Here is a 57,524-nt window from a genome sequence, read left to right as displayed (position 1 = left end):
GCGACACCGAAGACACCCTGCACGAGCGCATCAAGCCCGTCGAACGACGTCTGCTCATCGACGTCGTGCGCCGCATCGCCGAGGGCGAGCTCGACCTCGCCGCCGCGGCATCCCGAACCGCCTGACCCGCGCGGCGGGCGCTCGCCCGCTGCGGACGAACCCGACTCGAGACACAGGAGCCGAAAGCCATGGCCGGACCCCGCCACGACCCCGCCGACTACCGTCCCCGCGACATCGTCCCGATCCGCCGCGCCCTCGTGTCGGTCAGCGACAAGACCGGCCTGCTGCAGCTCGGTGAAGCCCTCGCCGCAGCCGGCGTCGAGATCGTCTCGACCGGCGGCTCGGCCACGCTGCTGCGCGACGCCGGCCTCGAGGTCACCGACGTCTCGGCCGTGACCGGATTCCCCGAGTCGCTCGACGGCCGCGTGAAGACCCTGCACCCCAACGTGCACGCCGGTCTTCTCGCCGACCTGCGCCTGGCCTCGCACGAAGCGCAGCTCGACGAACTCGGCATCCGCCCCTTCGAACTCGTCGTCGTCAACCTCTACCCGTTCGTCGAGACCGTGGCATCCGGAGCCGAGGGCGACGACGTCGTCGAGCAGATCGACATCGGCGGCCCCGCGATGGTCCGCGCCTCGGCGAAGAACCACGCCAATGTCGCCATCGTCGTCTCGCCCGAGTCGTACCCCGCGATCATCGACGCCGTGCAGACGCAGGGCGGCACCACCCTCGTGCAGCGCCGCGAGCTCGCCGCCCGCGCCTTCTCGCACACCGCCGCCTACGACACCGCCGTGTCGACCTGGTTCGCCGAGGGCACGCTCGGCGACGACATCGACCTGCCCGCGCACCTCACCATCCAGGCCGAGCGCCAGTCGACCCTGCGCTACGGCGAGAACTCGCACCAGCGCGCCGCGATCTACACGCGCGTCGGCGGGCACGGCATCGCCCAGGCCACGCAGCTGCAGGGCAAGGAGATGTCGTACAACAACTACGTCGACGCCGACGCCGCCCTGCGCGCCGCGTTCGACATGGTCAAGCCCGCCGTGGCGATCATCAAGCACGCCAACCCCTGCGGCATCGCCGTCGCCGCCCCCAACGCGCTCGACCCGATCGCCTCGGCGCACCTGCGCGCCCACGAGTGCGACCCCGTGTCGGCCTTCGGCGGAGTGATCGCCGCGAACCGCACCGTGACGCTCAAGATGGCCGAGAACCTGCGCGACATCTTCACCGAGGTGATCATCGCGCCCGACTTCGAGCCCGAAGCGCTCGAAGTGTTCAAGCTCAAGAAGAACCTGCGCGTGCTGCGCCTGCCCGCCGACTGGACGCAGGAGTCGATGGACGTCCGCCTGGTCTCGGGCGGACTGCTGCTGCAGGACGCCGACCGCTTCCCCGACGACATCGAGTCGGTCGCGAAGAACTGGGAGCTCGTCTCGGGCGAGCGTCCCGCCGAGGCCGACATGGAGAGCCTCATCTTCGCGTGGAAGTCGTGCCGCGCCGTGAAGTCCAACGCCATCGTGCTCGCGCAGGCCTCGGCCACCGTCGGCATCGGCATGGGCCAGGTCAACCGCGTCGACTCGTGCCGCCTCGCCGTCGAGCGAGCCGGCGACCGTGCTGCCGGTTCGGTCGCGGCATCCGACGCGTTCTTCCCCTTCGCCGACGGGCCGCAGGTGCTGATCGACGCCGGGATCTCGGCGATCATCCAGCCCGGTGGATCGGTTCGGGATGCCGAGGTCGTCGACGCCGCGCGCGCCGCCGGCGTCACGATGTTCTTCACGGGAGAGCGTCACTTCTTCCACTGAGCCGTCGCGCTTCGCGCCGCCCTCGTGACCTCGGTCGCGGGGGCGGTGCGGTGTTCGGGGGTGGGTGCGGGCGTGGGTCTGGCGCTGCGGGAGCCTGGCGTTGCGTGGGTTCGCGGGGTGCGGTTTGGGGCGCGTTTCGTCGTTCGGGGCGGGAAAAGTCCGCCCCGAACGACGGAATCCGCCCCGAACCGCGCGGGTGGAGTGCAGGTTCGGGTCGAGGGGCCTTCGCGCCAGCCCCCGACCGCAGGGCGGACGTGTCGCTATGGTGCGGGGAGGCCAAACGGTCGAGCTGGGGGTTCGGATGTCGTCGCGTTGGGTGCGGGTGCTCGTGTTCGTCTTGGTGGTCGTGCTCTCGACGACCCTTCCGGTGGGGGTCGGGGTTCTCCTCACGGTCCAGTCATCGGAGTCGAGCGGCGGTGAGTTGTTCCTCAGTATCTTCGCGAGCATCGGTTTCGTCGTCGGGCCGCTTCTTGTCGGTTCATGGATGGCGTTCTGGGACCCTCGTCGCTCCGCGGATTCGCGCAGGATCTTCCGCCGCATCTGGGTGACGGTCATCCTCAGCGAGGTGGTGTCGGCTGCGCTGATCATCGCGTACACGGTGCTCGCGGGGGCTCCCGTCTGGCTGCCGGTGGTGTTCATCGTCGTGGGATCGGCCCTGATGGCGGCCGCGTTCTGGCTGGGGAACCTGCTGCGAACGACGGCACCTGCGCCGGCTGCGCTGCCGGCCGAATCCCTCTATCCGCCGGCGGAGCGTCGTCGTGACGTGCGTCGCATCGTGGTCGCCGCTCTCATCACGATGGTCGTCGTCAGCGCCCTCTGCACCGCACTCGCGCTCACCGTCGGCCTGGGGGACGCGTGGTTCCCGGTGGTCTGCTTCCCGTTGGCGTTCGCGCTGATCGTCGGCGGCGGCATGAGCTCGTTGCCCACTTTCCGAGTCGGCCGTCGGGCACGCGCCCTCGTCGATGGTGATCTCGGGCGTCTCCGCACCATCGGCAAGGCCGTCACGAGAAGCAAGGGACCGACGCTGACGGCGGAAGACGAGATGGCAGCCGCTCGCTACGCTCCCGCGGCGGCGATCCTCATGACCTATCAGGTGGTGAACATCGTCACGCTGTACCTCGCCCTCGGGCTTCTGCAGGTCAACAATCTCTCGTCGTCGAGCACCGACCCCGCCTTCCGCATCTTGAGCATCGTGCTCCTGGCGTTCTTCGTCGTGACCCTCGTGGTGCTGGTGCCGTTGCAGATCCGACAGATCCGGCGAGCCCGTGCCTACGCGAGCGCGCATCCCGCTCCGCGGTCCGAGTGGGTGGATTCACCGTCGGAAGCTCCTGGCGCATAGCCCGAGCGGGTCGAGGGGGCGGTGCCTGCTGACACGTCCGCGTTCGGGGCAAGTTCTGTCGTTCGGGGCGTGAAACATCCGCCCCGAACGACAGAACTTGCCCCGAACCGGGGATGGCCGCGCAGGCCACGCGGGGGCGGGTGGACCGCGCGGGCGCGGTGCCCGATCTCGCAGGGTGGAGGGATGCAGTCGGCATCCGGATACGTCTCACGCCGCGGCCTCGTGTGGGGTGGCCTCGGCGTGCTCGCCTTCTCGTTCACCGTGATCTTCACCCGCGTCGCGGTGGCGCAGCTCGACCCGCTGTTCGTCGGGGCGGGTCGGGCCGTCGTGGCCGCGGCGATTGCGGCGGTCGCACTCGCGGTGACGCGGTCGCGGATGCCGTCGGCCCGGCAGGCCGCACGCCTCGCGATCGTCGGCGGGGGAGTGGTGCTGGGCTTTCCGCTGCTGACCTCGTTCGCCCTGACCTCGGCGCCCGCGAGTCACGGCGCGGTCGTGATCGCGGTGCTGCCCGCCGCGACTGCCGTGGCCGCGGTTCTCCGCACGCGCGAGCGACCGGGCCGCGGGTTCTGGATCGTGGCCGCGATCGGGGCCGTCGTCGCGGTGGCCTTCGCGGTCGGAGGGTCGAGCGGCGGAGGAGTGCATGCCACCGACCTGCTGCTGCTCGGCGCGGTCGTGGCCGCCGCCGTGGGCTACGCCGAGGGTGGTGTTCTTTCGCGCGAACTCGGCGCGTGGCAGACGATCTCGTGGGCCCTGGTGCTGTCGAGCCCGGTGATGATCGGCCTGACGCTCTTCTCGGTGATCCGCACGCCGATCAGCGCGGACCCGGCCGCATGGGCATCGTTCGCCTACCTCGCGGTCGTGAGCATGTTCCTCGGGTTCGTCGCCTGGTACCGCGGACTCGCGATCGGACCCATGGCCCGCGTCAGCCAGCTGCAGCTCGCCCAGCCGGTGCTGTCGCTGGGCTGGGCGGCTCTGGTACTCGGAGAGCCGCTGACCCTCGGAACCGTGGCCGGGGGCTCGCGGTCATCGCGTGCGCGGCGATCGCCGTGACGATCCGTCAGCGCTCGGCGGGCCCTCCGGCGCCCGTGTCTCTCGAGGCAACGGATGCCGCTGCGCTCACGCGCTCATCTCGATGAGCTTTGCGACGGTGTTGGCATTGCGCGCCGTGCCGATGACGCCGAGGCGCTTCTCGATGTAGCTCGCCTGCACCTTCGACCGCCCGATGCCGTCGGGGTAGCGGACGAACACCTCGCGCCCGTCGACCACGACTTCCTCCGGCGCGCCCGCGGGGAGTTCGAGCGTCGCGGTTGCGGCCGGCTGGTCGAGGAAGACGGTCTGCACCCAGCGCCCCTCGGGGTCGGACGCGAACGGATTGCGCGCGTGCGCGTCGGCGAGCTCGGCGTGCGTGCGGACGATGACGGGCAGGTCGAAGCCGAACCCCTCCCGTACCGCCGTGCGCACCGTCTTCGCGATGGTGGCGGAGTCGCGTCGCCCCGGCTCGAGCACGAGGTTGCCCGCGACCTGCAGCGTCTCGACCTCGCCCAGACCGGCGGATGCCAGTGCCTCGCGCAGCGCGGGCATCTTCATCGCCGTGGGTCCACCGACTCCACGGATCAGGGCGACGGAGCGTGGCATGAAGCGACCCTATTCCGTCGGCACGGGTCAGGAGAGGGTGGGGTGACGGAGACGCGACGGGTCGTTTCCTGCCCGTTCGAGCAACGGCCAACGGCCCACGCCCGCGCCGCCTCAAGCCGAGTCGCGACCCAGGGTCTCGAGCAGGCGCAGCCACACCTCGCTGACCGTCGGGTACGACGGCACCGCGTGCCACAGACGCTTCACCGGCACCTCGCCGACGATCGCGATGGTCGCGGAGTGCAGCAGCTCGGCGATGTCGGGGCCGACGAAGGTCGCGCCGACCAGCACGCCGCGGTCGAGGTCGACGATCGCGCGGGCCTTCCCGACGTAGGCGTCGGACTGCTCGCTCGAGCCGGCGATGCTCGCGAGGTCGTAGTCGAGCACCTTGACGTTCAGGCCCTTCTCTTCGGCCTTCTTCGCGGTGAGGCCGACGGAGGCCACCTCGGGGTCGGTGAACGTCACCTGCGGCACCGCGTCGTGATCGGCGGTCGCCACGTGGGCTCCCCACGGAGCGTCGTCGATCTCGTCGCCCTTCGCGCGGGCCGCGATCACGTCGCCCGCCGCGCGGGCCTGGTACTTGCCCTGGTGGGTCAGCAGCGCGCGGTGGTTGACGTCGCCCACGGCGTAGAGCCAGTCGAAGCCGCGGACGAGGAGGGTGTCGTCGACCTCCAGCCAGGCGCCCGGCTTCAGGCCCACGGCATCCAGCCCCAGATCCTGCGTGCGGGGCGTGCGACCGATCGCGACGAGCACCTCGTCGGCGGTGACGGTCGTGCCGTCGGAGAGCTCGAGCGTGGCGCGGCCGTCGTCGTCGCGACGAGCGGAGGTCGTGTCGGCACCGGTCTTCACGGTGACGCCGCGCTCGCGCAGGGATTCGGTGACCATCTCTCCGGCGAAGGGCTCATTGGCACCGAGCAGGCCGGAGCGGGCGATGATCGTGACCTCGCTGCCGAGGCTCTGGAACGCGGTCGCCATCTCGGCGCCGACGACGCCGCCACCGATGATTGCGAGAGAGGCGGGGATCTGCTCGACAGCGGTCGCCTCTCGGCTCGTCCATGGTGAGATGTCGGCCAGCCCCGGGATGTCGGGCAGCAGCGCAGCCGACCCGGTGCAGACCGCGACCGCGTGGCGCGCCACCAGGTCGGTGGTCGTGCCGTCGGCGGCGGTGACCCGCACGGTCTTCTCGCCGGTCAGGGTGCCGTGGCCGCGCACGAGGTCGATGCCCGCGCCCTGCAGCCACTGCACCTGACCGGAGTCGTCGTAGTTGCTGGTCATGGTGTCGCGACGGCGGAGCACGGCCGCGACGTCGAGGTCGCCCGTGACCGCCTGCTTCGCCCCGTCGACGTCGCGTGCGGCGCGCAACGCGGCGGCGCTGCGCAGCAGGGCCTTCGACGGCATGCAGGCCCAGTACGAGCACTCGCCGCCGACGAGCTCGGACTCGACGATGACGGCGGTGAGGCCGGCCTGCACGGCGTGGTCGGCCACGTTCTCGCCGACGGGGCCGGCGCCGATGACGATGAGGTCGTATTCGCGTTCGCTCATGTCGATCACGCTACTCAGGGGGTCCGACATCGGGCGGGGGTTGCGCTGTGCACCCGCACGCGGGTTTCCGAGCCGACCGCACCCTGGGGGAACCCTGCAAGGTCTTGACCTCCGTCTCTGAACCGGTTTAGAGTTTGACGACTGAACCGGTTTAGGCCGCAGACCCCCACGACGGAGTGACGGATGACGAACGACACGCGACCCACCATCGCCGATGTCGCGCGCCGCGCCGGCGTGAGCAAGGGCCTCGTCTCGTTCGCGCTGAACGGCCGCGCGGGCGTCGCCCCCGACACGCGCGAGCGCATCCTCGCCGTCGCGGCCGACATGGGCTTCAGCCCCAGCCTCCGGGCCCGCTCGCTCAGCGTCGGCCGGGCGTTCGCGTGCGGGCTCGTGATCGGTCGCAGCCCCGACGTGATCGCGGCCGACCCCTTCTTCCCCTCGTTCATCGCCGGCGTCGAAGACGAGTTCTCGGTCTCGGGCCAGGTGCTCGTGCTGGCCGCGGCCACCCCCGGTCGCCACGAGGAGGAGACCTACCGCGGCCTGGTCGCCGATCGCCGCGTCGACGGCGTGATCCTCTCCGACCTCCGCGCGGGCGACCCCCGCGTCGCGCTCGTCGCCGAGCTCGGCATCGCCGCCGTCACGCTCGGCGCCCCCGACGTCGACAGCCCCTTCACGTCGGTGTCGGTCGACGACGGAGCGGGCATCCGTCTCGCGGTCGACCACCTGGCCGACCTCGGCCACACCGACATCGCCCACGTGGCGGGCCCGAGCGCGATGCTCCACGGCCGCAGCCGCACGGCGGCGTTCGAAGCGGCGGCTGCAGAACGCGGCATCCGGTCCCGGGTCGCGCCGACCGACTTCAGCGCGGCCGACGGCGCCCGAGCCACGGATGCGCTGCTCGACGCCGACGTGCCTCCGACGGCGATCGTCTACTCGAACGACAACATGGCCATCGCCGGCCTCGGGCGCGCGCAGCGGCGCGGGCTGGTCGTGCCGCGCGACCTGTCGATCACGGGGTTCGACGACGCCGAGATCGGCCGCCACCTCTTCCCGGCCCTTACCAGCGTCGCCACCGACGCGCGGGGCTGGGGAGCCGCCGCCGCCCGCGCGCTGCTGGCCGCCACCACGGGCGGTGCCGCCGAGGCCCTCGCTTTGCCCGATCCCCGACTCATCGTCCGCGCCTCGACCGGGGCGCCGCCGACCGCTTGACGCACCGCGGGTCATCCCGCACACACAAGGAGGAAGACATGCGACGACGCATTCTGACCACAGCACTCGCCGCCACCGGCGTCTTGGCCCTGTCCGCCTGCAGCGGCGGGGGAGGAGCCAGCTCGGGCATGGACGCCCGTGGCCCGATCACCATCTGGTACTCCAACAACGACGCCGAGATCGCGTGGGGCGAGCAGATGGTGAAGGCGTGGAACGACGCCAACCCCGACCAGCAGGTCACCGCGCAGGAGATCCCCGCCGGGTCGTCGAGCGAAGAGGTCATCGGGGCCGCGATCACCGCCGGCAACGCCCCGTGCCTCATCTTCAACACCTCGCCCGCGGCCGTCCCGGGCTTCCAGAAGCAGGGCGGACTGGTCAACCTGTCGGACTTCCCCGACGGCGAGCAGTACATCACCGACCGCAGCGGCGACCTCGCCGACCAGTACCGCTCCGACGACGGCGGCTTCTACCAGCTGCCGTGGAAGAGCAACCCGGTCATGATCTTCTACAACAAGGACCTCTTCGCCCAGGCCGGACTCGACGCCGAGAACCCGAAGCTGTCGACCTACGACGACTTCCTTCAGACCGCGCAGACGCTGAAGTCGGCCGGGGTCGCGCCGTACGCGATCAACCCGGCGCCCACGAGCGAGTTCTTCCAGTCGTGGTTCGACTTCTACCCGCTGTACGCCGCGCAGACGGGCGGCACGCAACTGGTCGAAGACGGTCAGGCCACCTTCGACGACGCGGACGGCGAAGCGGTCGCCGACTTCTGGCGCACGATCTACAGCGACCAGCTCGCCGGCAACGAGCAGTACCAGGGCGACGCGTTCGCCGACGGTCAGGCCGCGATGGCCATCGTGGGCCCGTGGGCGATCTCGGTCTACAAGGACAAGGTGAACTGGGGCTCGGTGCCCGTGCCGACCGAGAAGGGCACCGCCGCCTCCGACACGTGGACCTTCAGCGACGCGAAGAACGTCGGCCTGTTCACCGCGTGCGACAACAAGGCCACCGCGTGGGACGTGCTGAAGTTCGCCACGAGCGAGGAGCAGGACGGCACGTGGCTCGAGGAGACCGGCCAGATGCCGTTGCGCACCGACCTCACCACGACCTACGCCGACTACTTCTCGGCCAACCCGTCGTACCAGCAGTTCGGTGACCAAGCCGCCCGCACCGTCGAGGTGCCGAACGTGCAGAACTCGGTGGAGATCTGGCAGGCGTTCCGCGACGACTACTCCAAGGCCGTCATCTTCGGCGAGGGCGACGTGAAGACGTTCCTCTCGGATGCCAAGACCCAGATCGACCAGCTCGCGGCAGGGAAGTGACATGACCACGTCCGTCGCCGGCACGGCCGGCCGCACCGGGGGCGACCCCGGGCGGCCGGGCCGTGCGGCGGGCGCGGAGACCACGACCAAGACGCGGCGCCGCCCGTTCGGTGCGCAGCCGCTCGGCATCCTGTTCTCCGCCCCGTACCTGATCTTCATCGGGGTCGTGTTCGCGTACCCGATCATCTTCGCGGTGTGGATGTCGTTCCACGACTACTTCTTCACCGCCCCCGGCGCCAACGTCGAGCGGCCGTTCGTCGGCTTCGACAACTACGTCACCGCCCTGAGCGATCCCGACGTGTGGCGGGCCTTCGGCAACGTCGGCGTCTTCCTGCTCATCAACGTCCCGCTGACCGTGGTGCTGTCGATCCTGCTCGCGACGGCGCTCGACCGCGCGGTGCGCGCCCGCGCGTTCTTCCGGGTGGCCTTCTACGTGCCCTACGTCACGGCATCCGTCGCCGTGGTCGCCGTGTGGCTGTTCCTGTTCTCGAACACGGGCCTGGTCAACAACGTGCTCGGGCCGCTCGCGCCGAATCCGTCGTGGCTGGTCAACTCCGCGCTGGCGATGCCCACGATCGCGCTGTTCGTCACCTGGAAGGGCCTCGGGTTCTACATCCTGCTCTACCTCGCGGCCCTGCAGAACGTGCCGCGCGAGCTGCACGAGTCGGTCGCGGTGGACGGGGGCGGGCGCATCCGCCAGTTCTTCTCGGTCACCGTGCCGGGCGTGCGGCCCGCGACGTTCCTCGTGCTGCTGCTGTCGACCATCACGGGCGCGAACCTCTTCACCGAGCCCTACCTGCTCACGAGCGGCGGCGGACCCAACGGTGCGTCCACGTCGCCCGTGCTCCTCATCTACCAGAAGGGCATCGAACAGCAGAACCCCGACGTGGCCGCGGCCATCGGCGTCGTGCTGATCATCTTCGTGCTCGTCATCGCGCTGCTGCAGCGCCGGTTCGTGGGAAGGGAGGAATCGTGAGAAGCAAGATCGTCACGTACAGCGTGCTGACCGTCGGTGCGCTCGCGTTCCTGTTCCCCTTCTATTACATGATCGCCGGGTCGCTGCAGACGAGCCCCGACACCTCGATCGCGGGGGCGTTCCCGCACCCCTCGAACCTCACGGTGGAGAACTACACCGCGATCGACGGGCGCATCAACCTGTTGCAGGGCCTGGCGAACTCGGGCATCTTCACCGGCGGTGTGATCCTCGGCACGCTCGTGTTCGGCGTGCTCGCCGGCTACGCGCTCGCGGTGCTGAAATGGCGCGGACGCTCCGCGACCTTCGCGCTCGTGCTGCTGGTGCAGGTGATCCCGTTCCAGCTGCTGATGATCCCGCTCTACGTCATGATCGCCCGCGATTACGGCCTGAGCGACAGCTACCTGGGCATGATCCTGCCGTTCTTCATCAACTCCACGGCCGTGGTCATCTTCCGCCAGTACTTCCTGCAGCTGCCCAAGGAGCTCTTCGACGCCGCCCGTATCGACGGCGCCAACGAGTTCCGGTTGCTGTGGAGCGTCGCGCTGCCCCTCGTGCGCCCGGCGCTGCTGACGGCGGTGCTGTTGACCTTCATCGGTCCGTGGAACGAGTTTCTCTGGCCGTTCCTGATCACGAAGGACGCCACCATGCAGCCCCTGGCGGTGTCGCTGGCCAACTTCATCTCGAACATCGCGGCATCCACCACCAACCCCTTCGGCGCCATGATGGCCGGCGCCGTCGTGCTCGCCGCACCCGCGGTGGCGCTGTTCCTGATCTTCCAGCGCTACTTCACCTCGAACGACCTCGGATCCGGAGTGAAAGGATGACAATGACCCCCGAATCCCCCGTCCCCTACCGCCTCACGCGCGTCGGGGTGGTGATGACCCCCGAGCCCGGCAACGCCGACGAGGCCGAGGGCGTGCTCAACCCGGCATCCGGTCGCGGCCGCGACGGCCAGCTGTACCTGCTGCCCCGCCTGGTCGCGGAGGGCAACGTCTCGCGCGTCGGCATCGCCCGCGTCGTGATCGAAGACGGCGTGCCCGTCTCGGTCGAGCGCGAGGGCATCGTGCTGCAGCCCGATCGCGGGTGGGAGCGCGGCGTCGGCAACGCCGGCACCGAAGACCCCCGCACCACGTGGATCGAGGCGCTGGGCCTGCACGTGATGACCTACGTCGCCTACGGCCCGCTCGGACCCCGCACGGCCGTCGCCGTGTCGGAGGATCTGCGCGAGTGGAAGCGGCTGGGGCCGGCGATGTTCCGCTACCAGGACGATCTCGACATGGACCTCAACCTCTTCCACAACAAGGACACGGTCTTCTTCCCCGAGCCGGTCACGGCGCCCGACGGCACCGAGTCGCTCGCGGTGCTGCACCGCCCGATGTGGGACCTCGGCGAGACGAAGCCCGGCCAGGGCGTGCGCGTGCCGGCCGGGATCGAAGACCAGCGGCAGTCGATCTGGATCAGCTACGTGGCCCTCGAGGCCGTCCGCGACGACCTCTCCGCGCTCGCGCTCTGGGGACAGCACCGCTTCGTCGCGGGGCCGCAGTACCCCTTCGAAGAGGTCAAGATCGGTGGCGGTCCGCCGCCGCTGCGCATCCCCGAGGGGTGGCTCGTGCTGCACCACGGGGTGACCGGCGTGATGGACAGCGCCTTCTCGCAGCAGCAGAAGGTCAACTACGCCGCGGGGGCCCTGATCCTGGATGCCGCTGACCCCAGCCGCGTGATCGCGCGCACGCCCGAGCCGCTCCTGGCTCCCGAGACCGACGACGAGCGCAGCGGCATCGTGCCCAACGTCGTGTTCCCGACCGCGATCGAGGAGATCGACGGTCGTCACTTCGTGTTCTACGGCATGGCCGACTCGAAGATCGGCGTCGCCCTGCTCGAGCGCACCGACTGAGTACGGCGCGGCTCCGGCCCTCGCGGGTCCCCTGACGGGACCGTGTCGGCCGGGGTCGCGCACCCGACCCCTCGAAAGGATCCCCCTCCCCATGAACGCACGATGGAGTGCGCGAATGACGGCCGTGCTGGGCGTCGCCGCCCTCGCCGTCCCGCTGACCACCGCCGGAGCCGCCGCGCCCCAGGCGCTCGGGGTGCCCGCCGCCACGGCATCCGGTGCTCTGACCAACCTCGACCACCTCGACTTCCTGCTCGACGAGGCGACGCCGCCCGCCGACGTGGCCGGTCACTCGACCTACCGACAGGCCGAGGAACCCACGATCCTCGCGCCGTGGACCTACGCCGACGCCCGCGACGGCGGCACGTTCCAACGCGTGGGCGGCGGTCCTCTCGACCCCGCGACCGGCGACTGGGGCCAGGGCGCCTTCAACGCCGACGACAACACCCGCGCGGCCGTCGTCTACACCCGGCACTGGGAGCTCACCGGCGACCCCGACAGCCGGCAGAAGGCGTACGAGCTGCTGCGCACCGTCGCGTACCACCAGACGACCGAGGGTCCCTCCGCCGGCAACGTCGTGCTGTGGATGCAGCCCGACGGAGAACTCAACCCCTCGGCAGAACCCGTCGAGCTGCCCGACCCCTCCGACTCGGGACCCAGCTACTGGACAGCCCGCACCGTGTGGGCCCTCGGCGAGGGCTACGCGGCGTTCGCCGACGACGACCCGGCGTTCGCCTCGTTCCTCAAGGACCGCCTCGCCCTCTCGCGCGGCGCCATCGAACGCGACGCGCTGTCGAAGTACGGGCAGTACGTCGAGTCCGACGGCAAGAAGGTGCCGGCGTGGCTGATCGTCGACGGGGCGGATGCCACGGCGGAAGCGGTCCTCGGACTCACGGCGGCCGTGCGCGCCGGTGACGACACCTCCGCCACCGCGGCCCGTCAGCTCGCGGAGGGCGTGGCCGCCATGGCATCCGGGAACACCCGCCACTGGCCGTACGGCGCCGTCCTGCCGTGGGCCCAATCGCCCGCGATGTGGCACGCGTGGGGCTCGCAGATGCCCGCAGCGCTCGCCGAGGCCGGCGACCTTTTCGGCGACGACGCGCTGGTGAAACCGGCGATAGCGGATGCCACGGGCTTCACCACGACGCTGCTCACCGCCGGCGGGCCCGACAACGGGTGGTTCCCGAGCCCCACCGACCGCGTGCAGATCGCCTACGGCGCCGACTCGCGCGTGCAGTCGCTGCTCGCGCTCGCCGACACGACGGGATCGGCCGCATTCGCCGAGCTCGCGGGCATGCAGGCCGCCTGGTTCTTCGGAACCAATCACGCCGGGGCGCAGATGTACGACCCCGCGACCGGCGTCACTTACGACGGCCTGCAACCCGACGGCACGGTCAACCGCAACAGCGGAGCCGAGTCGACCATCCACGGTCTGCTCACCGCGCTCGCGCTCGACGCCCACCCCGCGGTGGCGGAGCGGGCGACGGCCCTGACCGCGGTCGAGAGCCGCGTGGGACTGTCGTACGTCGAGGCCGAAGACGCCGTGCGCACCGACGGCACCGTGTTCACTCCGGAGTCGTCGTGGACGGGGGAGTCGAGCTGGTCGGGCGACGGTCTGACACTGGAAGCACGTCAGAGCGCCACCTGGGACATCGGCCCCTCCGACACCGGACGTTGGATCGAACCCGTCGTGTGGACCGAGCCGGGTGAGAAGTCGCAGTCGACCTGGCGAGGCGGCGGCGCGCTGAAGATCACCGGACCCGAACAGGGCATCTCACCGACGCCGGGCGCTCTGCTGCCGTACGCGCTCACGGCGCCCGCCGCGGGCAAAGGTTCTCAGGTCGACGTGAAGGTGCAGAAGGGCGAGCTCACGCTCGACGGACTGATCGTCCGGCCCTGGATCTCGCGCCTCGTGCTGGGTGGAGACGCTCGCAGCGAGCTCGTGCACTCGAGCGCGGTGGCGCCGCAGCGCGCCGGCATCGGTGCCGCGGGAGTGTCGTCGACCGTGTCGGTCTACGACGCTTCGGGCGCGCTGGTGCGCAGCACGTCGACGAGCGGAACCGTGACCGTGGTCGTGCCCCCGGGTGGATTCGCGATCGCCCAGGGGTGAGTGCATCGGATCGGCCGGGTCCTTCGGGGCGCGGCCGATCCGCTGCGCTGGGTTGCTGCGCCGTAGGGCCGGCGGCCTCGGGGCGTGCCCGTCAGCCGCGTCACGGCCGTGTCCGATTTCCGCCAGCCGATGTCGGAGGTCGATGGCAGGCTGGATGCCATGACCACCACCGCTGCCGCCGTTTCCGGCTTCGCCGAGCGCTACCGCGTCATCCAGTCGCGCGATCGCCGGTTCGACGGCCAATTCGTCACGGCGGTGAGCTCGACCGGCATCTACTGTCGCCCGAGCTGCCCCGCACGCACCCCGAAAGAGCAGAACGTCACGTTCTACGCGACCTCCGCGGCCGCGCACGAGGCCGGTTATCGGGCCTGCAAGAGGTGCTTGCCCGAGGCGGCGCCCGGGTCGCCGCTGTGGGACGTGCGCGGCGACGTCGTCGCGCGGGCGATGCGCCTGATCGCCGACGGGGTGGTCGACCGCGAAGGTGTGCCAGGCCTCGCCCAGCGCCTGGGCTACTCGTCACGTCACCTCACTCGACTGCTGCAGGCCGAACTCGGCGCCGGGCCTCTCGCGCTGGCTCGGGCGCACCGTGCGCATACCGCCAGAGCTTTGCTGGTGGGCACCGACCTCTCGTCGGCCGACGTGGCGTTCTCGGCGGGCTTCTCGAGCGTGCGGCAGTTCACCGACACGATCGGCGAGGTGTTCGGCATGCCCCCGCGCGAGCTGCGCGCCCGCCGGCCGCATTCCTCGGGCGTCGAGGCCGCCGCGGGCGAGATCGACCTCGCGCTGCCGGTGCGCGGGCCGATCGACACGGTCGGGCTGTTCGGGTGGATGCGCGCGCACGCCATCCCCGAGGTCGAGGTGAGTGGCGACGCCTCCTTCGCGCGCGTCGTGCGCCTCCCCGGCGGACCCGCGTGGTTCGAGGTGCGCCTGGCCGACGACGGGCGCCTCCGCCTGCGGGCCCGACTGTCGGCGCTCGCCGATCTCGGCACCCTCATCTCCCGCGTGCGGCGCCTGTTCGACCTCGACGCCGACCCTCTCGCGATCGACGAAGCGCTCGCCCGACATCCGCAGCTGGCGCCCGCCGTCGCCGCCATCCCCGGCGTGCGGGTGCCCGGCGCGATCGACGCCGACGAGATGCTGCTGCGCGCGATGATCGGCCAGCAGATCAGCGTGGCCTCCGCCCGCACCATGCAGGGCCGTCTGACCGCTGCGTTGGGGGAGCAGGTCGGCGTCGGCCCCGAACCCATGACGCTGTTCCCGACGCCCGCCGCGATCGCGGAGCGCGGGCTCGAGGTCCTTCGGGGTCCGGCCGCCCGCATGCGCGCGATCGTCGAAGCGGCCGAAGCGCTCGCCGACGGCAGCCTGACTCTCGGCTTCGGTGACGACGGGGCCGACCAGCGCGCGCGGTTGCTGGCGCGACGGGGGATCGGACCCTGGACCGCCGACTACGTGCGCATGCGCGTGCTCGGCGACCCCGACGTGCTGCTGCCCGGCGACGTCGCGGCGCGCGCCGGTGCCGCGGCACTCGGGCTGCCCTCCGACCCCGCGGGCTTCACCGAATGGTCCGAACGCTTGTCGCCCTGGCGTAGCTACGCCATGGCGCACTACTGGTACGCCGCCCCCGTCACCCAGGCGTGGAGGTCGCCCGCAGAGACCGCGGCGGCCGTCGTGGCCCGACCCCGGGGTGCGCGCGCCCGACGTGCCGCCGATGTGGCGGCATCCGCCGTCATCGCCGGCCGCCCCGATCCCTCAACCCGCCCCTCGACCGGAAGCGAGACCCCCGAATGACCACCGCGATCCTCGAACTCGTCGACACCCCCGACGGTCCCTTCGCGATCCTTGCCGACGAGGCCGATCGCGTGATCGTCTCGGGGTGGACGGACGACACCGACGCCGTGCTCGCGAGGCTGCGGCCCGAGCGGCGGCCAGAGCGCGTCGTGAGCGGCGGCACGGGGGCCGCCCCTGCCGTTCGGGCGTACTACGACGGCGACCTCGCCGCGATCGACACCGTCGCCGTCGCGCAGACCGGCACGCCCCTGCAGCGAGCGGGGTGGCAGGCGCTGCGCACCATCACCCCCGGCGCACCGCTGACGTACACCGGCTTCGCGGCCGCCCTCGGCTCGCCGGCCGCGGTGCGCGCCGCGGCCTCGATCTGCGCGCGAAACGCCGTGGCGCTGTTCGTCCCCTGCCACCGCGTGCTCCGCGGAGACGGGACGCTCGGCGGGTTCGCGTGGGGCACGGGGGTGAAGCAGAGCCTGCTGGCGCGCGAATCGGCGGCCTGACCGGGTGCGGGAGGTGGCTGAGCTTGTCGAAGCCACCGGGTGACTGCGGTTCCGGTCCCGGGTGTGGGAGGTGGCTGAGCTTGTCGAAGCCACCGGGTGGGACCGCGGGTTCCGGTCCGGTCGACGGGCTCAGGGGCCTGGGTCGGTGGGACCGCGGGTTCCGGTCCCTCCGACGGGCTCAGGGACCTGGGCCGGGAGGACCGCGGGTTCCGGTCCTTTCGACAGCCTCAGGGACCTGGGTGGGGGCCGGGAGGTGTCGGGTCGCATCAGCCGCAAGAAATCCTTGCCCTCAGCAATCTCTCAGGGATACTCTGGAGGGCTGCCGTCCCCCCGGCGGAAGCTACACCAACTGAGGAGGATTCCATGGACCAGATCGACGCCCCCGTCGCCCCGGCCGCCGCATCCTCCGTCGCTGCGCGCCCCGGCCGACGCTCCTAGGGCCCCGCGCCGCGCTCACGCGCGACCGCTACGCCTCGACCGACGCTCTTCGTCGCGCCTCCCGGCTCCCTCTCCGCGCCCGATCCCGGCGCCCGCTCCGACCCCACGAGGATCATGACCACCTCAACGCCTCCGCAACGCCTCTCCACTCCGCGCGCGCTCGCGCGCCTTCTGCCGATCGCGCGGCCGGTTCTGCCGCGCCTCATCGCCGGTGCCGTCACCGCCCTCATCGCGAGCCTCCTCGCCCTGGCGATCCCGCTCCTGCTCGAGCAGATCGTCGCAGGCCCCATCGCCTCGCTCGACGCCGGAGCCCTCGTATGGGGCTCGCTCGCCGTGCTCGGCCTGGGCCTCGCCGAAGCCGCCATGGTGTGGCTCCGCCGGTGGTTCGTGCTCTCGCCGGCCACCAAGGTCGAGTACGACCTGCGCCAGTCGTTCTACTCGCGTCTCCAGCGCCTGCCCGTCGCCTTCCACGACCGGTGGCAGTCGGGGCAGCTCCTCTCGCGCATGATGCAGGACATCAGCATGCTGCGTCGTTGGCTCGCCTTCGGCGTGATCCTGCTCGTGGTCAACATGCTGACCATCGCCATCGGCGCGGTGCTGCTGTTCCGCTGGCACTGGCTGCTCGGCGCGTTGTTCCTCGTCACCTCCGCTCCGGTCATCTACGTGGGCTTCCGCTTCGAGAAGCGCTACGGCGCGCTGACGCGTCAGAGCCAAGACCAGGCGGGCGACCTGGCCACCAGCGTCGAAGAGAGCGTCCACGGCATCCGGGTGCTCAAGGCCTTCGGTCGCGGCAAGCACGCTCTGCAGAAGTTCACCCGCCAGGCCGAGTCGCTGCGCGAGACCGAGATCGACAAGGCCCGCGCGATCGGGTGGATCTGGTTCTGGCTCGTGCTGCTGCCCGACATCGCGTTCGCCGTATGCCTCGGCGCCGGCATCGTGCTGACCCAGCTCGGTCAACTGCAGGTCGCCGAGCTCGTGGCGTTCTTCGCGATGGCGACCGTGCTGCGGTGGCCGATGGAGTCGATCGGGTTCCTGTTCTCGTTCCTGCTCGACGCGCGCACCGCCACCGACCGCATCTTCGAGGTCTTCGACGAGCAGAACACCATCGTCGACCCCGAGAACCCCCGCACCATCGCGGAGCCGCGCGGCGAGCTGACGTTCGAGGGGGCGCGCTTCCGCTACCAGGACTCCGCCGGCACCGAGCCCGACCTGCTGAACGGTATCGACCTCGTGCTGCGTCCGGGCGAGACGATGGCGCTGGTCGGCCTCACCGGCTCGGGCAAGACCACGCTCACCACGCTGCCCGGGCGCCTGTACGACGTGACCGGCGGTCGCGTGCTGATCGACGGCGTCGACGTGCGCGACCTGACGCTCGCCGAACTGCGGCGCCACGTCGGCATGGCCTTCGAAGACGCCACGCTGTTCTCGCAGACCGTGCGCGACAACGTGCTGCTCGGTCGCGAGGACCTCACCCCCGGCTCGCCCGAGGCCGAGGAGATCTTGCGCGAAGCGCTGCAGGTCGCGCAGGCGCACTTCGTGTACGACCTGCCCGACGGCCTCGACACGGTCATCGGCGAAGAGGGCCTGAGCCTCTCGGGCGGCCAGCGGCAGCGCCTGGCGCTCGCGCGCGCGGTCGCGGCCCGCCCCGCCGTGCTCGTTCTCGACGACCCGCTGTCGGCGCTCGACGTCGACACCGAGGCCCTGGTCGAAGACGCGCTGCGCGAGGTGCTCAGCGAGACGACCGCCCTCGTCGTGGCGCACCGTCCCTCGACGGTCACGCTCGCCGACCGGGTGGCTCTGCTCGAAGACGGTCGCATCACCGCCGTCGGCACGCACTCCGACCTGCTCCGCGAGAGCGACCACTACCGCTACGTCATCTCGAGCCTCGAAGAGGCCGAGCGCGAAGCCCGCACGGGCGCGATCGATGTGATCCCGTCCGACGACGACGTCCTCACCGAGAAGGAGGCGACCCGATGAGCACCTCCACCGTCTCCGGGACGAGCGGCGAAGACCGCTCCGACTACACGCGCGACGAGAGCCGCGCGATCCGTCAGCGTTCGCTGCGCCTTCTCGGCTCGCTCGTCTCACCGCTGCGCTGGCAGCTCGTGCTCGCCGGCGCGGTGCTCGTCGTCTCGACCGCTCTGCGGGTCGCGGGCCCGGCGCTGATCGCGTACGGCATCGACAACGCCCTGCCGGCCGTCATCGAGCGCAGCGACTGGATGCCGACCTACGGCGTCGTCATCGTGTACCTGCTCGCGGGCATCGGCGGCGCCGTGCTCATCGGCTGGTACGTCGTCGTGGCCGCGCGCCTCACGCAGGCCGTCATGCTCGATCTGCGCAAGCGGATCTTCCTGCACACGCAGCGGTTGAGCCTCGAGTTCCACGAGTCCTACACCTCGGGGCGCATCATCTCGCGGCAGACGAGCGACCTCGACACGATCCGCGAGCTGCTCGACGGCGGCCTCAACGAGCTGGTGTCGGGCGTGCTCTACGGCCTGTTCACCCTCGCGGCACTGTTCCTGATCGACTGGCAGTCCGGGCTGATCCTCACCGTCATGGGCATTCCCATGTACTTCCTCATGCGCTGGTTCTACTCGCGCTCGCAGGTGATCTACCGGGAGTCGCGCGTGATCAGCGCGCAGGTGATCGTGAAGTTCGTCGAGACGATGACCGGCATCCGGGCGGTCAAGGCGTTCCGCAAGGAGCCGCGAAACGATGCGGAGTTCGGCAAGCTCGCCGGCGACTACCGCGACGTGAACATGCGCTCGATCAAGCTGTTCGGAACCTTCGAGCCGGGCATCATGGGCATCGCCGCCGTCTCGGTCGCGGTGGTGCTGCTGTGGGGCGGCGGACGCGTGATCGCGGGGCCGCTCGAGATCGGTGTGCTCACCGCCGCGGTGCTGTACGTCCGCAACTTCTTCTCGCCGCTGCAGGAGGTCGCGTTCTTCCTGAACTCCTACCAGTCGGCGACGGCCGCGCTCGAGAAGGTGTCGGGCGTGCTCGAGGAGCAGCCGACGGTTCCCGACCCGACCGACCCGGTCGACCTGTGGACCGCTCGAGGCCACGTGAGCTTCGACGACGTCACGTTCGGGTACTCCGACGACCGCGTCATCCTGCCGCACTTCTCCCTCGACATCCCCGCCGGGAAGACCATCGCCCTCGTCGGCACGACCGGCGCGGGCAAGTCGACGTTGGCCAAGCTCGTGTCGCGGTTCTACGACCCGACGAAGGGCGCCGTGACGCTCGATGACGTCGACCTGCGGCGTCTGCACCCGAAAGACCTGCGTCGCGCGATCGTCATGGTCACGCAGGAGGCCTACCTGTTCAGCGGGACCGTGGCCGACAACATCGCCCTCGGAAAGCCGGATGCCACGATGGACGAGATCCGTGCGGCGGCTCGCGCCGTGGGTGCCGACGCCTTCATCTCGAAGCTGCCCGACGGCTACGACACCGACGTGAACAAGCGCGGTGGCCGTGTCTCAGCGGGTCAGCGTCAGTTGATCTCGTTCGCGCGCGCGTTCCTCGCCGACCCGGCGGTGCTGATCCTCGACGAGGCCACGGCCTCGCTCGACATCCCCAGCGAGCGGCAGATCCAGGACGCCTTGCAGACGTTGCTCGCCGACCGCACGGCGATCATCATCGCCCACCGCCTGTCGACGGTCGCGATCGCCGATCGGGTGCTGGTGATGGAGCACGGTCGCATCATCGAAGACGACACTCCGGCCGCGCTCATCGCCGGGACCGGCAAGTTCGCCCAGCTCCACGCCGCCTGGCGCGAGTCGCTGGTCTAGCCCGCCCCGCGGGAACACGGATGCCACGCTGCCCTCGGGAGCGTGGCATCCGTCTTTCCGTCGACACCCGTTCGCTGCCCGGTGCCGTTCGCGACCGGTCAGCCGCTCACAACGCGCGGTCCCGCGCCCCGCCCGGATCTTCGAGCCTCAGCCGATCACACCCGCGCGCGAGCGATGACCTCGCCGTAGGCCGTCTCGCCGACCGGTTCGAAGCCGACGCGCTGGAAGAACGCCTCGGGACCACCGACACCGGGTTCGTAGATCACGTCGACGTGGTCCATGCCGCGACCGCGGGCCTCTTCGAGGACGGCGGCGATCGCGTAGCTTCCGACGCCGCGGCCCTGCTCGTCGGCGTCGACGTTGATGCGCCACAGCACCGACTGGAAGTGCTCCTCGTGAGCGTCACGATCGAAGTTGGCGCTGACGAAGCCGACGACCTCGTCGCCGTCGAGGACCACGCGTTGCCAGGTCGTCTGCGGGTTGCTCACCGTGGCGGCGACCCCATAGCTCACGGGCGCGAGGAACTGTTCCTGTCCGGGCTTGAGCGAGAGCGTGTTGACGGCCACGATCGTGGCGGCGGACAGTTCGACGAGACGCAGGTCAGCCATGCGCTCAGGCTACCGGCACGCCCGCCCCGCCCCCAAAGATCGCATACCGACGCATGCTCTTGCCGAGGGGGGGAGCAGGGGCAGAAGGCGAGGGCGGATGCTGAGAACTATCTCGACATCAAGAGACTTTGCCCGCGTGCGATAGGCTGAATCGCAACCCTGGCCGCCTCTACGGAGAGATCTGACGTGCCCGATTCCACCATCATTTACACGTACACCGACGAGGCGCCGGCACTTGCCACCGCGTCGTTCCTGCCCATCGTGCAGGCCGTCACGAAGCAGGCGGGTGTCGACGTCGAAACCCGCGACATCTCGCTCGCCGGCCGCATCCTCGCGGCCTTCCCGCAGCGACTCACGCCCGAGCAGCAGGTCGGCGATGCGCTCGCCGAGCTCGGCGGACTCGCCACGCTGCCCGAGGCGAACATCATCAAGCTGCCGAACATCTCGGCATCCATCCCGCAGCTGAAGGCCGCGATCGCGGAGCTCCAGTCGCAGGGCTACGACATCCCCGACTACCCCGATGAGGCGTCGAGCGTCGAAGACAAGGACGTGCGCGCGCGCTACGACCGCATCAAGGGCTCCGCCGTGAACCCGGTGCTGCGCGAGGGCAACAGCGACCGCCGCGCCCCGCTCGCGGTGAAGAACTACGCGAAGAAGCACCCCCACCGCAACAAGGCATTCGCAGACGGTTCGAAGACCCGCGTCGCAACCCTCGGTCATGACGACTTCCGTTCGAACGAGAAGTCGGTCGTGCTCGGCGACGACGACGTGCTCACGATCCAGCACGTGGCCGCCGACGGCTCCACCACGACGCTGAAGGAGGGCCTCAAGGTCCTTCAGGGTGAGATCGTGGATGCCACCTTCCTCTCGGCCGCCGCCCTCGACGCGTTCCTCGCCGACACCCTCGCCCAGGCGAAGGCCGACGACGTGCTCTACTCGGTGCACCTGAAGGCCACGATGATGAAGGTCAGCGACCCGATCATCTTCGGCCACGTCGTGAAGGCCTTCTTCGCCGACGTGTTCGACCGTCACGGCGACGCCCTCGCCGCCGCCGGCCTGACCCCCAACGACGGCCTCGGCTCGATCCTCGCCGGGCTGTCCACCGTTGAGGGTGGCGACGCCATCGCCTCCGAGATTCGCGACGCCCTGGCATCCGGCCCCCGCCTGTCGTACGTCAACAGCGACAAGGGCATCACCAACCTGCACGTGCCCTCCGACGTGATCGTCGACGCGTCGATGCCCGCGCTCATCCGCAACGGCGGCAAGCTCTGGGGCGCCGACGGGGGAGAAGACGACACCCTCGCCGTCATCCCCGACTCCTCGTACGCCGGCGTCTACCAGGCGACCATCGAAGACGTCATCGCCAACGGCCCGCTCGACCCGGCCACCATCGGCTCGGTCCCGAACGTCGGTCTGATGGCCCAGGCGGCCGAGGAGTACGGCAGCCACGACAAGACGTTCGAGATCGCCGCTCCCGGCCGCGTGCAGGTCGTCGCCTCGAACGGCGACGTGCTGCTCGAGCACGAGGTCAACACCGGCGACATCTGGCGCGCGACGCAGACCAAAGACGTCGCGGTGCGCGACTGGGTGAAGCTCGCCGTCACCCGCGCCCGCGCCACCGGTGTTCCGGCCGTGTTCTGGCTCGACGAGACCCGTGCGCACGACCGCAACCTCATCGCCAAGGTGCACGAGTACCTCGCCGACCACGACACCGAAGGCCTCACGATCGAGATCCTCGCCCCCGCCGAGGCGACGACCTACTCGCTCGAGCGCATCCGCCGCGGGGAGGACACGATCTCGGTCACCGGCAACGTGCTGCGCGATTACCTCACCGACCTGTTCCCGATCCTCGAGGTGGGCACGAGCGCCAAGATGCTCTCGATCGTCCCGCTGCTCGCGGGCGGCGGCCTGTTCGAGACCGGCGCCGGCGGCTCGGCTCCCAAGCACGTGCAGCAGCTCGTCGAGGAGGACTACCTCCGCTGGGACTCGCTCGGTGAGTTCTTCGCCCTCGCGGCCTCGCTCGAGCACCTCGCCGACACCACGGGCAACGAGCGGGCCCGCGTGCTCGCGCAGACCCTCGACGCCGCGACCGGCACGTTCCTCGAGAACGACAAGTCGCCCGGCCGTGCCCTCGGCACGATCGACAACCGCGGCAGCCACTTCTACCTCGCCCTGTACTGGGCGCAGGAGCTGGCGGAGCAGTCGACGGATGCCGACCTGGCCCAGGTCTTCGCCCCGGTCGCCGAGAAGCTGGCCGCGGAGGAGCAGACGATCGTCGCCGAGCTCAACGCCGTCCAGGGTCACCATGCCGAGATCGGCGGCTACTACCGCCCGAACGCGGAGCTCGTCGAGAAGGTCATGCGCCCCTCGGCCACGCTGAACGCCGTGGTCGACGCCCTGCGCTGATCCCGAAGCCCGGAGGGGGCGGATGCCACACGGCATCCGCCCCTTCTGCGTTCCCGGGCCGCGGCTCGGCTTCGTCGGCGCGGCACAACTCCTGCAATCCGCGGTTCTCGGGCGCCGCGGAGGGCACGGTCGGGACATAGTGCAGGAGTTGTGCGCGCTGGGGCCCCGGAAGCGGAGTGTCAGGGCGGGTTGCCGGGCGGAAGTCCTGCGTTGTGTCGCGGCGGGGCGACGCAGCGCTCCAAGACGCTGTCGCGCCAAGACGCCGGCCCGCCAGGTCGCTGTCCCGCCGGGACCCCGGCCCGCCGGGGCGAAAGACAGAGGGGCGGATGCCGAAGCATCCACCCCTCTCAGAAGCATCCGGGTTCAGTAGTGAACCGAGACCTCCGTGCCGCGGTAGGCCCAGTCGTAGAGCTCCTTGGCCTGCGCGATGGTCATGTTGATGCAGCCGTGGCTCATCGGCGTCCCGAAGTTGTTGTGCCAGTAGGTGCCGTGGAAGCCCTCGTCGCCGTTGAAGTACGACACCCAGGGGACGTCCTTGGTGCAGTAGTCGTAGCCGGGGACGCAGCCCATGTCCTGCATCGCGGTCTTCCAGCCGATGCGGAAGTTCCCCGTGTGCGTCGCGTGCTCGCCGGCGCCCGACGAGATCGTGTAGGTGCGGTACACCTGACCGTTCTGCCACAGCGTGGTGGTCTGCGTGCTGAGGTTGACGTCGATCCGGCGCTCGGTCTTGGTGGTGTCGAACGGCGTCTCGGTGACGTTGAGTGCGTAGCGCCCGTTGCCGTCGGCGAGCTGCGTCGCGAAGGCCGCGGCGATGCCGGCGGTATCGCCGAGCGCGCGACCGGTCTGGCCCTCGGTGAGGGTGTGGATGACCTCTCCGCCGGTGTCGACGATCACGTCGGCGTTGACGGCGCCGCGGTCGACCGTGCCGGTCAGGCCGTCGACAACCGTCTGGATGGCGGTCTGGTCGGCCGAGATGGCGAAGTCGCCCGTGCCGTCGGGGGTGACGGTGAGCCACGAGGCGGCGGTGGCGCGATCGACAGGGACGGTGCGCTCGTCGCCGACGTAGAAGCCGGCCGAGTCGAGGATGCCGTTGAGGGTCGCGACGGCGGCGCCGGCCTCGTCGGTCGAGACGGGGGCCTCGACGGGAACGAGGGTCGCGTCGACCGTGGTGCTGCTCTCACCGGAGTCGAAGGCCGACTGCAGGGCGGCGGCGACGGTGGCGACGTCGATGCCCTCGCCCGCTTCGGCGGGGGTGGCGACGTAGGCCTGCGAGCCCGCGTCGTAGGCGACGGTGGCGTCGACGGGCGCGCGGTACGCGCCGGGAGCCTTGTCGCGCAGGGCGGCGGTGGCGGCGGACTCGTCGATCTGGACGGCGACACCGGCTCCCTCGGGGAACCACGCGGCCGGCTTCCACATGGGGTTGTCGGCGAAGGCCTTGTCGGCCAGGGCGGCGGCGTCGACCGTCGCGCCGAGGTCGGCTCCGGTGACGGTGACCTCTCCGGCGGGGCTCTCGACGACGACGGCGGTCTCGGCCAAGCGGTTCGAGATCGCCTGGGCGGCTGCACCGGCGGTGAGGCCCCCGATCTGCACGCCGGCGACCGAAGCGCCGGGGGCGATCAGCACGAGAGAGGCCGCGATGAGGGCCACGGCCGTCGCACCGGCGGGAATACCGATCCACAGGCCGGAGCGGTTCTTGCGCGTCGTGGGCTCGGGCGGAGCCCAAGCGTAGGTCGCGCCGTCGGTGCCAGGTGCGCCGTCGGTCATGAGTCAAACCCCCCGGAAGTCAGTCTTCCCATGCTAAAGCCGCGCCCTGCGCATCACCCCCGAGCAATATCACGGTCTGATCACGCCGGTGGCGCGACGTGGCCGGACCGGCCGCGGACGGCCTCAGGGCGCGAACACCTTTCCCGGGTTCAGGATGCCGAGGGGGTCGAACACCCGCGCGATGTCGCGTTGCAGGGCCCACTGGTCGTCGCCCAGCTCGTCGGCCAGCCAGCGCCGCTTGAGCACGCCGATACCGTGCTCGCCGGTGAGGGTGCCGCCCAGCGCGAGCGCCGCGCGGAAGAGCTCCTCGGCGGCCTGCCACACGATCGGGGGCACCTCGGGCCCCTCGAACACGAAGTTGGGGTGCAGGTTGCCGTCGCCCGCGTGGGCGACCGCGGGGATGACGAGGCCGAACTCGCGTTCGATGCGGGCGATCTCGTCGAACATGTCGGGCAGCGCGCTGCGCGGCACCGACACGTCTTCGATGAGGGTCGTGCCGAGGGTCTCCATCGCGGGATGCATCGCGCGCCGCACGGCCAGCAGCGCCTCGCCCTCGGCCGCGTCGGCGGCGACGGTCACCGTTCCACCGGCGGCGCGCAGCACCTCGGCGACCGCGCGCGCTTCATCGACGGCAACGGGTCCGTCGGTCTGCACGGTCAGCTGAGCGGCACCGGCGACGGGGGCCGGCAGAGACAGCAGGCGATGCACGGCCGCGAGGCTCGTGGCATCCATCAACTCCATGATCGCGGGCTGGATCCCGGATGCCGTGACCGCCGCCGACGCGACGGCGGCGGCCCGCACACCCTCGAACAGGGCCGTCAGAGTGACGCGCTCGCCCTCGACGAGGCGACGGAGCTTGAGCGTCGCGCCGACGACGACACCGAGCGTGCCCTCAGACCCGATGACGAGCGAGGTGAGATCGAGACCCGTGACGCCCTTCACGCTGCGGTGGCCGAGGTGCAGGAGTCGCCCGTCGGCGAGCACGAGGTCGACGCCGAGCACCGCGTCGCGCACGACGCCGTACTTCGCGCACAGCAGGCCGCCGGCGCCGGTGGCGATGTTGCCGCCGACGGTGGAGATCGCGCGGCTCGCGGGATCGGGCGCCCACCACACGCCGTGCGGTTCGAGCTGCGCGTTGAGGTCCGCGTTCACAATGCCGGGTTCGACCACGGCCAGCAGGTCGTCGGGGCGCACCTCGAGCACGCGGTCCATGCCGCGCACCGACAGGCTGATCTCGCCGCCGCCGGTGTTCGCACCTCCCGCGAGGCCGGTGCCCGCGCCGCGCGGCACGACGGGGGTGCGCGTGGCGGTGGCGATGCGCATCACCGCTTGAACGTCGGCGACGGATGCCGCGTGCACGACGGCCAGGGGGAGTCCCTCGGCCGCATGGCCCGACTTGTCGGCCCGCGCGGCCTCGAGCGACGCGGGCGAGGTGTCGACGCGGTCGCCGAGCTCAGCTCGAAGCAATGCGAGGGCCCGGTCGGGCGCGCGGGGAGACGGCGCCTCGGAGGCCGTCCCGTCGGCGATCACGCCAGGCGCCGCCGGCCGTTCAGAGCGCCGAAGGTGACGGCGACGATCGCGAACACGAGGCCGATGAGGGCCTGCCCCATGCTCCACCACGCCACGGTCGCTGCGGCGTAGACGAAGAGCTCGACGATCGCGCGGACGAAGGGGTGCACCGCCAGCACGGCGCGCGGCGAGACGAACAGCGCCCACACGGCGATCGCCAGGACGGGGGCGCCGATGCCGGCGACGATGCTCCAGGGGAAGGGCCACGCGGTGAAGCCCCAGATGGCGAGCGTGATGAAGGCGAAGAGGCCGCAGATGACGCTGCCGATCTCAACCCCCGACGGGCGCGGGCGCATGCCGGGAGCGAGAGGCGCCTGCGCGCGGACGTTCGGAGTGTCGGTCACCCCAGCATTTTACGCGGGCGTCGGGGCACGGCATCCGGGTTCGCTCACCGTCGAGCCGTTCGCGGCGCAGTCATCTCGCGCAGCGCAGGCCCCTGAGCTTGTCGAAGGGCCCGGGCACCCGCGGTGGCCCCGGTGGCTTCGACGGGCCCAGCCACCTCGCGCACCAGCTGAACCCGATGACCTCCACGAGCTCAGCCACCTCCGCTCCGGGTGGAACCTGTGGAGGAACGGTGGATGCCGCGACGCGCGAGGACGCGCGCGTGATACGCGCTACAGTGGCACCGTCGCGACTGGCGTTGAGGTGGGACACCACCGGGGAGCGACCGCTTGACGGTATTCGACCGCACGCCTGGGTCGATGCGGTATCTCCGCGGACTCGCCGAGTCCGCGGCATCCGGAACCATCGTCAAGGAGATCGCATGACCGATCCGTACTTCAACGCCCCTCTCTCGGAGGTCGACCCCGAGATCGCCGAGGTTCTCGAGCGCGAGCTGAACCGTCAGCGCGGATTCCTCGAGATGATCGCGTCGGAGAACTTCGTCCCCGTCTCGGTGCTGCAGTCGCAGGGCTCGGTGCTGACGAACAAGTATGCCGAGGGCTACCCCGGTCGTCGCTACTACGGCGGCTGTGAAGAGGTCGACGTCGCCGAGTCGCTCGCCATCGAGCGCGCGAAGCAGCTGTTCGGCGCCGAGTTCGCCAACGTCCAGCCCCACTCGGGCGCCTCGGCCAACGCCGCGGTGCTGCACGCGATCGCCCGCCCCGGCGACACGCTGCTCGGCCTCGCCCTCGACCAGGGCGGTCACCTCACCCACGGCATGAAGATCAACTTCTCGGGCCGCCTCTACGACATCGTCGCCTACGGCGTCGACCCCGAGACCAGCATCATCGACATGGACGAGGTGCGCCGCCTCGCCCTCGAGCACAAGCCGAAGGTCATCATCGCCGGCTGGTCGGCCTACCCCCGCCAGCTCGACTTCGAGGCGTTCCGCGCGATCGCCGACGAGGTGGGCGCCCTGCTGTGGGTCGACATGGCGCACTTCGCCGGTCTCGTCGCCGCGGGCGTGCACCCCTCTCCGATCCCGCACGCGCACGTCGTCTCGACCACCGTGCACAAGACGATCGGCGGCCCGCGCTCGGGTCTCATCCTCACCAACGACGCCGACCTGGCCAAGAAGATCAACACCGCGGTCTTCCCCGGCCAGCAGGGCGGCCCGCTCATGCACGTCATCGCCGCGAAGGCCACGGCGTTCAAGCTCGCGATGACGCCGGAGTTCAAGGAGCGCCAGGAGCGCACCCTGCGAGGCGCGTCGATCCTCGCCGACCGTCTCACCCAGGACGACGTGAAGAACGCCGGCATCGCCGTGCGCTCGGGCGGCACCGACGTGCACCTCGTGCTCGTCGACCTGCGCGAGGCCGAGATCGACGGCAAGCAGGCCGAAGACCTGCTGCACGACATCCACATCACGGTCAACCGCAACGCGGTGCCGAACGACCCGCGTCCGCCGATGGTGACCTCGGGCCTGCGCATCGGCACCCCGGCGCTCGCGACCCGCGGCTTCGGCGACGCCGAGTTCACCGAAGTCGCCGACATCATCGCGCTCGCGCTGATCCCCGGCGCCGACGTCGAGGCCCTGCGTGCACGCGTCGCGACGCTTGCCGACGCCTTCCCGCTGTACCCCGACCTGCACCAGTGAGCCCCGGCCGGGGCGGGGCTGCTGTTGCGGCCCCGTTCCGGCGGGCGGCCGCGCACACGGCGGGCCGCCCCCATCGACACCCAGGAAGAGGGATGCCATGACGGCGACGATTCTCGACGGTAAAGCCGCGTCGGCGGCGATCAAGGCGGAGCTCACCGAGCGCGTCGCGGCCCTGCGCGCGAAGGGGATCGTCCCCGGTATCGCGACGGTGCTCGTGGGCGCCGACCCCGCCTCTCAGCTTTACGTCGGCATGAAGCACAAGCAGTCCGAGGCGATCGGCATGAACTCCATCCAGGTGGAGCTTCCGGCCGAGTCGACCCAGCAGGAGGTCGAGGCCGTCATCGACCGCCTCAACGCCGACCCGGAATGCCACGGCTACATCGTGCAGCTGCCGTTGCCGAAGCACATCGACACTGACGCGATCCTCGAGCGGATCGATCCGGCCAAGGATGCCGACGGCCTGCACCCCACGAACCTCGGGCGTCTCGTGCTCAACGTCAACGCGCCGATCCACACGCCGCTGCCGTGCACCCCGCGCGGCGTCATCGAGCTGCTGCTGCGCAACGACTACGACCTGAAGGGCAAGGAGGTCGTGGTGGTCGGCCGCGGCGTCACGATCGGCCGCTCGATCGGGCTGCTGCTGACCCGTCGCGAGATCAACGCCACCGTGACCCTCACCCACACCGGCACGGCCGACCTGGCGAAGCACCTGCGCGAGGCCGACGTGATCGTCGCCGCCGCGGGAGTGAAGCACATCGTGCGCGCCACCGACGTCAAGCCGGGTGCCGCGGTGCTCGACGTGGGCGTCACGCGCGAGACCGACCCCGAGACCGGGAAGTCGCGCGTGTTCGGCGACGTGCACCCCGACGTGGCCGAGGTCGCGGGCTTCGTCTCGCCGAACCCCGGCGGGGTCGGACCGATGACCGTGGCCCTGCTGATGACCAACGTCGTCGAGGCGGCCGAGCGGGCGGCATCCGCTTGAGGGTGAACCGCGCGCAAGCGCAGGCTGAACAGCCGTCGCGGCGCGCGCAAGGTGTTCCCCACAGGGAGTCCGACGTGGGATCGTTGATGCATGACTGAGTCCGTGCTGAACGACCTCCTCCGCCGCGTCACCGAGAGCGGCCTGCTCGACGACGCCCAGATCGACGAAGACAGCGTCATCGGGTCGGGACACCTGGATGCCGCCGGCGTCGAGGTGGAGGTCGACCTCGACCCCGAGATCGACGAAGAAGACGCCCCCGACCTCGACGCGATCATGAGCAACCTCAAGGACGTGCTCTCGGTCGGCGAAGAGCGCTGGCGCGCGATCGTCGAAGAGGTCGCGAGCGACATCGAAGACGCCCTGGACGACGACGAGCTCGATGCCGACGTCGACCTGCGCACCGACCTCGAGGCGATCGGCGTGGGCGTGTTCGCCGACGCGATCATCGTGGTCTTCGCCGGTCAGACCTCGTTCCCCGACGCCCTCGTGCACGTGCAGCTCACGCCCGAGCTCGAGGTCGAGGACATCGAGATCATCGGCGACGACGACGAAGACGACGAAGACGAGGACTGACCCTCGACACCACGAAGGGCCGGACGAGCGATCGTCCGGCCCTTCGTCGTTCTCGGGATGCGGTCGGCGCTCAGATGATCGCGGCGCGCAGCTCCGCGGCGGCGGCGCCCACATCGGGGGCGCTGTAGATGGCGCTGCCGGCGACGGCGACCTGGGCGCCCGCCTTCTGCACGTCGGCGATGCTCGACGCGTTGACGCCCCCGGCGACCGAGAACGGCACGCCCGAAGCTTCTCCGTCGCGCAGCAGCGTGGCGAAGGTGAAGCCCTCCTCGGCCTGCTCGTCGAGGCCCGCGTGCATCTCGACGAACTCGACGCCCAGGGCGATGACCTCCTTCGCGCGGGCCGGCTTGTCGGCGACCCCGATGAGGTCGACGACGACGCCCTTGCCGTGCCTCTTGGCGGCGGTGACGGCTCCGACGATCGTGCTGTCTCCGGCGCTTCCGAGCACCGTCACGAGGTCGGCTCCCGCGCCGAAGGCAATGTCGGCCTCGAGCTCGCCGGCATCCATCGTCTTCAGATCGGCGAAGACGATCTTGTCGGGGTGGGCCTTCTTGATGGCGGTGATGGCCGAGAGGCCCTCGCTCTTGATGAGCGGGGTGCCGAGCTCGAGGATGTCGACGTGCGGCGCCGCGGCGGCGGCGAGGTCGAGGGCGGCCTCGGTGGTGAGGGTGTCCATGGCGAACTGCAGCTTCATTGGGGGTCCTGACTGTCGGGGTGGAGGGTCATTCGAGATTCGCGTGGCGGGGCCACAGGTCGTCGGCCGAGAGGCCCGAGCGCTGCCAGAGCGCGTCGAAGATCGCGTCGCCGACGAGCACGACGGCCTGCTCGAACAGACCGCCGGCGTACTGGGTGGATGCCGTGCCCGAGCGAACGAGCTTCGTCGCGGCGGGCACCACGACGAGGGCGTCCGCCGCCCGCCCGAGGGGCGAGTCGGGCGCGGTGGTGATCGCCACGACGCGCGCGCCGACCTCGGCGGCCGTGTCGACGGCGCGGACGATCCCCGTCGTCGTGCCCGAGCCGCTGGCGGTGAGCAGCACGTCGCCGGCGCGGATCGCGGGGGCGGTGGTCTCGCCGACCACGTGCACGGCGAGGCCGAGGTGCATGAGGCGCATCGCCGTCATCTGCAGGGCGAGGCCCGAACGGCCGGCACCGAGGACGAACACGCGGTCGGCGCCGCCCAGCACCTCGAGCACGTCGTCCGCGCCGTCACCGGTGGCGAGGCGGTCGACGACCACGGTCAGCTCGCCCGAGATGCGGCTGAGGGATGCCGCGATGCCGGCGTCGGGGGAGGTCATGTCTCCATGCTTCGCCGGGGGAGCGGAGCGCGTGGCCGGTCGACGGCACAGGTCGACCTACCCGATCGGGTAGGTTCGCCTCCGTCGGCTAGGTTTGGGCGGGTGAAGCCGTCCGCCGAGTTGTCGTCTCCCGCGTCCCGCGCCCTCGTCATCGAGCACGAACGCATCGTCGCCGAGCAGGCCGACCGCCACGCCGTGACGCTCGAATCGGTGCTGGCGATCCTGCGGTCCACGCGTCTCGACGACCGGGCCGCGCGCGCCCTTGCCGTGGAGACCGCGGCCGCCGCGCTCGTCGTGCTGCGGACGTCGACCGATCAGCAGCGCAGCGCCCTGCTCGAGCCCGTCACCGGGGCCTTCGCCCGGTTGCGCACCGACCTCCGTCCGCTCGTTCGACACGGCGACCTCGACGTGCAGTTCGTCGAGCCTCCGGCGACCGGGCGCGCCCTGCCGGGTGAAGTCGCGCACGAGGCGCGGGCGATCGTCCGCAGCGCCGTGCTCGCCCTGCTCGACCGGGGCACTCCGCATCGCGTGCGCATCCAGTGGGACTGCGATGGACTGAACCTGCTCATCGGCATCCGCGACGACGGCGCGGGCACCCTCACCGCTCATGACGACTCGCTGGGGCCGATCGTCGAGCGGGTCAGTGCGCTCAACGGGGCGTTCGATGTCGCCTCGACCCCCGGGTGGGGCTCGGAACTGTCGGTCGTGCTGCCGCTCGATCCGCCCCCGCGCCCCGACTTCCTCGACGAGGCGGTCGACCTCAGCCCCCGCGAGAGCGAGGTGCTCAGCCTGATCGTCGCGGGCTCACGCAACCGCGCCATCGCCGAACGCCTCGGCATCAGCGAGAACACCGCGAAGTTCCACGTGTCGAACCTGCTGCGCAAAGCCGGCGTCTCCACACGAGCCGAGCTCGCGGCGCTCGGAACGGCGCGCGCTCAGTAGCTATCGCGCTGCGCCGTGCGCCCGGTGACGAACCGAGCCGTCAGCGCCTCGGACGCGCGGGCGAGCAGGGCCACGTCGGCGCCGACCGCGACGAAATCCGCGCCGGCGTCGAGGTAGGCCTCGGCCACCACGGGGTCGAAGGCGTTGACGCCGACCGGGGTCCCGGCATCCTTCGCAGCCGCGAACACGTGGTGCACCGCCGCGACGACGTCGGGGTGCGACTGCTGGCCGAGCAGACCCATCGAGGCCGAGAGGTCGCTGGGGCCGACGAAAACGGCATCCACCCCCTCGACCGCGGCGATGTCGGCGGCGTTGTCGACGCCCGTCGTCGTCTCGATCTGCACCGTGAGAGAGACGTGCTCGGCGGCCCCGGCGAGGTAGCCGTCGACGCGGTTCCAGCGGGCGCTGCGGGCGAGGGCGCTGCCGACTCCGCGCACGCCCTGCGGCGGATACCGCGTGGCGGCGACCGCGGCGCGCGCCTCGTCGGCGGTCGAGATCATGGGCACGATGAGGTTCTGCGCGCCCAGGTCGAGCACCCGCTTGATGGTCACGGGGTCGTTCCAGGGCACGCGCACGACCGGGGTGACCGGGTAGGCCGCGGCCACCTGCAGCTGGGTCAGCACCGACTCGAGCGAGGTCGCGGAGTGCTCCATATCGAGCAGCAGCCAGTCGAGGCCCGAGCCCGCGGCGACCTCGGTGATCGTGGCGTTGCCCGAGCACACCCACATGCCCGCGAGGGGGCGGTCGGATGCCGAGAGGGCCGAGCGGAAGGTCGGGGTCAGACGAAGCGGCACGAGATCGTTCCCATCGGTCCGTAGTCGCACAGCACGTCGTCGCCCTGCGACACCCACATCGGGCGCGTGAACGATCCTGCCAGGATGATCTCGCCCGCCTCCAGGCGCGCGCCGTGCTGGTGGAACTTGTTCGCCAGCCACGCCACGCCCGTCGCCGGGTGGCCGAGAACGCCCGCGGCGACGCCGGTCTCTTCGATCTCGCCGTTGCGGCTCAGCACGCCCGGAACCCAGCGCAGGTCGATCTCGTCGGGGCGCTTGCGCACGTCGCCGAGCACCATCGCCCCGTAGGCGGCGTTGTCGCTGATCGTGTCGACGATGGTGCGGCCCTCGAGTTCGATGTGCGAGTTGAGCACCTCGAGTGCGGGCACGGCGTAGTCGATCGCGGCGAGGGCGTCGTCGAGCGTGCAGTCGGGGCCTTCGAGCGGGGTCTTCAGCACGAACGCCAGCTCGACCTCGATGCGCACGTTCGAGAACAGCGCGACCGGGATCTCGTCTCCCGAGCGGTACACGGTGTCGTCGAACATCACGCCGTAGTCGGGCTCGGTGATGCCCGTCGCCTGCTGCATCGCCTTCGACGTCAGGCCGATCTTGCGCCCGACGAGGGTGCGCCCCGCGGCGATCTGCGTATCGCGCCAGCGGCCCTGGATCGCGTAGGAGTCTTCGACCACGGCATCCGGATACCTCGCCGTGATCCGCGGGATCACCGCGTGCGCGCGGTCGGCCTCGGCGAGCTCGGCCGCGATGGCGTCGATCTGTGCGTCGGTGAGCATGGGGTCTCCTTGGTCGGTCTGACGAACCTCGTCCCACTTTCGGTGGAGCGTGTCCCGAATTCGGCTGGCTGAGAGGGGCTCAGACCGCCAAAAGTGGGACAGGGGTGGGCGGGGACGGCCTACGGCTGTGCGCACGTCCCACTTATGGCGGCGCGTGTCCCGATTGTGGCTACTTCGACGGCGCTCAGGCCGCCGAAAGTGGGACATGGGTGGGCGGGCGCTGGCGCTGGCTGGGCGGGCAGGGCGGCGGCTTACAGCTGGTTGCCCAGCTTGAACTCGCCGGCGCCGACCTCTTCGGGGGCGCGGGTGTAGCTGAAGCCGTCGGCGCCGATGGTCACGGCCATCTCGCTCGAGTCGGTGCGGGCGCGCACCGGCTGCGGGTTGCCATCGAGGTCGAGCACGAGCGAGCCCTCGGTGTACCACGACGGCACGACGGGGTTGCCCCACCAGTCGCGGCGCTGGTTGTCGTGCACGTCCCACGTGACGACCGGGTTGTCGGGGTCGCCGGTGTAGTAGTCCTGCGTGTAGATCTCGACGCGGTGGCCGTCGGGATCGCGCAGGTACAGGTAGAACGCGTTCGAGACGCCGTGGCGGCCGGGGCCTCGCTCGATGGCATCCGAGCGGCGGAGGGCGCCGAGCTTGTCGCAGATCGAGAGGATGTTGTGCTTCTCATGCGTGGCGAAGCACACGTGATGCATGCGGGGCCCGTCGCCGCCGGTCATGGCGGTGTCGTGCACGGTGGGCTTGCGGCGCATCCACGCCGCGTAGACGACGCCCTCTTCGTCTTGGATGTCTTCGGTCACGCGGAAACCGAGCGACTGCATGAAGTTCACCGCGCGGGGCACGTCAGGGGTGATCTGGTTGAAGTGGTCCAGGCGCACGAGCTCGCCGGGGGAGTACAGGTCGTAGCGCCACGACAGGCGCTCCTGGTGCTCGGTGTCGAAGAAGAACTCGTACGGGAAGCCGAGGGGATCGACCACGCGCACCGAGTCGCCGATGCCCTCGGTGAATCCGTTGGGCTCGCGGCGCACCTCGCAGCCGAGCTCCTCGTAGAAGGCGACGGCCTTGTCGAGGTCTTCTGCGCTGCGCACGCGGTACGAGAAGGCGGCGACGGCCGCGACGGGGCCCTGGCGAAGCACCAGGTTGTGGTGGATGAACTCCTCGGTCGAACGGAGGTAGATCGCCTCGTCGTTCTCTTCGGTGATGTGCAGGCCCAGGATGTCGACGTAGAAGACACGGGATGCCGCGAGGTCGGTCACCACGAGCTCCATGTACGCACAGCGCAGGATGTCGGGCGCGGGCGAGGTGGGCGTGGGGATGGGGTCCGAGGCCTCGATGGGAGCCTCCTGCGAGACGAAGAATCCCGACGAGGTGCGGGTCATCTGGCTGCGGTCTGTCATCTCAGGCTCCCTTGCCGAAGGTGGGGTTGTGGGCGGGGCCGAGCGTGATGTGCACGGCCTGCTGGTCGGTGTAGAAGTCGATCGAGCGGTAGCCGCCCTCGTGGCCGAGGCCCGAGGCCTTCACCCCGCCGAAGGGCGTGCGCAGGTCGCGGACGTTGTTCGAGTTGAGCCACACCATGCCGGCCTCGACGTTCTGCGCGAACAGGTGCGCGCGTTTGAGGTCGTTGGTCCACACGTACGCGGCCAGGCCGTACTTCGTGTCGTTCGCGAGCGCCAGGGCCTCCTCATCGGTGTCGAAGGGGGTGATCGCCACGACCGGGCCGAAGATCTCCTCCTGGAAGATGCGCGCGTCGGATGCGACGTCGGCGAACACGGTGGGGCGCACGAAGTTGCCCTCGTCGAAGCCCTCGGGGCGACCGCCGCCGGCGACCAGGCGTCCCTCGGTCTTGCCGAGCTCGACGTACGACATGACCTTGGCGTAGTGCTCGGGGTGCACCAGGGCGCCCACCTCGGTGTCGGGGTCGTCGGGGAAGCCGACCTTCACGCGATCGGCCTGAGCGGCGTAGCGCTCGACGAACTCGTCGTAGACCTCGCGCTGCACGAGGATGCGGCTGCCCGCGGTGCAGCGCTCGCCGTTGAGCGAGAAGACTCCGAAGATGGTCGCGTCGATCGCGGCGTCGAGGTCGGCGTCGGCGAACACGATCGCCGGGCTCTTGCCGCCCAGCTCCATCGACAGGCCCTTCAGGAAGGGCGCCGCGTTGGCGAAGATCAACTGCCCCGTCGAGCTCTCGCCGGTGAACGAGATCAGCGGCACCTCGGGGTGCTTCACGAGCGCGTCGCCGGCGTCTTCGCCGAGGCCGTTGACGAGGTTGAACACGCCCTCGGGCAGTCCCGCCTCCTCGAAGATGCCGGCCCACAGCGACGCCGACAGGGGAGTGAACTCGGCGGGCTTGAGCACCACCGTGTTGCCGGTGGCAAGGGCCGGACCCAGCTTCCACGACTCGAGCATGAAGGGGGTGTTCCACGGCGTGATGAGGCCGGCGACGCCGATCGGCTTGCGGTTGACGTAGTTGAGCTGGCGACCGGGCACCTTGAAGGCGTCGTCGGTCTGGGCCACGATCAGGTCGGCGAAGAAGCGGAAGTTCTCGGCCGCGCGCCGCGCCTGGCCGAGCGCCTGGGTGATCGGCAGGCCGGAGTCGAACGACTCGAGCTCGGCGAGGCGCTCGTCGCGCGATTCGACGATGTCGGCGATGCGGTGCAGCACGCGCGAGCGCTCGCGCGCCTGCATCCGGGGCCAGGGTCCCTCGGTGAAGGCCTTGCGCGCAGCGGCGACGGCGAGGTCGATGTCGGCCTTCTTTCCCGCGGCGGCCTGCAGGTAGGTCTGGTTGGTCACCGGGTCGAGAACGTCGAAGGTGTCGCCGTCGACCGAGTCGACGAAGCGGCCCCCGATGTAGTGCTGGATGCGCTCGGGCAGATCGGCCGGGATCCGGCGGGCGGTGGTGAGCGGGGTGGTCATGGGTGCTCCTTCGGTGAAGAGGGGTGGATGCCGGGTGGCAGGCGATCCGCGACGGCGATGTCGTCGGGGCGCGGGGTCATGGCATCCGGAACTGTCTTTCGAGGTCAGAAAGCGGGAAGGCCAAGCACCTGGTCGGGGTGCTCGTGGATCATGTACGCGTCGAGGGTGGCCGAGCGGTGGCGGCGCGAGACCTTCTCGATCTCGGCCAGGGGAGCGCCGTTCTCGATGAGCACGAGGATGTTCTCGTGCTCGCGCACCGACTCCGCGGCGCGGCCCGGCACGAAGCTGAACGTCGAATCGCGCAGGTGCCCCAGGCGCGCCCACTCGGCCTGCACGAGCTCGAGCATGCGCGGGTTGGCGCACTTCTCGAACAGGATCGCGTGGAACTCCTGGTTGAGCGCGGTGAAGGCGCGCGGGTCGAAGTGCTCGAGCGTCTCGACCATCAGCTCGTTGACCTGGCGGGCGCGGCGCACGTCGTCGTGGGTGAGCGCGCGGGCCGACAGGGCGGTGGCGGCCCCCTCGAGCAGGCTGAGGGCCTGCATGCTGAAGCGGTAGGCGGTGTCGTCGACCATCGACACGCGCGCGCCGACGTTGCGCTCGAACATCACCAGGCCCTCGGCCTCGAGCTGGCGGATGGCCTCGCGCACGGGCACGACGCTCATGTCGAGCTCACCGGCGATCGAGCCGAGCACGAGGCGGTAGCCGGGGGTGAACTCCTGCGACGCGATGCGCTGCTTGATCCACTGGTACGCCTGCTGCGACTTGCTCTTGGTGGTCGTCACGTCTTTCACTTCCCGACCTCGCTTTCGTAGCGCGCGCGCCATTCCGCGTTCATCGGGAAGAGCCCCTCGATCGGGTGCCCGGATGCCACCTGCGCGGCGATCCACGCGTCTTCGGCCTCTTGCGCGAGGGCGGCGTCGACCACCTCTTCGGCGATCCCCGGCGGGATGACGATCACGCCGTCGCCGTCGCCCACGAGGACGTCGCCGGGCTCGACGGTCGTGCCGCCGCAGCCCACGGCCACGTCGGTCTCCCACGGCACGTGGCGGCGGCCGAGCACGGCCGGGTGCGCCCCGGCGGTGAAGACGGGGATGCCGACCGCGGCCACGGCTTCGGCGTCGCGAACCCCGCCGTCGGTGACGATGGCCGCAGCCCCCCGGGCGTGCGCGCGGATCGCGAGAATGTCGCCGAGCGTGCCGGAGCCGGTCTCGCCGCGGGCCTCGATGACGATGACCTCGCCCGCGCCGACCGCGTCGAACGCGCGCTTCTGGGCGTTCTGTCCGCCGCCGTGCGAGGCGAAGAGGTCTTCGCGGTGGGGGACGAAGCGCAGCGTCCGCGCCGTGCCGACGAAGCGGCTGCCGGGGGTGAGCGGGCGCACACCGTCGATGGTGACGTCGTTGAGGCCGCGCTTGCGCAGCTGCCCGCTGAGGGCGGCGACGGGGACGCGCGAGAGCTTGTCGCGCAGGGCGGGGGAGAGGGCGGGGGCCGGGGTCGCGGCATCCGTTGCCTTTCCGCCGGCGTCAGTGACGTCGCCGGTGCGGGGCGGGGCGGCATCCGTCACCAAAACAGGGGATGCGACGGGAACAGGCTGATTCGCCGGGGTTTCTCCTGTTCCGGTGACATCGCCTGTTCTCGTGGCAGCGGCAGCGGCGGCGGCCGCCCCGGCCGAGCCCCACGCCTCTGTGCGCTGGGTGTCGTCGACCGCGGGGAGCGAGCCGATCGCGGGGTCGAACGACTGCGCGCCCTGGGTCACGGTCGTGCGGAGGCGGCCGGTCGTGAGGGCGCCGGCATCCACCTGCACCTCCACCACGTCGCCCGGGACGACCACCGACGAGCCGGCGGGGGTGCCGGTGAGGATCACGTCACCGGTCTCGAGGGTGAAGTGCTGCGAGAGGTCGGCGACGATCTGGGCGAGCGAGAAGATGAGGCCCGCGGTCGAGTCGTCCTGCACGAGGTCGCCGTTCACCCAGGTGCGCAGGCGCAGGGCGGTGGGATCCACCTCGCGGGCGTCGATGAGCGCGGGGCCGAGCGGGGTGTATCCGTCGCCGCCCTTGGAGCGGACGTTCGAGCCCTTGTCGTTCGCGCGGAGGTCGTAGAGACCGAAGTCATCGGCGGCGGTGACGGATGCCACGTGCGACCACGCGGCATCCGGAGTCACCCATCGCGCCGGCTCGCCGATGACGAGCGCGATCTCACCCTCGAACGCGAGCAGCTCGGTGCCCGCGGGGCGCACGATTTCGGACCCGGATGCCGCGAGCGAGCTCGACGGCTTGAAGAAGTACGACGGGGCGGCCGGTCGACGACCGCGCTGATCGGCGCGCGAGCCGTACGACAGGTGGACGGCCACGATCTTGCCCGGGCGACCGCCGAGGACGGTGAACCGGGGGTCGGTGGTGTCGTTCATGAAGCTCCCTTGCGTCGTATCCGAAATCGTATACGATGACGAACGCCCCAGCAACACCGCGCCTCGTCGCCGACGACGACGTCCCGGGGTCTGACGATGACGTCTCGAAGGAGTCCCCATGTCCCGCTCTCAGCCACAGGGCTTCACGCCCACCGGCACCATCTCCACCCCGAAGGACCGCCGCCGCGTGGTCTTCGCCACCGTTGTCGGCACCACCGTCGAGTGGTACGACTTCTTCCTCTACGCCTCGGCCGCCGGCCTCGTCTTCGGCCAGCTGTTCTTCGCGCCCGCCGGCCCCGGCATCGCGCAGATCCTGTCGTTCCTCACGGTGGGTCTGAGCTTCTTGTTCCGTCCCCTCGGCGCCTTCCTCGCCGGGCACCTGGGCGATAAGTACGGCCGCCGCGTCGTGCTCATGCTGACGCTCATCATGATGGGCGCCTCGACCACCCTCATCGGCGTGCTGCCGACCTACGAGGTCATCGGCGTCGCGGCTCCCGTGCTGCTGATCCTGCTGCGCGTGCTGCAGGGCATCTCGGCCGGTGGCGAGTGGGGCGGCGCGGTGCTCATGGCCGTCGAGCACGCCCCCAAGACCAAGCGCAGCCTCTTCGGCGCCTCGCCGCAGCTGGGCGTGCCCCTCGGCCTGCTGCTCGCGAGCGGCATGCTCGGCCTGATGGCCGTGATCGCCCCGGGTGACGCGTTCTTCGCGTGGGGCTGGCGCGTGCCGTTCCTGCTGTCGTTCGTGCTGATCCTCGTCGGCTACTACGTGCGCAAGAAGGTCGAGGAGAGCCCGGTGTTCGTCGAGCTCGCCGAGCGCAAGGAGCAGACCCGGATGCCGATCGTGCAGCTGTTCCGCAAGCACTCGCTGCTCGTGATCATCGCGGCGTTCGTGTTCGCCGGCAACAACGCCGTGGGCTACATGACCACCGGCGGATACATCCAGCGCTACGCGACCAACCCCGACGGCCCCCTGGGCCTCGCCACCGCCGACGTGCTCGGCGCGGTGACCCTGTCGGCCATCACCTGGCTGATCTTCACGTGGCTCGGCGGATGGCTCGGCGACAAGATCGGCCGCCGCAACACCTACATCATCGGGTGGCTCTCGATGCTGGTGGCGATCGTGGCGCTGTTCCCGCTCGTGAACTCCGGCAGCATCGTGCTGCTGACCATCGGTCTCATGCTGCTCACGGTCGGCCTCGGCCTGACCTACGGGCCGCAGGCCGCGCTGTACGCCGAGCTGTTCCCGGCATCCATCCGCTTCTCGGGGGTGTCGATCGCCTACGCGCTCGGTGCGATCCTCGGCGGCGCGTTCGCCCCGACCATCGCCACGGCCCTGGTCGATGCGACCGGAACGACCGTGTCGGTCACGGTGTACCTCGCGATCATGGCCGTGCTCGGTCTGGTCGCGACGCTGCTGCTGCGCGACCGCAGCGGCATCCCCCTCGGCCCCGACCACGAGGCCGAGCAGGAGGTCAGCCCGATTCGCGGGCTGTCGAAGGTCTGAGTCGCTCGACGGACGGCCCTGTCGCGCTCCGGCGCGGTGGGGCCGTTCGGCGTTGCGCGGCGCGCGGCCGGCGCTCACAGCAGGGCTCCCAGCGCCATCAGCGCCGTCGAGCCACCCATCGCGGCGTGGTGCGCGCGGCCGGCGGGCGACCCGCTGCGCATCCGGTGCGCGGATGCCGCGGTGTACACCAGCGCGAGGGCGGCGCACAGCCCGGCCAGCACCGGCCCGCTGTGGGCGTGCGTCGTGGTGGTGATCGGGAACGGCTCGCCGTGCGTCGACGACGCGATCAGCGCGGCCATGACCACGAGGCCCGCGGGGGTGTAGACGCCGTGCTCACCGCGCCCCGCACGCCACCGGCGCGACGCGCTCAAGACCAGCGCGGCAGCGAGGAGGACGGTCGCCCAGGCGATCGGCGGCACGAAGTGCAGGACGGCGGTATCGAGCATTGCAGCGGTCATGAGCACCGACGCGATGATCCGCTCCCGACGCTCATCGGCGGGACCGGATCGCGCGCAGCACGAGGCGACCCCCGAGCAGACGAGGGCGGCTCCGTGGGCCGCCAATTCCAGCGTCATCTCCGGCCCCTCGCACCCGTGCCCGACGGCCCCGCCGAGGGTCGTCGCTGCCGGATCGAACGCATGAGGCGAGCGTACGAAGAGCGCCGCCGCCCGCGACAGAGCCCGGAGTCCATCGTGCGCGCGCAGCACAGTCGCGTGCGCGGGTGAGCGAGTCGTGCTGCGCCGGCCAGCGCGGACCGAACCTCAGATCGAGCGGTCGGGGGTCAGGATGCCACGCGGATCCAGCGCGGCCTTGATCGCGCGCTGCACGTCGAGGGCCACGGCATCCTGCTGCCAGGGGAGCTCGTGACGCTTGACCGAGCCGATGCCGTGCTCGCCCGAGATGGTCCCCCCGAGTGAGAGGGCGAGGCGCGTGATGTCGTCGATCACGAGCTCGGCCGCGGCGTACTCCTCGGGGCTCTCGCCCGCCTCGACCGTCGGGTGCAGGTTGCCGTCGCCCGCGTGCGCGACCACCGCGATGCGGCGGCCGTGGCGCTCGGCCAGTTCGCCGATGCCGCGGAACACCGTCGCCAGCTGCGCGACGGGCACGCCCACATCGCACGACACCCGCAGACCCTGCGCGGTGAGCGCGGGGTTCGCCAGGCGACGAGCTTCGAGCAGGCTGTCGGAGTCGCTGATCTCGGTCTCGACGGCGCCGTGCGCGCGGCAGACGGCGGCGATCGCCTCGGCGGTGTCGAGGGCGGCGAGGCCCACGGTCTGCCCGACCAGCATCGCCGCGCCGGGGGAGGGGAGGCCGCTCGGGTGGAAGGCCTCGATGATCTCGACGCTGCGCGCATCGATCAGCTCGAGCACCTCGGGGGCGGCCGGGCCCGACACGATCGCGGTGACCGCGCGACCGGCGTCCTCGATGTCGTCAAAGCTCGCGCGGAAGGTGCGGGGCTGCCCGGGTGGCACGGGCTTGAGGCGGACGGTCGCCGCGGTGATGACGCCGAGCGTGCCCTCCGACCCGGTGAACAGGCTGGTGAGGTCGTACCCGGTGGTGTTCTTGCGCGTGCGCGCACCGGTGCGCATCACGCGACCGTCGGCGAGCACGACCTCGAGGGCCGCGACGACGTCGGTGGTCACGCCGTGGGCGACGCAGCGCAGGCCTCCGGCGTTCGTGGCGATGTTCCCGCCGATCGTCGACCACTGCGCGCTCGCCGGGTCGGGCGGGAAGAACAGGCCGTGCGCGAGGGCGGCGGCATCGAGATCCGCCGTGATCACCCCCGCCTCGACGTCGGCGAGTCGGTTTTCGACGTCGATGTCGATGATGCGGTTCAGCACCTCGAGCGAGACCACCAGCCCGCCGGCGTAGGCCACGGCCCCGCCCGAGAGTCCGGTGCCGGCTCCTCGGACGGAGACGCGGATGCCACGGGCGTGCGCCCACGCGAGAGCCCTCGACACATCGCCGGTCGAGGTCGCCCGCACCACGGCGATCGGCAGGCCCTCGGGCTGCGCGCGCGAGCTGTCGACGGCGTAGGCGGCGAGGCTCGCGGGATCGTCGAGAAAGCGGTCGCCGAGGGCTGCGCGGAGTTCGTCGAGGGCGTCGGTCGCCGCGGCGCCCGCTGTCGCGTCCGTCTCTGCGCGCGGCATCGCGGTGGCCGCCGCGTCCCGCACCGCGCTGGCCCCGGCCGCCGGCTCGCTCACGAGTTCACCTTGATGATCTCGCGCTGGTACGGGGCGATCACGGTGCCGCTGATGCGCAGGTCGAGCAGCAGGAACGGCCGCTCGGCGGGGTCGCGGCGGGTCCATTCGGCCAGCGCCTCGAGGTCGGCGACCTCGCGCACCACCACTCCCTCGGCGCCGAAGCCGCGTGCGACGGCGGCGAAGTCGACCTCAGGGATGAGCATCGGCTCGCGGGCGAGGCCCTTCAGCCCGTACAGGTTGATCTCAGCGCCGTAGGCGGCGTCGTTCCACACCACCGCGATGCCGTGGCCGGCGGCCGTGCGCACGGCGCTCTCGAGGTCGGCGATCGCCATGAGTCCGCCGCCGTCGCCGGTGGTGAGCACCACCGTGGAATCGGGGCGGGCGGCGATGGCTCCCGCGACCGAGGGGAAGCCGAGGCCGATCGACTGGTACGCCGTGCCGACCATCATCACGCGGTCGGGCGAGGAGACGGGCCAATACATGTTCGACCAGCCGAGGAAGTGCCCGCCGTCCGACACGACGACCCGGTCTTCAGGCAGCAGCTCGCCGATCCGCGCGGCGGCCGAGCGGGGGTCGAGGCGGCCGTCTGGGGCGAGTCCCTCCCCGGCCTCCTGCTCGCGCAGCGGAGCGACATCGACGCGGTCGCGCCAGCCCGACGACACCGCCCCGCGAGAGCGCAGGCGGTTCACGATCTCGTCGGCCGCCACCGCGGCATCCGCTCGTACGAACCCACCCACCTGGGCGTGGGTCGCGGTGGTCGCCACGTCGACCTGGAACACCTGCGTGCCCGGGGCGAAGAGCTCGCCGAAGCGCATCGTGAACTGGTTGAGCCCCGCGCCGAAGACGACGGCGACGTCGGCCTCGCGCACGAGCTCCATCGCGCCCGCGGCGCCGAAGCCGCCCGTGACGCCCAGGTCGTGGGCGGTGTCGGGGAAGATCCCGCGGCCGAGAGCGGTGGATGCCGTGATCGCCCCGGTCGTCTCGGCCAGGCGCCCGAGCGCGGGGCCGGCGTCGGCGAGCCAGGCTCCACGACCGGCGAGGAGGAACGGACGCTCGGCTGCGGCGAGGGCGTCGGCGATGCGGTCGAGTGCGGCGCTCGCGGCCGGACCCTGCGGGGCCAGGGGAGCAGGGATCGTCACGGTCCCGGCATCCGTCAGCTCTCCGGCCTCGCGCGTGACCACGTCGTACGGGATCGCCAGCACCACCGGCACGCGATACGTCAGCGCGTGCTCGAGCGCGATGAGCACGGTGGCCGAGGCGTCGCGGTCGCCGACGGTATAGGTGCGCACGCCCACGGCCGAGGCGAGGGCCACCTGGTCGACGCCCCACGGGCGCGGGCCCGAGGTGGGTTCGTCGCCGACCACGAGCAGCAGGGGGATGCGCGCCTGCGCCGACTCGGCGAGCGCGGTGAGCGTGTTCGTGAAGCCGGCGCCGTAGGTGGCGGTGGCAGCGGCGATGCGGCCCGACGCGCGATAGTGAGCGTCGGCGGCGACGACCCCGCCGGCCTCGTGCCGCATCGCGGTGAAGACGGCGTCGGTGTGCCGGTGCAGGGCGTCGAGGAAGTACGCGTTGCCGTTGCCCATCACGCCGAAGACGTGGTCGAGGTGGCGGCCGAGGGTGTGGGCGACGTGCGCGGAGACGATGGGCATGCGGAAGCCTTTCGCGAAACAGGAACGGGAATGAGCCGTATGTGTCTCGCGCGGGTCTCGCGCTACGTGCCCCTTTTTCGAGCAGCGACGCACGACCTCGTGCGCCTGACGGGAGCGATCATATACGATCGCGCGGGCTATGCGGGGGTCGTTCGGGCGAGGGCCGGTCCGGGGCGCAGGCCTGCCCGGGCCGAGGGTCGGTTCGGGGCCGCGAGACTGCACCTCGCTGACGAGCCCGTTGCAGCCTGGCACGCAGATGTCAGCGAGTTGCAGTCTCGGCGGAATGCGGGCCGGGCGCCGGGCGCCGGACGAGCCGGGCAAGCGGGCACGCCCGGTCATGGCCCGCGCACGCGCGGACAAGCGGCGCGCGGGTGGCCGGCGGAGGCTGACGGGACGGGCATCGCGCACCACGGCCCGGGACACGAATCGAAGGAGCCGAGATGTCCGACCCCACCCCTGCCCTGGCCGAACCCGAGATCGACGCGGCCGTGCCCGCTGCCGCGCCCGACGCCGACGACGCCGCGCTGCTCGCGCGAGTGCAGGCTCCCGAGGGTCAGGGGCGGGAGATTCCGGATGCCGCCACGCGCGAGGTGATCGGCCGGGCGCCGGTGCACACCGTGGCCGAGGTTGACGCCGCCGTGGGTCGCGCCCGCGCCGCGCAGCCCGCGTGGGACGCCCGGGGCCACGAACAGCGCAGCGGACTGCTGATGGCCGCCGCCGACCGCATCGAGGCGAACGCCGAAGCCCTTGCGCGCCTGCTCTCGCGCGAGCAGGGCAAGCCCCTCGACGGCCCGAACGCCCGCTTCGAGGTGGGCGCGTGCGCCGCGTGGCTGCGCACCGCCGCGGGAACCGAGCTGAAGCCCGAGGTGGTCGCCGACGACGGCCAGGTGTACGCCGAGCTGCACTACCGCGCGCTCGGCGTCGTCGCCGCGGTCGGGCCGTGGAACTGGCCCATGATGATCACCGTGTGGCAGATCGCCCCCGCGCTGCGCATGGGCAACACCGTCGTGGTCAAGCCGAGCGAGTACACGCCTCTCAGCGTGCTCGCCCTCGTCGACGTCATCAACGAAGTGCTGCCCGACGACGTGCTGATCGCCGTGGCGGGCGACCGCGACGCCGGCGCCCGACTGGTCGCCCACCCCGACATCGACAAGGTGATGTTCACCGGCTCCACCGCGACCGGTCGCAAGATCATCGAGAGTTCCGCGGGTAACCTCGCCCGCCTCACGCTCGAACTCGGCGGCAACGACGCCGGCATCGTGCTTCCCGACGTCGACCCGGTGGCCATCGCCGAGGGACTGTTCTGGGGCGCATTCATCAACACCGGCCAGACGTGCGCCGCCCTCAAGCGCCTGTACGTGCACGACGACGTCTACGACGCGGTCGTCGACGCGCTCGCCGGTTACGCCGCGCAGGTGCCCATGGGTCGCGGTCTTGACGAGGGCACCGTTCTCGGCCCGCTGCAGAACAAGCAGCAGTTCGACATCGTCGACCGCCTTGTCGACGACGCCAAGGCCGCCGGCGGGCGCATCGTGCTCGGCGGCGAGCCGGCCACCGATTTGGGCGAGCTGTTCTATCGCACGACGATCGTGGCCGACGTGGCCGATGGGGTCGCACTCGTCGACGAGGAGCAGTTCGGGCCGGTGCTCCCCGTCATCCGCTACACCGAGCTCGAGGACGCCGTCGCGAGCGCGAACGGCCTCGACGTCGGGCTCGGCGCCTCGGTGTGGTCGAGCGACCGCGACGCCGCACGACGCGTGGCCGCGCGCCTGCAGGCGGGCACCGTGTGGATCAACTCCCACGGCGGCGTGCACCCGCTCATCCCGTTCGGCGGGGTGAAGGGTTCGGGCTACGGCCTCGAGTTCGGTGTCGAGGGCTTGAAGGCGCTTGGCGTGCCGCAGGTCATCAACGGCTGACGCCGCCCGGGCGGGGGTGGGCTCCCGCCCGGGCCGCGGGTCGTGCGTCCTGCGTCAACCCGGGGGCACCCCTGGTCAAGCAGAGCACGCCCCCGACGCAGATGATGTACTCACCCGCTCCACCCCGGCATCGCGGCATCCGCCCGCCGGACCCGTTCCACCCCCACCGTCGTCGCCCAGACGCCGCCGAACACCCGGGAGCCCCATGACCGTCGCAGACCTCATCCTGCACGGCGCCGTCGTGCGCACGGCGGACCGCTCGCGCCCGCACGCCACCGCGCTCGCCGTCGCGGACGGACGTCTGATCGCCGTCGGCGACGACGAGGAGGTGCTCGTCACGGCCGGCCCCGACACCGAGGTGCGCGACCTCGGCGGGGCCGCGGTCGTCCCCGGACTGGTCGACGTGCACAACCACCACCTCATGGCGGGCGAGGCCGAGCTCTTCCAGCTCGCGTTCCCGCCCACAGCGGGCCTCGACGAGGTGCTCGAGGCGGTGCGTGCCTATGCCGCCGATCTCGGTCCCGACGAGTGGGTGGTGGGCGAGGCGTTCGGCAGCGTCCTGCTCGACGAGTTCTCGACGGTCTCGACCCGCGCCCGGTTCGACGAGGCCGCGGGCGGGCGTCCGGTCGTGCTCACCGACGACAGCCACCACAACCGCTTCGCGAACTCCGCGGCGCTCGAGGCGGCCGGCATCCGCTCCGACACCCCCGATCCCGCGCAGGGACGCATCGTGCGCGACGCCGAGACGGGAGAGCCGACGGGCCTGCTCATGGAGGCGGCGACCCTCGCCGTCACCGAGGCCCTCGACCGCAACCTCGCGCGGACGCCCGAACGCTACCGTCGGGCCAGCGCCCGGGCGATCGAGATCCTGCACTCCTTCGGCATCACCGCATTCCAGGATGCCGCGGCCACCGTCGAGATCATGGGGGCCCTGCGCGACCTCGACGACGACGGCGATCTGCACGCCTGGGTGGTGTCGTCGCTGCTGTCGAGCGAGTTTCTCTTCGCGAACACCCCGGTGGGAGACGAGCTCGTCGCGCGGCGCGAGGAGTTCCGCACCACCCACCACCGGCCCGACTTCGTCAAGGTCGCCCTCGACGGGGTGCCCCCGACGTACACGGGCGCGTTCCTCACCCCCTACCTGCCGAGCCCCGACCACGGGCACGCGCACTGCGGCGTCACCACCATGGACCCCGCACACCTCACCGACTGGCTCGTCCGCACCGCGGCGCAGGGCCTGGGCGCGAAGATCCACTGCACGGGAGACGCCGCGGTGCGCGTCGCCCTCGACGCGATCGCCGTCGTCCGCTCCGGCGGCGACACCGCCACGCGGTACCAGATCGCCCACGGCCAGTTCGTGCACCCCGACGACCGGCAGCGCTTCGTCGAGCTCGACGTGTCAGCCGACATCTCGCCGTTCCTGTGGTTCCCCGGGGTGATTCCGGATGCCATCGCCCAGGTGCGTCCGCAGCCCGAGGCCGCGCACCTCCAGCCCAATCGCGACCTCGTCGACCGGGGCGTGCTGGTCGCCGGCGGCTCGGACTGGCCGGTCAGCGTCTCGCCCAACCCATGGGAGGGCATCCAGGGTCTGGTCACCCGCGCCGACCCGCTCGGCCGCGCGCCCGGCACGCTCTGGCCCGAGCAGGCACTCACCCTCGACGAGGCGTTCGAGGTCTTCACCGTCAACGCCGCCACCGCGATGGGACTCGGCGAGGTGACCGGCTCGCTCAGCGTCGGCAAGTCTGCCGACTTCGTCGTGCTCGATCAGGATCCCTTCTCCGTCGAGATCGAGCGCGTCGTGCACACGCGCGCGGTCGAGACGTGGTTCGCCGGTCGCCGGGTCTTCACCGCCTGACCGCCGCACAGCTTCATCCGCCCCTCGCATCCCCGGGGGCGGCCCTCGGCAACCCCTCGCGCCACCCGCACCACCCGCACCTCACACCCGCCCGTTCCACCCGTAAGGAGCAGCACCATGAAGCGTCGCCTCCGCCTGACCGCGATGGCCTCGGTCGTCATCGCCGGTCTCGCCCTCTCCGCCTGCAGCACCACCGCCGCCGACGACGCCGGATCGGGGTCGAGCGCGGCCCCGGCCGAGCGCGGTCCGGTCAAGAAGATCCTGTTCGACTACCCCTTCACCGCCCTCCCCGTCTACGGAGCGATCGTCAACATCGTCGAGGCGCGCGCCGCGGAGAAGGGGGTGGAGGTCACCTTCACCAACGATGAGATGGACCTGCAGAAGCAGGTCAGCCAGCTCACCTCGAACCTCACCAGCGACGTCGACGCGGTCGTGTCGTTCCCCGTCGACCCGGCGAGCCTCGAATCGGTCGCCCAGCAGTACCGCGACGGCGGCAAGTACTGGGTCACGTACGGCGGCGACATGACCAACCAAGACGCGACGCTGCAGTTCAGCTTCTACCAGTCGGGCGTCGACCTCGGAAAGGACGCCGCCGAGTGGGCGCTGAAGAATGTCGGTCCGAACGCGAAGGTCATCGTGCTCAGCGAGACCGAGCGGCAGATCGGTCAGGAGCGCACGCAAGGCCTGCTCGACGGCCTCAAGGCCGTCGGCCCCGACCTGCAGATCGTCGGTGAGCAGCAGGCCGTCACCCCCGACGATGGGCTGTCGGTCACCACGACGCTGCTCGCGCAGCACCCCGACGCGAACGTCGTCGTCTCGGCCGTCGGCGACGCCGCGCAGGGTGCGTACCAGGCGCTCGTCGCCTCGGGCCGACCCGAGACCGACACGAAGACCTATGTCGGCGGGCTCGACCCCAACCTGTTCCTGCTGCAGAAGATGAAAGAAGGCGGCTTCTTCCGCGCCGCGACCTACTTCTCGCTGAAGGACCTCGTCGATAACGTCATCGACATCCCCATCGCCCTCGGAGAGGGCAAGACCGACGCGAGCGTCGATCTGCCCGTGACCGTGGTCACCGTCGACGATCCGAACCTCTCGAGCTACATCACCGAACTGGGCGGCTGAGCCCTCGGCGGGGGCGGGGCGACCCGCTCCGCCCCCGCCCCCACTCGACGAGAACGGAGAAGACATGACGGTCACCGTGCACGGTCTGACGAAGCGGTACGGCGCGACCCTCGCGCTCGACGACGTCACCCTCGACATCCCCGGCGGGCGCATCCATGCGCTGCTCGGTCACAACGGCGCGGGCAAGTCCACGCTCATCGCCTGCCTCGGCGGGGGAGTGGCCCCCACGGCGGGCACGATCGAGATCGACGGCACCACGCATGACGCGCTCACCCCGCGCACCTCGATCGCGGCGGGCGTCGCCGTGATCTACCAGCACCTCAGCCTTCTCGAGAACATGACGGTCGCCGAGAACCTCTTCATCGGCCAGGAGCTCACCGCCGCCGGGGTCATCCGCCGCTGTGAGCAACGCCGTCTCGCCCGCGAGGCGCTCGACGCCGTGGGTGCCGGGGCCATCGACCCCGACGTGCGCGTCGCGACGCTGCCCATCGGGCAGCGGCAGCTCGTCGAGATCGCCAAGGTCGTGCGCCGAGACGCGAAGCTCATCGTGTTCGACGAGCCCACCGCCGCCCTCTCCCGTGCCGAGGCGACGCGGCTCGGGGCGCTCGTGCGCGACCTCGCGGGCCGGGGCATCGCGATCCTCTACGTCACCCACCTGCTCGGCGAGGTGCTCGCGCTCGCCGACGCTGCGACCGTCATGCGCAACGGACGGGCCGTCTGGTCGGCCGAGGGAGCCGGGATCACGCGCGAGGCTCTCGTCGCCGCGATCAGCGACGGTCACGGCGCGACGAACGACCGACCCGCCCCACCGCGCCAGGGCGAGACGCCGGTGCTCGAGGTGCGCGGACTCACCGCCCCCGGCCTCAGCCCCGTCGACCTCGCCGTCGCCCCGGGCGAGATCGTGGCCTGCTACGGACTCGTCGGCTCGGGACGCACACGCTTTCTCGGCACGGTGTTCGGCCGCATCCCGCGCACGGGTGGAACCCTCGCGATTGACGGCGTCGCCCGCGAGACCCGGTCGCCGGCGCAGGGCCTGCGCGCGGGGATCGCGCTCGTGCCCGCCGACCGCGCGCGCGAGGGACTGTTCGCCGCCCTCCCCGCGCAGGACAACACCGTGATCGACGCGATGCGCCGCCTGGGCTCGTGGGGTCTGCGCTCGCTGCGCGCCGAGCGTGGCGTGTTCGACCGCATCGCCGACGCGCTCGTCCTGCGGCCGCGCGCGGCCGACCTGCCCGCGGGCCGCTTCAGCGGCGGCAACCAGCAGAAGATCCTGCTCGGGCGCTGGGTCAACGACGCCGCCCGCACGCGCGTGATCCTGCTCGACGACCCGACTCAGGGCGTCGACGTCGGCGCCCGCAAAGACATTTACGACGCAATCAAGGCCCTCGCCGCAGAGAAGCTGCTGGGCGTGATCGTCGCCACCAACGAACCCGAAGAGGTCGTCGACCTCGCGCACCGCTGCCTGATCTTCTCGCGCGGCGCCGTGGTCGACGAGCTCGACGTCGCCGAGACCACGGCCGATGGCCTGCTCTCGGCCGTGCACACCGCCCCCGCCGCTCTCACCGAAGGAACCCGCCCGTGACCGAGAACCGCTTCCTCCGCGCCGCCGTCGAGGGCGTCGTGCGCACGCCGCTGCTCGTCGTGCTGATCATCATGGTCGTCGGCGTTCAGCTGGCCACCGACTCCTTCTTCGGGTGGCAGAACATCCGCGGCATCCTGCAGGACAGCGCGGTGATCGCGATCGTGGCGATCCCCGTGGCGATGCTGTTGATCGCGGGCTACATCGACCTGTCGGTCGGGTCGAGCCTCGCGTTGGGCGGAGTAGTGGCATCCCTCGTCATGGACAAGGGAGCAGGCCAACCCGCCGTCGCGATCGTGCTCGCGATCCTGGCCGGGGCGGCGGTCGGGCTCGTCAACGCCGTGGTCGTCACCATCTTGGGGCTCAACTCGTTCATCACCACGCTCGGGACCCTCACCGCGGTCCGCGGCGTTGCGCAACTGATCAGCCCGACGCCGAAGAACAACTTCGGCGCGCAGTTCGGCCTGCTGGGCGTCGGCACCGTCGCCGGCGTACCGATCTCGGTGTGGATCGCGGTGCTGCTGCTCGTGTTGGCCGGGGTCTTCCTCGCGCTCACCCCGACCGGACGCCACGTCTACGCGGTGGGCGTGAACCGTCAGGCGGCCTATCTGTCGGGCGTCCCCGTGCGCCGCCTGCCGTTCTCGCTGTTCGTGCTCTCGGGAGCGATGTCGGGCTTCGCCGGCACGATCGTCGTGGCGCGCCTCAACAGCGCTCCGGCGGGGCAGATCGGCGCCGGCTTCGAGCTCGTCGTACTCACCGCGGTGCTGCTGGGAGGGGTGGCCCTCACCGGCGGAGAGGGCACGATCTTCGGTGTCGTGGTCGGCGTGCTCTTCTATGGAGCGCTGAACAACTCGCTCGTGCTGCTCGGCGTCACCACGTTCTGGCAGGCGGTCGCGAGCGGCCTCGCCCTGGTCGCTGCGATCGGGCTCAGCGCCCTCACCCACGTGCTGCGGGTGCGGTTGGCGACGGCGCGGGCGCAGAGGCTCGTGGCGCTCGCCGCCTGACCCGCCGCTCCGCTCGCGAAGCCGCGCTCCCTCGGGTGCGCGGCTTTCGCGTGGGTCGCGCGGAGTGCGGATCTGCCCGGGTCGCCGCGCCGGACGAGTCCCGGCCGGGGGACCGGTCGCGAAATCGAAGAATCGCGCCGAGGTCGGATGGATGCGGCTGTGGCATCCGATTCTGCTGAGGTTCTCCGATTTCGGTGCGGTCCACGCGGTCCGCCCGCGTCGCGGCTCGCGCCTGCGGTGCTGTCCGAAGGCGGCCCGCTCGACACGCCATGGACTCGGATCAGCACACCAGCTTCGGGCGGATGCCGCCGAAGCATCCGATCCTGTTGCACTCATCCGAATCCGTCGCGCTCCCGAGCCCCCGCATACGCGAAGAGCCGCGCCCCCGCAGGGACGCGGCTCTCGGCCGAACCGCCCGCTCAGCGCTCCAGCGGACGCGCGGGGTCGTACTCGGCGGGGTGCACGGTGTTCGACAGCAGCCGACCGTGCGCTCCGAAGGTGAAGTGCGTGGCCCCGGAGCCCGACTCGTCGGTGCCGAACAGCACGCCGTGGGCGCGCAGCGCTTTCTGGTCGCGGTGGTCGGCGATCGTGACCGAGCCGCAGGGGATGACCTTCTCGCGCCAGGTGAACACGTAGATGCCGGGACGCACGCGCCACACGGTGTTCTCGTCGGTGTCGGCGAGGCCCTGCTCGGGGCCGGCGAGGCACTGCCAGGTGTACCAGTGCGGCGAGAGGTACACGTGCTCGTAGGCGTGGACGCCCGAGTAGACCCACAGCACGCGACGGCCGATCAGCTCTTCGGTGGGGGCGGGGGCGTCTCCGCGCGCCTCGAGCTCGGCGATATGCGCGGGGGTGAAGCTCATCCGCACGGCGGTGCGCCCGGGAGCGGCGGTGCCGAGCAGGCTCCGCACGGTGAGGGCGTGGCCGCTGCGCAGATCCAGGATGAGCGTCACCGCCTCGTCGGGGTGGGCCGCGGGTGTGAACTGGGCGTAGTAGAGCTCCTCGTCGACCGCGATGACCTCCACGTCGTCGCGGCCGGTCTCGGCGTCGCGCTCCCACGACACGGCATCCGCCTCGAACCGGTACACGGTCCGCGAGCCCGCCTCATCGACGGTGGTGAAGGTGCGACCGGCGAGGTCGGCGCTCAGATCGGCCTTTGCGGCATCGAAGCCGGGCGCGAGCCCGTCGAGCGGCAGCCAGGTGCGGGTGTCGGACAGGTTCAGGGTGTCGGTCGTCATGCGATCTCTTTCTCTGGGGCAGGGCAGGGCGGGCGGATGCCGAGACCCGGCGCGGGCGCGGGGTCACGGCATCCGGAATCGAGGTCAGAGTCCCGGCACGGGGTCTTTGCCCTTCTGGGCCGGGACGACGTTGAAGGCTTCGAGGTCGTCGCTGAGCGCGGCGTAGACGGCGGGCTTGCGCCGGCGGAGGAACACGCCGTAGCCGATGCCGCCGATGACGGCCGCGAGCAGCAGCAACGGCATCGCGCGGATCGCGGGCTCGCTGGAACCGGCGACGACGTCGAAGTTCGCCACGGCGAGCACGACGATCACGGCCAGGGCGACGAAGCCGATGCCGGGGGCGATCATCGTGCTCCACCAGCGGCGGTCGTCGCGGCGGCGGAAGAACACCACGATCGACAGGGCGGCCAGGGCCTGCAGCACGATGACGGCGAGCGTGCCGAAGCCGAGCATCGCGGGCACGAGGTTGAGGATCGGGTCGAGGCCGGCGAGGGCGAAGAGTCCCGCCACGATCGCGGCGAACCCGGCCTGCACGATGCCGGCGATCTGCGGGGCGCCCGAGGCGCGCGTGCGGGCGAGCGCGAAGGGCAGCACGCGGGCGCGGCCGAGGGCGTAGAGGTAGCGGGTCGCTGAGTTGTGGAAGGCGAGCATCGCGGCGAACAGGCTCACCAGCAGCAGGACCTCCATCACGACGGTCAGCTGCGGGCCGAGGTAGGTCGCGGCGAGGCTGAAGATGAGGTCGCCCGTGGCGAGGTGCTCCTGCGCGGTGCCCTGCGCCTGGGCGACGCCCGTCGCGCTGACGACGGCCCAGGTGGTCACGCCGAGGATCACGCCGATCGCGATGATCGCGGTGTAGGTCGCGCGGGGGATGGTCTTCAGCGGGTTGCGCGCCTCTTCACCGAAGAGGGCGGTCGCCTCGAACCCGAGGAACCCGGTCGCCGCGAGCAGCAGGCCGATCGGCAGTGAGCCCGAGAACACCGCTTCGGGCGAGAACGCCCCGAGGTCGTAGCCGGTCTGCACCAGCACCGACACGTCGAACACGACGAGCATGAGCACCTCGAGCACGAGGGCGACCCCGAGCACCTTCGACGAGAAGTCGACGCCGGTGCGGGCCATCGCGAAGCACACGATGATCGACAGCAGACCCCAGAGGTACCAGTGCATGTCGAAGCCGGTGAGCCCCGCGATGATCGACTGCATGAAGAAGCCGCTCGTGCCGATCGTGCCGACGACGAAGAAGTTGTAGCCGAGGGTCGCGATGAGCCCCGCGATGAGCCCGCCGGTGCGCCCGAGCCCCTTCACGACGAAGGCGTAGAACCCGCCGGCGTTGACCAGTTGCTTCGACATCTGCGCGTAGCCGACCGCGAACAGCAGCAGGATCACCGCGATGATGAGGAACGACGCGGGGGTGCCGCCGCCGTTGCCGAGCGCGATCGCGAGCGAGGCGACCACGACGATGCCGGTCAGCGGCGCCACGGCGGCCAACACGAGGAAGACGATGCCGGCGACGCCCAGCGCGCCGCGCTGCAACGCGGTCGAGGAGCCGGCGGAGGTCGAGTCGGTCATGGCAGTCCTTCGGGGGGTCGGGTGCGAGCGGGCGCGTCGGCCCGTTGCAGCGATCTTGCTCCGCTCGTGAACGCCCGACTTGACCGCCGGTGAGCGGGACTGTTGCGTGCGCGCAAGGACGGATGCCGTGCCCCGGGCGCGCGCTCAGGATGAGCGCATGGAGCTTCGACTGACCTCGCGCCGCGCACTCGTCACGGGTGCGGCGGGAGGCATCGGCCGTGCGGCGGTGCGGGCGCTCGTGGGGGAGGGCGCGCACGTCGCCGCCGTGGACCGCGACCCGCGCGTGTGGGAGGTCGCCGCCGCGGCATCCGTCGCCGATCTCACCGACGCGGATGCCGCGGCCTCGGCCGTCGACGAGTGCGCGCGGGCGCTGGGCGGGCTCGACGTGCTCGTACTGGCCGCCGGCGTCTCGGGTCCGGTCGGCACCCCGCTCGAGCAGACGTCGCTCGCCGATTGGGAACGCGTGTTCGCCGTCAACGTCACGGGTGCCTTCCTCGCGCTCCGCGCCGCCCTGCCGTGGCTGCGCGCGTCTGACGCCGCCTCGGTCGTCGTCGTCGCGAGTGATTCGGCCCTCGTGGCCACCCCCGGCATGGTGCCGTACGGCGCCTCGAAGGCCGCGCTGCTGCAGCTCGCGCGGGCGGCGTCGGTCGAGTTGGCGCCGCACGGCATCCGGGTCAACGCGGTGTGCCCCTCGATCGTCGACACCCCGATGAGCCGAGGCGATCTCGAGCTGCCCGACGGGTTCGGCGGCGCGGGGTATCCCGTGCAGACGGCGGCCGAGGTCGCGGACCAGATCGCGCTGCTGGCCTCGCCGCGGCTGCGACCGGTGTCGGCGGCGACGTGGGTGTCGGATTTCGGTGTGAGCGCGCGATCCGGCTTTCCGGCGTGAGAGCGAGAGACGCCCGGCGCGAGCCCGGGAAAAGGAGGAACGAATGGATGCCGACCTGAACGGTCACGTGGTGCTCGTCACCGGCGGAGGTACGGGTATCGGCGAAGCCGTCGCGCGGCGGTTCGCCCGCGAGGGCGCGCACGTCGTCGTGACGGGCCGCCGTGCGGAACCCCTCGAGCGGGTCGCGGCCGAGATCGGGGGAACGGCGTTCGCCGCGGATGCCGCGGACTCGGTCGACGCCGCCGTCCTCGTCGCCCGCGTGCTCGAGCTGCACGGCCGGCTCGACGTCGTGGTCGCCAACGCCGGAGGGCACGGCTTCGCCACCGTCGCCGACACCGATGACGCCGCGTGGGAGAACGCGCTGCGCGCCAACGTCACCACGGCGTTCGTCGTCGTGCGCGCGGCGCTTCCCGCCCTCATCGCCGCGCGGGGGCGCGTGGTCGTGATGTCGTCGATCGCGGGGCTCGCCGCGGGTCCCTCGGTCGCGGGCTACACCGTCGGCAAGCACGCGCTGATCGGCCTCACCCGCTCGCTCGCCCGCGACTACGGCCGCCAGGGCGTGCGCGTGAACACCGTGTGCCCCGGGTGGGTGGCGACCCCCATGGCCGACGACGAGATGGACGCCTTCGCCGCCGCGGCCGGCCTGCCCGACCGCGACGAGGCCTACGCGACCGTGACGCGCGACGTGCCGCTCGCCCGCCCCGCGCAGCCCGACGAGATCGCCGCGGTCGTGCGCTTCCTCGCCTCGAGCGAGTCGTCGTACATCACCGGCGCGACGATCGTCGCCGACGGCGGGGCGCACATCGTCGACGTACCCACCATCGCGTTCGGCCACGCGGGCATGTGAGATCGGCTCCGGCGGGGGCCGCGTCGTCGCCGCCTTCGCCCCCACCGGCGGGCTCAGCGCGAGTTTCGGGGCGTTGTTCGTGGCCCCGGGGCGTCGTGGGTGGTCCCGGGACCACGGGCGCGCAGGGTGACCGGTCGAAGCGGGCTCAGTGACGTTTCGGGGCGTCGTTCGTGGCCCCGGGGCGTCGTTCGTGGTCCCGGGGCCACGGATGCGCAGGGTGACCGGTCGAAGCGTGCTCGGCGCGAGTTTCGGGGCGTCGTTCATGGCCCCGGGGCGTCGTGGGTGGTCCCGGGGCCACGGGCGCGCAGGGTGACCGGTCGAAGCGGGCTCAGTGGGTTTCGGGGCGTTGTTCGTGGCCCCGGGGCGTCGTGGGTGGCCCCGGGGCCACGGGTGGGCAGGGGGGGCAACCGGTCAGAGTGGATTGTGCGATCCGTTCATGCGAGAACGGCGGGGCGCGGCGCGTCAGCGCGCCGCGCGGCACTCGCTCGGTGAGAAGCCGAACGCCGTCTTGAACGTGCGGCTGAAGTGCGCGGCATCCGGGAACCCCCACCGCGCACCGATCGCCGACACCGACTGACCGGCGAGCAGCGGGTCGGTCAGGTCGCGGCGGCAGCGTTCGAGCCGACGCGAGCGGATGAGCGCGGCCACCGTCGTGTCACGACCCTGGAAAAGGGTGTGCAGGTGTCGCGTCGAGATGTAGTGCGCCGCGGCGATCGCGCCGGGGGCGAGATCGGCCGAGTCGAGGTGGGAGTCGATGTACTC

General features: G+C 71.2%; 46 protein-coding genes, 1 pseudogene and 1 riboswitch (2 of these 48 running past the window's edge). Of the genes and pseudogenes, 27 read left to right on the top strand and 20 right to left on the bottom strand.

Translation table 11 applies throughout. The features are described 5' to 3' along the window. The 4 genes and pseudogenes from purN to M3667_RS03130 form a co-directional block, all read left to right on the top strand. Window positions 1–125, top strand: partial view of a phosphoribosylglycinamide formyltransferase gene (gene purN, locus M3667_RS03145; RefSeq protein ID WP_251504781.1) — the final stretch only. 475 nt of this gene lie to the left of the window's left edge; the window shows 125 of its 600 coding nt (coding positions 476–600); the start codon falls outside the window, past its left edge; the stop codon is at window positions 123–125. A 63-nt stretch (window positions 126–188) separates the two neighbouring features. Beyond that, the gene (purH, locus tag M3667_RS03140; protein ID WP_251504779.1) at window positions 189–1,799 is read left to right on the top strand and encodes a bifunctional phosphoribosylaminoimidazolecarboxamide formyltransferase/IMP cyclohydrolase; all 1,611 of its coding nucleotides are present in this window, start codon (window positions 189–191) and stop codon (window positions 1,797–1,799) included. 301 nt (window positions 1,800–2,100) lie between these two features. Beyond that, the gene (locus tag M3667_RS03135) at window positions 2,101–3,138 is read left to right on the top strand and encodes a hypothetical protein (protein ID WP_251504777.1); all 1,038 of its coding nucleotides are present in this window, start codon (window positions 2,101–2,103) and stop codon (window positions 3,136–3,138) included. Between the two features lie 183 nt (window positions 3,139–3,321). Then, window positions 3,322–4,274: pseudogene (locus M3667_RS03130) on the top strand (DMT family transporter). Here M3667_RS03130 and M3667_RS03125 read toward each other — a convergent pair. Together M3667_RS03125 and M3667_RS03120 are read right to left on the bottom strand one after the other, a co-directional pair. After that, the gene (locus M3667_RS03125; RefSeq protein WP_251504775.1) at window positions 4,255–4,773 is read right to left on the bottom strand and encodes a DUF1697 domain-containing protein; all 519 of its coding nucleotides are present in this window, start codon (window positions 4,771–4,773) and stop codon (window positions 4,255–4,257) included. The pseudogene M3667_RS03130 and the gene M3667_RS03125 sit on opposite strands and share 20 nt — an antisense overlap. Before the next feature lie 111 nt (window positions 4,774–4,884). Next, window positions 4,885–6,312 (bottom strand): NAD(P)/FAD-dependent oxidoreductase, encoded by a 1,428-nt coding sequence (locus M3667_RS03120; RefSeq protein WP_251504774.1) that lies wholly within the window; start codon window positions 6,310–6,312, stop codon window positions 4,885–4,887. Window positions 6,313–6,495: 183 nt separating this feature from the next. On the opposite strand from M3667_RS03120, the gene M3667_RS03115 reads away from it, so the two are divergent. The 10 genes from M3667_RS03115 (at window position 6,496) to M3667_RS03070 (ending at window position 20,331) form a co-directional block, all read left to right on the top strand. Continuing rightward, the gene (locus M3667_RS03115) at window positions 6,496–7,521 is read left to right on the top strand and encodes a LacI family DNA-binding transcriptional regulator (protein ID WP_251504772.1); all 1,026 of its coding nucleotides are present in this window, start codon (window positions 6,496–6,498) and stop codon (window positions 7,519–7,521) included. A 38-nt stretch (window positions 7,522–7,559) separates the two neighbouring features. After that, a complete protein-coding gene (locus M3667_RS03110; RefSeq protein WP_251504770.1) occupies window positions 7,560–8,843 on the top strand; it encodes an extracellular solute-binding protein in 1,284 nt (427 codons plus the stop codon). Window position 8,844: 1 nt separating this feature from the next. Then, window positions 8,845–9,819 (top strand): carbohydrate ABC transporter permease, encoded by a 975-nt coding sequence (locus M3667_RS03105; RefSeq protein WP_251504769.1) that lies wholly within the window; start codon window positions 8,845–8,847, stop codon window positions 9,817–9,819. After that, window positions 9,816–10,643 carry a carbohydrate ABC transporter permease gene (locus M3667_RS03100; RefSeq protein WP_251504767.1) on the top strand — a complete coding sequence of 276 codons (828 nt, stop codon included), beginning with the start codon at window positions 9,816–9,818 and terminating at the stop codon, window positions 10,641–10,643. The genes M3667_RS03105 and M3667_RS03100 overlap by 4 nt, the downstream gene beginning before the upstream one ends. 2 nt (window positions 10,644–10,645) lie before the next feature. Then, window positions 10,646–11,713, top strand: a complete 1,068-nt coding sequence (locus tag M3667_RS03095; protein ID WP_251504764.1) for a glycosidase — start codon at window positions 10,646–10,648, stop codon at window positions 11,711–11,713. A 91-nt stretch (window positions 11,714–11,804) separates the two neighbouring features. Beyond that, window positions 11,805–13,820, top strand: coding sequence for a hypothetical protein (locus M3667_RS03090; RefSeq protein ID WP_251504762.1), 2,016 nt, complete (start codon window positions 11,805–11,807; stop codon window positions 13,818–13,820). A 159-nt stretch (window positions 13,821–13,979) separates the two neighbouring features. Next, entirely contained in the window at window positions 13,980–15,608 is a 1,629-nt protein-coding gene (locus M3667_RS03085; RefSeq protein WP_251504760.1) for an AlkA N-terminal domain-containing protein, read from the top strand. Continuing rightward, a complete protein-coding gene (locus tag M3667_RS03080; protein WP_251504758.1) occupies window positions 15,605–16,102 on the top strand; it encodes a methylated-DNA--[protein]-cysteine S-methyltransferase in 498 nt (165 codons plus the stop codon). The genes M3667_RS03085 and M3667_RS03080 overlap by 4 nt, the downstream gene beginning before the upstream one ends. A 552-nt stretch (window positions 16,103–16,654) precedes the next feature. Next, a complete protein-coding gene (locus M3667_RS03075) occupies window positions 16,655–18,517 on the top strand; it encodes an ABC transporter ATP-binding protein (RefSeq protein WP_251504756.1) in 1,863 nt (620 codons plus the stop codon). Continuing rightward, entirely contained in the window at window positions 18,514–20,331 is a 1,818-nt protein-coding gene (locus tag M3667_RS03070; protein ID WP_251504754.1) for an ABC transporter ATP-binding protein, read from the top strand. Before M3667_RS03075 ends, M3667_RS03070 begins: the two co-directional genes overlap by 4 nt. Before the next feature lie 155 nt (window positions 20,332–20,486). On the opposite strand, the gene M3667_RS03065 is transcribed toward M3667_RS03070, so the two are convergent. Beyond that, window positions 20,487–20,939 (bottom strand): GNAT family N-acetyltransferase, encoded by a 453-nt coding sequence (locus tag M3667_RS03065; RefSeq protein WP_144782529.1) that lies wholly within the window; start codon window positions 20,937–20,939, stop codon window positions 20,487–20,489. A 186-nt stretch (window positions 20,940–21,125) separates the two neighbouring features. Between M3667_RS03065 and M3667_RS03060 the strand changes: the two genes are divergently transcribed. Further along, entirely contained in the window at window positions 21,126–23,345 is a 2,220-nt protein-coding gene (locus tag M3667_RS03060) for an NADP-dependent isocitrate dehydrogenase (protein WP_251504752.1), read from the top strand. A 363-nt stretch (window positions 23,346–23,708) separates the two neighbouring features. Here the strand turns inward: M3667_RS03060 and M3667_RS03055 are convergent, their stop codons facing one another. From M3667_RS03055 to M3667_RS03045, 3 genes are all read right to left on the bottom strand, one after another. Beyond that, window positions 23,709–25,109: a L,D-transpeptidase family protein gene (locus tag M3667_RS03055; protein ID WP_251504750.1), complete on the bottom strand. Its 1,401-nt coding sequence runs from the start codon at window positions 25,107–25,109 to the stop codon at window positions 23,709–23,711. 123 nt (window positions 25,110–25,232) lie between these two features. After that, window positions 25,233–26,639, bottom strand: coding sequence for an FAD-binding oxidoreductase (locus tag M3667_RS03050; RefSeq protein ID WP_251504749.1), 1,407 nt, complete (start codon window positions 26,637–26,639; stop codon window positions 25,233–25,235). Beyond that, entirely contained in the window at window positions 26,636–27,022 is a 387-nt protein-coding gene (locus tag M3667_RS03045) for a YrdB family protein (protein ID WP_186325400.1), read from the bottom strand. Before M3667_RS03045 ends, M3667_RS03050 begins: the two co-directional genes overlap by 4 nt. 276 nt (window positions 27,023–27,298) lie before the next feature. Then, a riboswitch (ZMP/ZTP riboswitch) is annotated at window positions 27,299–27,384 on the top strand. Window positions 27,385–27,441: 57 nt separating this feature from the next. Here M3667_RS03045 and glyA point away from each other — a divergent pair. The 3 genes from glyA (at window position 27,442) to M3667_RS03030 (ending at window position 30,271) form a co-directional block, all read left to right on the top strand. Continuing rightward, a complete protein-coding gene (gene glyA, locus M3667_RS03040; protein ID WP_251504747.1) occupies window positions 27,442–28,716 on the top strand; it encodes a serine hydroxymethyltransferase in 1,275 nt (424 codons plus the stop codon). Window positions 28,717–28,813: 97 nt separating this feature from the next. Next, window positions 28,814–29,698, top strand: coding sequence for a bifunctional methylenetetrahydrofolate dehydrogenase/methenyltetrahydrofolate cyclohydrolase (locus tag M3667_RS03035; RefSeq protein ID WP_251504745.1), 885 nt, complete (start codon window positions 28,814–28,816; stop codon window positions 29,696–29,698). A 90-nt stretch (window positions 29,699–29,788) separates the two neighbouring features. Then, window positions 29,789–30,271 (top strand): cytochrome C5, encoded by a 483-nt coding sequence (locus M3667_RS03030; protein WP_251504743.1) that lies wholly within the window; start codon window positions 29,789–29,791, stop codon window positions 30,269–30,271. Between the two features lie 70 nt (window positions 30,272–30,341). Here M3667_RS03030 and hxlA read toward each other — a convergent pair whose 3' ends face one another. Beyond that, the gene (gene hxlA / locus M3667_RS03025) at window positions 30,342–30,965 is read right to left on the bottom strand and encodes a 3-hexulose-6-phosphate synthase (RefSeq protein WP_251504739.1); all 624 of its coding nucleotides are present in this window, start codon (window positions 30,963–30,965) and stop codon (window positions 30,342–30,344) included. Between the two features lie 28 nt (window positions 30,966–30,993). Beyond that, on the bottom strand, window positions 30,994–31,566 hold the full coding sequence (hxlB, locus tag M3667_RS03020; RefSeq protein WP_251504736.1) for a 6-phospho-3-hexuloisomerase: 573 nt from the start codon (window positions 31,564–31,566) through the stop codon (window positions 30,994–30,996). 102 nt (window positions 31,567–31,668) lie between these two features. Here hxlB and M3667_RS03015 point away from each other — a divergent pair, with 102 nt between their 5' ends. Next, window positions 31,669–32,508 carry a helix-turn-helix transcriptional regulator gene (locus M3667_RS03015; protein ID WP_251504734.1) on the top strand — a complete coding sequence of 280 codons (840 nt, stop codon included), beginning with the start codon at window positions 31,669–31,671 and terminating at the stop codon, window positions 32,506–32,508. Here M3667_RS03015 and M3667_RS03010 read toward each other — a convergent pair. From M3667_RS03010 to M3667_RS02985, 6 genes are all read right to left on the bottom strand, one after another. Continuing rightward, window positions 32,502–33,302 carry an aldolase/citrate lyase family protein gene (locus M3667_RS03010; protein WP_251504731.1) on the bottom strand — a complete coding sequence of 267 codons (801 nt, stop codon included), beginning with the start codon at window positions 33,300–33,302 and terminating at the stop codon, window positions 32,502–32,504. The two genes, M3667_RS03015 and M3667_RS03010, sit on opposite strands and share 7 nt — an antisense overlap. Next, a complete protein-coding gene (locus tag M3667_RS03005) occupies window positions 33,287–34,072 on the bottom strand; it encodes a fumarylacetoacetate hydrolase family protein (protein WP_074694057.1) in 786 nt (261 codons plus the stop codon). The genes M3667_RS03010 and M3667_RS03005 overlap by 16 nt, the downstream gene beginning before the upstream one ends. A gap of 251 nt (window positions 34,073–34,323) precedes the next feature. Continuing rightward, on the bottom strand, window positions 34,324–35,472 hold the full coding sequence (hpaD, locus tag M3667_RS03000) for a 3,4-dihydroxyphenylacetate 2,3-dioxygenase (RefSeq protein WP_251504728.1): 1,149 nt from the start codon (window positions 35,470–35,472) through the stop codon (window positions 34,324–34,326). A gap of 1 nt (window position 35,473) precedes the next feature. Next, window positions 35,474–36,988 carry a 5-carboxymethyl-2-hydroxymuconate semialdehyde dehydrogenase gene (hpaE, locus tag M3667_RS02995; RefSeq protein WP_251504725.1) on the bottom strand — a complete coding sequence of 505 codons (1,515 nt, stop codon included), beginning with the start codon at window positions 36,986–36,988 and terminating at the stop codon, window positions 35,474–35,476. 104 nt (window positions 36,989–37,092) lie between these two features. Next, window positions 37,093–37,812 carry a GntR family transcriptional regulator gene (locus tag M3667_RS02990; RefSeq protein ID WP_251504722.1) on the bottom strand — a complete coding sequence of 240 codons (720 nt, stop codon included), beginning with the start codon at window positions 37,810–37,812 and terminating at the stop codon, window positions 37,093–37,095. Beyond that, window positions 37,776–39,392 carry a fumarylacetoacetate hydrolase family protein gene (locus M3667_RS02985; RefSeq protein WP_251504720.1) on the bottom strand — a complete coding sequence of 539 codons (1,617 nt, stop codon included), beginning with the start codon at window positions 39,390–39,392 and terminating at the stop codon, window positions 37,776–37,778. Before M3667_RS02985 ends, M3667_RS02990 begins: the two co-directional genes overlap by 37 nt. A gap of 118 nt (window positions 39,393–39,510) precedes the next feature. On the opposite strand from M3667_RS02985, the gene M3667_RS02980 reads away from it, so the two are divergent. Then, entirely contained in the window at window positions 39,511–40,893 is a 1,383-nt protein-coding gene (locus M3667_RS02980) for an MFS transporter (protein WP_251504718.1), read from the top strand. A 74-nt stretch (window positions 40,894–40,967) separates the two neighbouring features. On the opposite strand, the gene M3667_RS02975 is transcribed toward M3667_RS02980, so the two are convergent. From M3667_RS02975 to M3667_RS02965, 3 genes are all read right to left on the bottom strand, one after another. Beyond that, window positions 40,968–41,468 (bottom strand): hypothetical protein, encoded by a 501-nt coding sequence (locus M3667_RS02975; RefSeq protein ID WP_251504716.1) that lies wholly within the window; start codon window positions 41,466–41,468, stop codon window positions 40,968–40,970. 186 nt (window positions 41,469–41,654) lie between these two features. Then, window positions 41,655–43,097 (bottom strand): FAD-binding oxidoreductase, encoded by a 1,443-nt coding sequence (locus M3667_RS02970; RefSeq protein WP_251504714.1) that lies wholly within the window; start codon window positions 43,095–43,097, stop codon window positions 41,655–41,657. Beyond that, on the bottom strand, window positions 43,094–44,746 hold the full coding sequence (locus M3667_RS02965) for a thiamine pyrophosphate-binding protein (RefSeq protein WP_251504712.1): 1,653 nt from the start codon (window positions 44,744–44,746) through the stop codon (window positions 43,094–43,096). The genes M3667_RS02970 and M3667_RS02965 overlap by 4 nt, the downstream gene beginning before the upstream one ends. Before the next feature lie 440 nt (window positions 44,747–45,186). Between M3667_RS02965 and M3667_RS02960 the strand changes: the two genes are divergently transcribed. From M3667_RS02960 to M3667_RS02940, 5 genes are all read left to right on the top strand, one after another. Then, window positions 45,187–46,662 carry an aldehyde dehydrogenase family protein gene (locus M3667_RS02960; RefSeq protein WP_251504710.1) on the top strand — a complete coding sequence of 492 codons (1,476 nt, stop codon included), beginning with the start codon at window positions 45,187–45,189 and terminating at the stop codon, window positions 46,660–46,662. A gap of 205 nt (window positions 46,663–46,867) precedes the next feature. Continuing rightward, window positions 46,868–48,517: an amidohydrolase gene (locus M3667_RS02955; RefSeq protein ID WP_251504708.1), complete on the top strand. Its 1,650-nt coding sequence runs from the start codon at window positions 46,868–46,870 to the stop codon at window positions 48,515–48,517. A gap of 117 nt (window positions 48,518–48,634) precedes the next feature. Next, a complete protein-coding gene (locus tag M3667_RS02950) occupies window positions 48,635–49,639 on the top strand; it encodes a sugar ABC transporter substrate-binding protein (RefSeq protein WP_251504705.1) in 1,005 nt (334 codons plus the stop codon). Between the two features lie 64 nt (window positions 49,640–49,703). Then, on the top strand, window positions 49,704–51,221 hold the full coding sequence (locus M3667_RS02945) for a sugar ABC transporter ATP-binding protein (protein ID WP_251504703.1): 1,518 nt from the start codon (window positions 49,704–49,706) through the stop codon (window positions 51,219–51,221). Then, the gene (locus M3667_RS02940; RefSeq protein WP_251504701.1) at window positions 51,218–52,222 is read left to right on the top strand and encodes an ABC transporter permease; all 1,005 of its coding nucleotides are present in this window, start codon (window positions 51,218–51,220) and stop codon (window positions 52,220–52,222) included. The genes M3667_RS02945 and M3667_RS02940 overlap by 4 nt, the downstream gene beginning before the upstream one ends. A gap of 419 nt (window positions 52,223–52,641) precedes the next feature. Here M3667_RS02940 and M3667_RS02935 read toward each other — a convergent pair whose 3' ends face one another. Both M3667_RS02935 and M3667_RS02930 read right to left on the bottom strand, forming a co-directional pair. Then, on the bottom strand, window positions 52,642–53,460 hold the full coding sequence (locus tag M3667_RS02935; protein WP_251504699.1) for a MoaF C-terminal domain-containing protein: 819 nt from the start codon (window positions 53,458–53,460) through the stop codon (window positions 52,642–52,644). Between the two features lie 84 nt (window positions 53,461–53,544). Beyond that, window positions 53,545–55,026 (bottom strand): APC family permease, encoded by a 1,482-nt coding sequence (locus M3667_RS02930; RefSeq protein ID WP_251504698.1) that lies wholly within the window; start codon window positions 55,024–55,026, stop codon window positions 53,545–53,547. 157 nt (window positions 55,027–55,183) lie between these two features. On the opposite strand from M3667_RS02930, the gene M3667_RS02925 reads away from it, so the two are divergent. After that, the gene (locus M3667_RS02925) at window positions 55,184–55,915 is read left to right on the top strand and encodes an SDR family NAD(P)-dependent oxidoreductase (protein WP_251504696.1); all 732 of its coding nucleotides are present in this window, start codon (window positions 55,184–55,186) and stop codon (window positions 55,913–55,915) included. A 43-nt stretch (window positions 55,916–55,958) separates the two neighbouring features. Next, a complete protein-coding gene (locus M3667_RS02920; RefSeq protein WP_251504694.1) occupies window positions 55,959–56,762 on the top strand; it encodes an SDR family NAD(P)-dependent oxidoreductase in 804 nt (267 codons plus the stop codon). 462 nt (window positions 56,763–57,224) lie between these two features. Here M3667_RS02920 and M3667_RS02915 read toward each other — a convergent pair whose 3' ends face one another. Beyond that, a protein-coding gene (locus M3667_RS02915) for a helix-turn-helix domain-containing protein (RefSeq protein WP_251504692.1) crosses the window boundary here: on the bottom strand, window positions 57,225–57,524 show its 3' portion. The gene runs 657 nt beyond the window's last position; 300 of the gene's 957 nt are visible here — the last part of the coding sequence; the start codon falls outside the window, past its right edge; the stop codon is at window positions 57,225–57,227.

Origin of the sequence: Microbacterium sp. P26 (assembly GCF_023712585.1) — a bacterium.
GTDB classification, from domain to species: Bacteria; Actinomycetota; Actinomycetes; order Actinomycetales; family Microbacteriaceae; genus Microbacterium; species Microbacterium algihabitans_A.
Note: the sequence above shows the minus strand (reverse complement) of the source record. Positions and strands in the feature narration are given on the sequence as shown.

Excerpts from the sequence above, each read along its gene's own strand:
- M3667_RS03035 (WP_251504745.1), top strand. The coding sequence starts at position 28,814 with ATGACGGCGACGATTCTCGACGGTAAAGCCGCGTCGGCGGCGATCAAG.
- M3667_RS03080 (WP_251504758.1), top strand. The coding sequence starts at position 15,605 with ATGACCACCGCGATCCTCGAACTCGTCGACACCCCCGACGGTCCCTTC.
- M3667_RS02950 (WP_251504705.1), top strand. The coding sequence starts at position 48,635 with ATGAAGCGTCGCCTCCGCCTGACCGCGATGGCCTCGGTCGTCATCGCC.
- M3667_RS02975 (WP_251504716.1), bottom strand. The coding sequence starts at position 41,468 with ATGACGCTGGAATTGGCGGCCCACGGAGCCGCCCTCGTCTGCTCGGGG.
- M3667_RS02965 (WP_251504712.1), bottom strand. The coding sequence starts at position 44,746 with ATGCCCATCGTCTCCGCGCACGTCGCCCACACCCTCGGCCGCCACCTC.
- M3667_RS03120 (WP_251504774.1), bottom strand. The coding sequence starts at position 6,312 with ATGAGCGAACGCGAATACGACCTCATCGTCATCGGCGCCGGCCCCGTC.
- M3667_RS03085 (WP_251504760.1), top strand. The coding sequence starts at position 13,980 with ATGACCACCACCGCTGCCGCCGTTTCCGGCTTCGCCGAGCGCTACCGC.
- M3667_RS02920 (WP_251504694.1), top strand. The coding sequence starts at position 55,959 with ATGGATGCCGACCTGAACGGTCACGTGGTGCTCGTCACCGGCGGAGGT.
- M3667_RS02990 (WP_251504722.1), bottom strand. The coding sequence starts at position 37,812 with ATGGCGCGCGCGCTACGAAAGCGAGGTCGGGAAGTGAAAGACGTGACG.
- M3667_RS03105 (WP_251504769.1), top strand. The coding sequence starts at position 8,845 with ATGACCACGTCCGTCGCCGGCACGGCCGGCCGCACCGGGGGCGACCCC.
- hxlB (WP_251504736.1), bottom strand. The coding sequence starts at position 31,566 with ATGACCTCCCCCGACGCCGGCATCGCGGCATCCCTCAGCCGCATCTCG.
- M3667_RS02930 (WP_251504698.1), bottom strand. The coding sequence starts at position 55,026 with ATGACCGACTCGACCTCCGCCGGCTCCTCGACCGCGTTGCAGCGCGGC.
- M3667_RS02935 (WP_251504699.1), bottom strand. The coding sequence starts at position 53,460 with ATGACGACCGACACCCTGAACCTGTCCGACACCCGCACCTGGCTGCCG.
- M3667_RS03095 (WP_251504764.1), top strand. The coding sequence starts at position 10,646 with ATGACCCCCGAATCCCCCGTCCCCTACCGCCTCACGCGCGTCGGGGTG.
- M3667_RS03110 (WP_251504770.1), top strand. The coding sequence starts at position 7,560 with ATGCGACGACGCATTCTGACCACAGCACTCGCCGCCACCGGCGTCTTG.
- M3667_RS02955 (WP_251504708.1), top strand. The coding sequence starts at position 46,868 with ATGACCGTCGCAGACCTCATCCTGCACGGCGCCGTCGTGCGCACGGCG.
- M3667_RS03090 (WP_251504762.1), top strand. The coding sequence starts at position 11,805 with ATGAACGCACGATGGAGTGCGCGAATGACGGCCGTGCTGGGCGTCGCC.
- M3667_RS02960 (WP_251504710.1), top strand. The coding sequence starts at position 45,187 with ATGTCCGACCCCACCCCTGCCCTGGCCGAACCCGAGATCGACGCGGCC.
- M3667_RS03005 (WP_074694057.1), bottom strand. The coding sequence starts at position 34,072 with ATGCTCACCGACGCACAGATCGACGCCATCGCGGCCGAGCTCGCCGAG.
- hxlA (WP_251504739.1), bottom strand. The coding sequence starts at position 30,965 with ATGAAGCTGCAGTTCGCCATGGACACCCTCACCACCGAGGCCGCCCTC.
- M3667_RS02980 (WP_251504718.1), top strand. The coding sequence starts at position 39,511 with ATGTCCCGCTCTCAGCCACAGGGCTTCACGCCCACCGGCACCATCTCC.
- purH (WP_251504779.1), top strand. The coding sequence starts at position 189 with ATGGCCGGACCCCGCCACGACCCCGCCGACTACCGTCCCCGCGACATC.
- glyA (WP_251504747.1), top strand. The coding sequence starts at position 27,442 with ATGACCGATCCGTACTTCAACGCCCCTCTCTCGGAGGTCGACCCCGAG.
- M3667_RS03030 (WP_251504743.1), top strand. The coding sequence starts at position 29,789 with ATGACTGAGTCCGTGCTGAACGACCTCCTCCGCCGCGTCACCGAGAGC.
- hpaE (WP_251504725.1), bottom strand. The coding sequence starts at position 36,988 with ATGACCACCCCGCTCACCACCGCCCGCCGGATCCCGGCCGATCTGCCC.
- M3667_RS03065 (WP_144782529.1), bottom strand. The coding sequence starts at position 20,939 with ATGGCTGACCTGCGTCTCGTCGAACTGTCCGCCGCCACGATCGTGGCC.
- M3667_RS03115 (WP_251504772.1), top strand. The coding sequence starts at position 6,496 with ATGACGAACGACACGCGACCCACCATCGCCGATGTCGCGCGCCGCGCC.
- M3667_RS03125 (WP_251504775.1), bottom strand. The coding sequence starts at position 4,773 with ATGCCACGCTCCGTCGCCCTGATCCGTGGAGTCGGTGGACCCACGGCG.
- M3667_RS02945 (WP_251504703.1), top strand. The coding sequence starts at position 49,704 with ATGACGGTCACCGTGCACGGTCTGACGAAGCGGTACGGCGCGACCCTC.
- hpaD (WP_251504728.1), bottom strand. The coding sequence starts at position 35,472 with ATGACAGACCGCAGCCAGATGACCCGCACCTCGTCGGGATTCTTCGTC.
- M3667_RS03135 (WP_251504777.1), top strand. The coding sequence starts at position 2,101 with ATGTCGTCGCGTTGGGTGCGGGTGCTCGTGTTCGTCTTGGTGGTCGTG.
- M3667_RS02985 (WP_251504720.1), bottom strand. The coding sequence starts at position 39,392 with ATGAACGACACCACCGACCCCCGGTTCACCGTCCTCGGCGGTCGCCCG.
- M3667_RS03075 (WP_251504756.1), top strand. The coding sequence starts at position 16,655 with ATGACCACCTCAACGCCTCCGCAACGCCTCTCCACTCCGCGCGCGCTC.
- M3667_RS02925 (WP_251504696.1), top strand. The coding sequence starts at position 55,184 with ATGGAGCTTCGACTGACCTCGCGCCGCGCACTCGTCACGGGTGCGGCG.
- M3667_RS03055 (WP_251504750.1), bottom strand. The coding sequence starts at position 25,109 with ATGACCGACGGCGCACCTGGCACCGACGGCGCGACCTACGCTTGGGCT.
- M3667_RS03070 (WP_251504754.1), top strand. The coding sequence starts at position 18,514 with ATGAGCACCTCCACCGTCTCCGGGACGAGCGGCGAAGACCGCTCCGAC.